The sequence below is a fragment of the Loktanella sp. IMCC34160 genome, assembly GCF_004145845.1.
In the GTDB taxonomy this organism is placed as follows: Bacteria; Pseudomonadota; Alphaproteobacteria; order Rhodobacterales; family Rhodobacteraceae; genus SELP01.
Genome location: NZ_SELP01000008.1, coordinates 55,731 through 111,535, shown reverse-complemented (window position 1 = coordinate 111,535; position 55,805 = coordinate 55,731). Strand labels below are relative to the sequence as shown.

Annotated in this window: 58 protein-coding genes (1 of these 58 only partly in view); 27 read left to right on the top strand and 31 right to left on the bottom strand. The window is 62.2% G+C overall.

All coding sequences use genetic code 11. The features are described from left to right. Positions 1-44 precede the first annotated feature (44 nt). From oppB to EU803_RS17455, 4 genes are read left to right on the top strand one after another with little or no spacing between them, the layout of a single operon-like run. A complete protein-coding gene (oppB, locus tag EU803_RS17470) occupies positions 45-968 on the top strand; it encodes an oligopeptide ABC transporter permease OppB (RefSeq protein WP_129685248.1) in 924 nt (307 codons plus the stop codon). 10 nt (positions 969-978) lie between these two features. Continuing rightward, entirely contained in the window at positions 979-1,890 is a 912-nt protein-coding gene (locus tag EU803_RS17465; protein ID WP_129685245.1) for an ABC transporter permease subunit, read from the top strand. 1 nt (position 1,891) lies between these two features. Next, complete coding sequence (locus EU803_RS17460; protein WP_129685243.1) at positions 1,892-2,860, top strand: oligopeptide/dipeptide ABC transporter ATP-binding protein; 969 nt, start codon at positions 1,892-1,894, stop codon at positions 2,858-2,860. Continuing rightward, positions 2,860-3,873: an oligopeptide/dipeptide ABC transporter ATP-binding protein gene (locus EU803_RS17455; protein ID WP_129685240.1), complete on the top strand. Its 1,014-nt coding sequence runs from the start codon at positions 2,860-2,862 to the stop codon at positions 3,871-3,873. The genes EU803_RS17460 and EU803_RS17455 overlap by 1 nt, the downstream gene beginning before the upstream one ends. A gap of 3 nt (positions 3,874-3,876) precedes the next feature. Here the strand turns inward: EU803_RS17455 and EU803_RS17450 are convergent, their stop codons facing one another. After that, positions 3,877-6,006 carry a DEAD/DEAH box helicase gene (locus EU803_RS17450; protein ID WP_129685237.1) on the bottom strand — a complete coding sequence of 710 codons (2,130 nt, stop codon included), beginning with the start codon at positions 6,004-6,006 and terminating at the stop codon, positions 3,877-3,879. A gap of 252 nt (positions 6,007-6,258) precedes the next feature. Here EU803_RS17450 and EU803_RS17445 point away from each other — a divergent pair, with 252 nt between their 5' ends. The 6 genes from EU803_RS17445 to EU803_RS17420 all read left to right on the top strand — a co-directional run bounded on the left by EU803_RS17445 (position 6,259) and on the right by EU803_RS17420 (position 14,000). Then, entirely contained in the window at positions 6,259-7,320 is a 1,062-nt protein-coding gene (locus EU803_RS17445; RefSeq protein ID WP_129685235.1) for a DUF2793 domain-containing protein, read from the top strand. Positions 7,321-7,354: 34 nt separating this feature from the next. Continuing rightward, positions 7,355-7,648, top strand: a complete 294-nt coding sequence (locus tag EU803_RS17440) for a hypothetical protein (protein WP_129685232.1) — start codon at positions 7,355-7,357, stop codon at positions 7,646-7,648. A gap of 122 nt (positions 7,649-7,770) precedes the next feature. Beyond that, the gene (locus tag EU803_RS17435) at positions 7,771-9,588 is read left to right on the top strand and encodes a hypothetical protein (protein ID WP_129685230.1); all 1,818 of its coding nucleotides are present in this window, start codon (positions 7,771-7,773) and stop codon (positions 9,586-9,588) included. A 13-nt stretch (positions 9,589-9,601) separates the two neighbouring features. After that, the gene (locus EU803_RS17430; protein WP_129685227.1) at positions 9,602-10,558 is read left to right on the top strand and encodes a hypothetical protein; all 957 of its coding nucleotides are present in this window, start codon (positions 9,602-9,604) and stop codon (positions 10,556-10,558) included. A gap of 25 nt (positions 10,559-10,583) precedes the next feature. After that, positions 10,584-13,031, top strand: a complete 2,448-nt coding sequence (locus EU803_RS17425; protein WP_129685224.1) for an adenylyltransferase/cytidyltransferase family protein — start codon at positions 10,584-10,586, stop codon at positions 13,029-13,031. Positions 13,032-13,046: 15 nt separating this feature from the next. Further along, a complete protein-coding gene (locus EU803_RS17420; protein ID WP_129685221.1) occupies positions 13,047-14,000 on the top strand; it encodes a hypothetical protein in 954 nt (317 codons plus the stop codon). Here the strand turns inward: EU803_RS17420 and EU803_RS17415 are convergent. From EU803_RS17415 to EU803_RS17395, 5 genes are all read right to left on the bottom strand, one after another. Next, positions 13,997-14,791, bottom strand: a complete 795-nt coding sequence (locus EU803_RS17415) for a sulfotransferase family 2 domain-containing protein (protein ID WP_165352893.1) — start codon at positions 14,789-14,791, stop codon at positions 13,997-13,999. The genes EU803_RS17420 and EU803_RS17415 overlap by 4 nt on opposite strands. Positions 14,792-14,978: 187 nt before the next feature. After that, positions 14,979-15,383, bottom strand: a complete 405-nt coding sequence (locus EU803_RS17410; RefSeq protein ID WP_165352892.1) for a DUF3995 domain-containing protein — start codon at positions 15,381-15,383, stop codon at positions 14,979-14,981. A gap of 59 nt (positions 15,384-15,442) precedes the next feature. Further along, positions 15,443-17,740: a glycosyl hydrolase family 28-related protein gene (locus tag EU803_RS17405; RefSeq protein ID WP_129685213.1), complete on the bottom strand. Its 2,298-nt coding sequence runs from the start codon at positions 17,738-17,740 to the stop codon at positions 15,443-15,445. 196 nt (positions 17,741-17,936) lie between these two features. After that, positions 17,937-18,332 (bottom strand): DUF4864 domain-containing protein, encoded by a 396-nt coding sequence (locus EU803_RS17400; RefSeq protein ID WP_129685210.1) that lies wholly within the window; start codon positions 18,330-18,332, stop codon positions 17,937-17,939. Between the two features lie 69 nt (positions 18,333-18,401). Further along, positions 18,402-20,045, bottom strand: a complete 1,644-nt coding sequence (locus EU803_RS17395; protein ID WP_129685207.1) for a lysine--tRNA ligase — start codon at positions 20,043-20,045, stop codon at positions 18,402-18,404. Positions 20,046-20,159: 114 nt separating this feature from the next. Between EU803_RS17395 and EU803_RS17390 the strand changes: the two genes are divergently transcribed. The 4 genes from EU803_RS17390 (at position 20,160) to EU803_RS17375 (ending at position 22,340) form a co-directional block, all read left to right on the top strand. Next, positions 20,160-20,579 carry a tellurite resistance TerB family protein gene (locus tag EU803_RS17390; RefSeq protein ID WP_129685205.1) on the top strand — a complete coding sequence of 140 codons (420 nt, stop codon included), beginning with the start codon at positions 20,160-20,162 and terminating at the stop codon, positions 20,577-20,579. Positions 20,580-20,824: 245 nt separating this feature from the next. Then, a complete protein-coding gene (gene rplS / locus EU803_RS17385; RefSeq protein ID WP_129685202.1) occupies positions 20,825-21,208 on the top strand; it encodes a 50S ribosomal protein L19 in 384 nt (127 codons plus the stop codon). 11 nt (positions 21,209-21,219) lie between these two features. After that, positions 21,220-21,441: a 50S ribosomal protein L31 gene (gene rpmE / locus EU803_RS17380; protein WP_129685200.1), complete on the top strand. Its 222-nt coding sequence runs from the start codon at positions 21,220-21,222 to the stop codon at positions 21,439-21,441. 125 nt (positions 21,442-21,566) lie between these two features. After that, positions 21,567-22,340, top strand: coding sequence for a GGDEF domain-containing protein (locus tag EU803_RS17375; protein WP_129685199.1), 774 nt, complete (start codon positions 21,567-21,569; stop codon positions 22,338-22,340). A gap of 2 nt (positions 22,341-22,342) precedes the next feature. On the opposite strand, the gene EU803_RS17370 is transcribed toward EU803_RS17375, so the two are convergent. Continuing rightward, a complete protein-coding gene (locus EU803_RS17370; RefSeq protein ID WP_129685197.1) occupies positions 22,343-23,629 on the bottom strand; it encodes a DEAD/DEAH box helicase in 1,287 nt (428 codons plus the stop codon). Between the two features lie 321 nt (positions 23,630-23,950). On the opposite strand from EU803_RS17370, the gene EU803_RS17365 reads away from it, so the two are divergent. Both EU803_RS17365 and EU803_RS17360 read left to right on the top strand, forming a co-directional pair. Then, positions 23,951-24,760: a division plane positioning ATPase MipZ gene (locus EU803_RS17365; protein ID WP_129685195.1), complete on the top strand. Its 810-nt coding sequence runs from the start codon at positions 23,951-23,953 to the stop codon at positions 24,758-24,760. 51 nt (positions 24,761-24,811) lie between these two features. Next, complete coding sequence (locus tag EU803_RS17360; protein ID WP_129685193.1) at positions 24,812-25,798, top strand: hypothetical protein; 987 nt, start codon at positions 24,812-24,814, stop codon at positions 25,796-25,798. Between the two features lie 75 nt (positions 25,799-25,873). On the opposite strand, the gene EU803_RS17355 is transcribed toward EU803_RS17360, so the two are convergent. Further along, positions 25,874-26,656 (bottom strand): DUF1013 domain-containing protein, encoded by a 783-nt coding sequence (locus tag EU803_RS17355; RefSeq protein ID WP_129685190.1) that lies wholly within the window; start codon positions 26,654-26,656, stop codon positions 25,874-25,876. Between the two features lie 126 nt (positions 26,657-26,782). Between EU803_RS17355 and EU803_RS17350 the strand changes: the two genes are divergently transcribed. Then, entirely contained in the window at positions 26,783-27,418 is a 636-nt protein-coding gene (locus tag EU803_RS17350) for a ribonuclease T2 (RefSeq protein ID WP_129685188.1), read from the top strand. On the opposite strand, the gene EU803_RS17345 is transcribed toward EU803_RS17350, so the two are convergent. Beyond that, a complete protein-coding gene (locus EU803_RS17345; RefSeq protein ID WP_129685301.1) occupies positions 27,415-28,401 on the bottom strand; it encodes an NAD(P)H-quinone oxidoreductase in 987 nt (328 codons plus the stop codon). The genes EU803_RS17350 and EU803_RS17345 overlap by 4 nt on opposite strands. After that, positions 28,401-29,120: a COQ9 family protein gene (locus tag EU803_RS17340; protein WP_129685186.1), complete on the bottom strand. Its 720-nt coding sequence runs from the start codon at positions 29,118-29,120 to the stop codon at positions 28,401-28,403. The genes EU803_RS17345 and EU803_RS17340 overlap by 1 nt, the downstream gene beginning before the upstream one ends. Positions 29,121-29,227: 107 nt before the next feature. Between EU803_RS17340 and rpsU the strand changes: the two genes are divergently transcribed. Next, positions 29,228-29,434 (top strand): 30S ribosomal protein S21, encoded by a 207-nt coding sequence (rpsU, locus tag EU803_RS17335; RefSeq protein WP_129685184.1) that lies wholly within the window; start codon positions 29,228-29,230, stop codon positions 29,432-29,434. Positions 29,435-29,506: 72 nt separating this feature from the next. Here rpsU and EU803_RS17330 read toward each other — a convergent pair whose 3' ends face one another. Beyond that, the gene (locus EU803_RS17330) at positions 29,507-29,965 is read right to left on the bottom strand and encodes an Lrp/AsnC family transcriptional regulator (protein WP_129685182.1); all 459 of its coding nucleotides are present in this window, start codon (positions 29,963-29,965) and stop codon (positions 29,507-29,509) included. Positions 29,966-30,126: 161 nt separating this feature from the next. Between EU803_RS17330 and ald the strand changes: the two genes are divergently transcribed. Together ald and EU803_RS17320 are read left to right on the top strand one after the other, a co-directional pair. After that, complete coding sequence (ald, locus tag EU803_RS17325; protein WP_129685180.1) at positions 30,127-31,242, top strand: alanine dehydrogenase; 1,116 nt, start codon at positions 30,127-30,129, stop codon at positions 31,240-31,242. A gap of 102 nt (positions 31,243-31,344) precedes the next feature. Beyond that, positions 31,345-32,574 (top strand): cytochrome P450, encoded by a 1,230-nt coding sequence (locus EU803_RS17320; RefSeq protein ID WP_129685178.1) that lies wholly within the window; start codon positions 31,345-31,347, stop codon positions 32,572-32,574. A 47-nt stretch (positions 32,575-32,621) separates the two neighbouring features. On the opposite strand, the gene mscL is transcribed toward EU803_RS17320, so the two are convergent. The 9 genes from mscL to pyk form a co-directional block, all read right to left on the bottom strand. Further along, positions 32,622-33,056 carry a large conductance mechanosensitive channel protein MscL gene (gene mscL / locus EU803_RS17315; protein WP_129685176.1) on the bottom strand — a complete coding sequence of 145 codons (435 nt, stop codon included), beginning with the start codon at positions 33,054-33,056 and terminating at the stop codon, positions 32,622-32,624. A gap of 129 nt (positions 33,057-33,185) precedes the next feature. Next, positions 33,186-33,635, bottom strand: a complete 450-nt coding sequence (locus EU803_RS17310; protein ID WP_129685174.1) for a YtoQ family protein — start codon at positions 33,633-33,635, stop codon at positions 33,186-33,188. A 9-nt stretch (positions 33,636-33,644) separates the two neighbouring features. Beyond that, complete coding sequence (locus tag EU803_RS17305) at positions 33,645-34,088, bottom strand: GNAT family N-acetyltransferase (RefSeq protein WP_129685172.1); 444 nt, start codon at positions 34,086-34,088, stop codon at positions 33,645-33,647. A gap of 5 nt (positions 34,089-34,093) precedes the next feature. Continuing rightward, positions 34,094-36,490, bottom strand: a complete 2,397-nt coding sequence (pheT, locus tag EU803_RS17300; protein ID WP_129685170.1) for a phenylalanine--tRNA ligase subunit beta — start codon at positions 36,488-36,490, stop codon at positions 34,094-34,096. 130 nt (positions 36,491-36,620) lie between these two features. Next, positions 36,621-37,691 carry a phenylalanine--tRNA ligase subunit alpha gene (gene pheS / locus EU803_RS17295; RefSeq protein WP_129685168.1) on the bottom strand — a complete coding sequence of 357 codons (1,071 nt, stop codon included), beginning with the start codon at positions 37,689-37,691 and terminating at the stop codon, positions 36,621-36,623. 144 nt (positions 37,692-37,835) lie between these two features. Continuing rightward, positions 37,836-38,195: a 50S ribosomal protein L20 gene (gene rplT / locus EU803_RS17290; RefSeq protein WP_129685166.1), complete on the bottom strand. Its 360-nt coding sequence runs from the start codon at positions 38,193-38,195 to the stop codon at positions 37,836-37,838. A 13-nt stretch (positions 38,196-38,208) separates the two neighbouring features. Next, on the bottom strand, positions 38,209-38,409 hold the full coding sequence (gene rpmI, locus EU803_RS17285; RefSeq protein ID WP_129685164.1) for a 50S ribosomal protein L35: 201 nt from the start codon (positions 38,407-38,409) through the stop codon (positions 38,209-38,211). Positions 38,410-38,526: 117 nt separating this feature from the next. Then, positions 38,527-38,751 carry a hypothetical protein gene (locus EU803_RS17280; RefSeq protein ID WP_129685162.1) on the bottom strand — a complete coding sequence of 75 codons (225 nt, stop codon included), beginning with the start codon at positions 38,749-38,751 and terminating at the stop codon, positions 38,527-38,529. Positions 38,752-38,782: 31 nt separating this feature from the next. After that, complete coding sequence (pyk, locus tag EU803_RS17275; RefSeq protein WP_129685160.1) at positions 38,783-40,228, bottom strand: pyruvate kinase; 1,446 nt, start codon at positions 40,226-40,228, stop codon at positions 38,783-38,785. 151 nt (positions 40,229-40,379) lie between these two features. Between pyk and EU803_RS17270 the strand changes: the two genes are divergently transcribed. The 4 genes from EU803_RS17270 (at position 40,380) to EU803_RS17255 (ending at position 43,320) form a co-directional block, all read left to right on the top strand. After that, positions 40,380-41,159, top strand: coding sequence for an N-formylglutamate amidohydrolase (locus EU803_RS17270; protein WP_129685158.1), 780 nt, complete (start codon positions 40,380-40,382; stop codon positions 41,157-41,159). A gap of 20 nt (positions 41,160-41,179) precedes the next feature. Next, the gene (locus EU803_RS17265; protein WP_129685156.1) at positions 41,180-41,503 is read left to right on the top strand and encodes a DUF1244 domain-containing protein; all 324 of its coding nucleotides are present in this window, start codon (positions 41,180-41,182) and stop codon (positions 41,501-41,503) included. Positions 41,504-41,689: 186 nt separating this feature from the next. Then, entirely contained in the window at positions 41,690-42,490 is an 801-nt protein-coding gene (locus tag EU803_RS17260; RefSeq protein WP_207209238.1) for a calcium-binding protein, read from the top strand. Positions 42,491-42,531: 41 nt separating this feature from the next. After that, complete coding sequence (locus tag EU803_RS17255) at positions 42,532-43,320, top strand: calcium-binding protein (protein WP_129685152.1); 789 nt, start codon at positions 42,532-42,534, stop codon at positions 43,318-43,320. Between the two features lie 70 nt (positions 43,321-43,390). Here EU803_RS17255 and EU803_RS17250 read toward each other — a convergent pair whose 3' ends face one another. From EU803_RS17250 to dgcN, 4 genes are all read right to left on the bottom strand, one after another. Next, positions 43,391-44,254 (bottom strand): D-amino-acid transaminase, encoded by an 864-nt coding sequence (locus EU803_RS17250; RefSeq protein WP_129685150.1) that lies wholly within the window; start codon positions 44,252-44,254, stop codon positions 43,391-43,393. Between the two features lie 12 nt (positions 44,255-44,266). Further along, positions 44,267-46,096, bottom strand: coding sequence for a dihydroxy-acid dehydratase (gene ilvD, locus EU803_RS17245; protein WP_129685148.1), 1,830 nt, complete (start codon positions 46,094-46,096; stop codon positions 44,267-44,269). Positions 46,097-46,158: 62 nt separating this feature from the next. Continuing rightward, positions 46,159-47,118: an N-acetyl-D-Glu racemase DgcA gene (dgcA, locus tag EU803_RS17240; protein WP_129685146.1), complete on the bottom strand. Its 960-nt coding sequence runs from the start codon at positions 47,116-47,118 to the stop codon at positions 46,159-46,161. A 58-nt stretch (positions 47,119-47,176) separates the two neighbouring features. Then, positions 47,177-48,178 (bottom strand): N-acetyltransferase DgcN, encoded by a 1,002-nt coding sequence (gene dgcN / locus EU803_RS17235; RefSeq protein ID WP_129685144.1) that lies wholly within the window; start codon positions 48,176-48,178, stop codon positions 47,177-47,179. A 281-nt stretch (positions 48,179-48,459) separates the two neighbouring features. On the opposite strand from dgcN, the gene EU803_RS17230 reads away from it, so the two are divergent. After that, a complete protein-coding gene (locus EU803_RS17230) occupies positions 48,460-49,416 on the top strand; it encodes an L-malyl-CoA/beta-methylmalyl-CoA lyase (protein WP_129685142.1) in 957 nt (318 codons plus the stop codon). On the opposite strand, the gene EU803_RS17225 is transcribed toward EU803_RS17230, so the two are convergent. Next, entirely contained in the window at positions 49,413-49,877 is a 465-nt protein-coding gene (locus tag EU803_RS17225) for a GyrI-like domain-containing protein (protein ID WP_129685140.1), read from the bottom strand. The two genes, EU803_RS17230 and EU803_RS17225, sit on opposite strands and share 4 nt — an antisense overlap. Positions 49,878-49,882: 5 nt before the next feature. Continuing rightward, positions 49,883-50,557, bottom strand: a complete 675-nt coding sequence (locus EU803_RS17220) for a hypothetical protein (protein ID WP_242494407.1) — start codon at positions 50,555-50,557, stop codon at positions 49,883-49,885. 145 nt (positions 50,558-50,702) lie between these two features. On the opposite strand from EU803_RS17220, the gene EU803_RS17215 reads away from it, so the two are divergent. Next, a complete protein-coding gene (locus tag EU803_RS17215; protein WP_129685138.1) occupies positions 50,703-51,665 on the top strand; it encodes an acetyl-CoA carboxylase carboxyltransferase subunit alpha in 963 nt (320 codons plus the stop codon). A gap of 3 nt (positions 51,666-51,668) precedes the next feature. Here the strand turns inward: EU803_RS17215 and EU803_RS17210 are convergent, their stop codons facing one another. From EU803_RS17210 to EU803_RS17195, 4 genes are read right to left on the bottom strand one after another with little or no spacing between them, the layout of a single operon-like run. Then, on the bottom strand, positions 51,669-52,268 hold the full coding sequence (locus EU803_RS17210; RefSeq protein WP_129685136.1) for a pyridoxamine 5'-phosphate oxidase family protein: 600 nt from the start codon (positions 52,266-52,268) through the stop codon (positions 51,669-51,671). An 8-nt stretch (positions 52,269-52,276) separates the two neighbouring features. After that, positions 52,277-53,029, bottom strand: a complete 753-nt coding sequence (locus EU803_RS17205; protein ID WP_129685134.1) for a lysophospholipid acyltransferase family protein — start codon at positions 53,027-53,029, stop codon at positions 52,277-52,279. Further along, positions 53,026-53,931, bottom strand: coding sequence for an FtsX-like permease family protein (locus EU803_RS17200; RefSeq protein WP_129685132.1), 906 nt, complete (start codon positions 53,929-53,931; stop codon positions 53,026-53,028). The genes EU803_RS17205 and EU803_RS17200 overlap by 4 nt, the downstream gene beginning before the upstream one ends. Continuing rightward, the gene (locus EU803_RS17195) at positions 53,928-54,602 is read right to left on the bottom strand and encodes an ATP-binding cassette domain-containing protein (RefSeq protein ID WP_129685297.1); all 675 of its coding nucleotides are present in this window, start codon (positions 54,600-54,602) and stop codon (positions 53,928-53,930) included. The genes EU803_RS17200 and EU803_RS17195 overlap by 4 nt, the downstream gene beginning before the upstream one ends. 170 nt (positions 54,603-54,772) lie before the next feature. On the opposite strand from EU803_RS17195, the gene EU803_RS17190 reads away from it, so the two are divergent. Beyond that, a complete protein-coding gene (locus EU803_RS17190; protein WP_129685130.1) occupies positions 54,773-55,642 on the top strand; it encodes a zinc-ribbon domain-containing protein in 870 nt (289 codons plus the stop codon). A gap of 3 nt (positions 55,643-55,645) precedes the next feature. Here EU803_RS17190 and EU803_RS17185 read toward each other — a convergent pair whose 3' ends face one another. Further along, positions 55,646-55,805: the 3' end of a TIGR02302 family protein gene (locus EU803_RS17185; protein WP_129685128.1), read on the bottom strand. Its footprint extends 2,438 nt past the window's final position; 160 of the gene's 2,598 nt are visible here — the last part of the coding sequence; its start codon lies off the right edge, out of view — the gene reads right to left on this strand; it ends in the stop codon at positions 55,646-55,648.

The following is a 55,805-nucleotide window of genomic DNA, read 5'->3' as shown; positions in this document are numbered from 1 at the left end:
GTTCCGGGGGCGCGGATGTCTTTGGCTATTCCCGGAGCCCCGATATGTATTCCTATATCGTTCGACGGCTGGCCGTGGCGATCCCGACCATCCTTATCCTGATCGTCCTCAGCTTCTTCCTGATGTATCTGGCCCCCGGTGGCCCGTTCAATTCCGAGCGCCCGATCCCGCCCGAGGTCATGGCCAATATCGAGGCGAAATACGGCCTGGATCAGCCGATGTGGAAGCAGATGCTGGACTATGTGACCGGTGTTGTCTTCCGGTTCGATTTCGGCCCGTCCTTCCAATACACGGACCGCACCGTGAACGAGGTGATTGCGCAGGGCTTCCCGGTGACCCTGACCTATGGCCTCTGGTCCGCATTGTTTGCCGTCGTCGTCGGCGTGGCGCTGGGCGTCGCCGCCGCGATCAAGCACAATACCGCCGTGGACTATACCGCCGTCGGCATCTCGATCGGGGCGCAGGCGTTGCCGAACTTCGTGATGGCGCCGATTCTGCTGTTGATTTTCACCCTTGGGCTGGGCTGGCTTCCCGGCGGCGGCTGGAACGGTGGCCAGTGGAATTATGTCATCATGCCGGTGATCGCGCTGTCGACGTCCTACATGGCGTCCATTGCCCGGATCACCCGGTCGTCGATGCTTGAGGTTCTGAATTCCAATTTCATCCGCACTGCCAAGGCCAAGGGCCTTCCGATGCGCCGCGTCATCCTGCGCCATGCGCTGAAGCCGACCCTGCTGCCGGTGATTTCCTACCTTGGGCCTGCGGTTGTGGGCATGATTACGGGGTCGGTCGTCGTGGACATCGCGTTCTCGACCGGTGGCATCGGGCAGTTCTTCGTCAACTCGGCCTTCAACCGCGACTATTCGGTGATCATGGGCATCACGATCCTTGTCGGCGTCCTGACCATCACCTTCAACCTTCTGGTCGATATCCTCTACGCGTGGATCGACCCGAAGATCCGCTACTAGGAGGCGCGCAATGTCGATGCAAACCGATACCGCCCCCGCACAGATGGGCGAGATCCAGGGCCGGTCCCTTTGGGCAGATGCCCGGACCCGGTTCTTCCGCAACAAGGCCGCGGTGGCCGGGCTGATCGTCCTGATCCTTGTAAGCCTGTTCGCGATCTTCGGGGGCTATTTCGCGAAATTCGAACCTGACTACGTGGATTTTTCCCTTATGGGGGCGCAGGCCTACCGCGGTGTCCCCTCTATCGAAACCGGCCACTACTTCGGGGTCGATATCGACGGGCGCGACCTTTATGCCCGGACCGTGCAGGGCACACGGATTTCGCTTCTGGTCGGGATCGTCGGCGCCATGGTGGCGGTGATCGTCGGCACACTTTACGGGGCGCTGGCGGGCTATGTCGGGGGCCGCACGGACGGGATCATGATGCGGACCGTCGATATCCTGATGTCTATCCCATTCATGTTCGTGCTGATCCTGATGCTGGTTATCTTCGGACGGTCGATCTTCATGCTCTTCCTTGGGATCGGGTTGATTTCATGGCTGTCCATGGCGCGGATCGCGCGGGGGCAGACCCTGTCGATCAAGAACAAGGAATTCGTAGAGGCCGCAGTGGCCATCGGCGTCCCGCGCATGACCATCATCCTGCGCCATATCGTGCCGAACCTTCTGGGGATCGTGATCGTCTATGCGACCTTGCTGGTGCCCGAGATGATCATTTTCGAAAGCTTCATCTCGTACCTTGGCCTTGGGATTCAGGAACCCAATACATCGCTTGGCGCCCTGATCAACGGCGGCACGGAACAGATGAACAACGGCACGCTGTGGATGTTGTTCTTCCCGCTTTTCTTCTTCCTCATCACGCTTTTCGCCTTCTTCTTTGTCGGCGACGGGCTGCGCGATGCGCTTGATCCAAAGGACCGCTGACATGAGCCTTCTGACCATCGAAGACCTGACGGTGACCTTCCAGACCGGCGACGGTCCAGTGAATGCCGTCAACGGCGTGTCCTTTGGGATTGGCCCCAAAGAGACGCTTGCCATCGTGGGCGAAAGCGGATCGGGGAAAAGCCAGACCGCCTTTGCCGTGATGGGCCTGTTGGCCAAGAACGGCGCGGCCACCGGCACGGTGAACTTCGACGGGCACGACCTTTTGTCGATGAAGCCCGCCGAATTGAACAAGATCCGGTCACGCGAAATCGGGATGATCTTTCAGGACCCGATGACATCGCTGAACCCCTACATGCGGGTCAGTGACCAGATGGCCGAGGTTCTGATGCTGCATCAGGGCATGTCCAAGGCCGAGGCGATCACCGAGGCGACCAAGATGCTGGACGCCGTACGCATTCCCGATGCCAAGAACCGCGTGCGGATGTTCCCGCACGAGTTTTCGGGCGGGATGCGCCAGCGCGTGATGATCGCCATGTCGCTGCTGTGCCGCCCTCGACTGCTGATCGCGGATGAACCGACGACCGCGCTGGATGTGACGGTGCAGGCGCAGATCATGCAGCTTCTGGGCGATATCCGCGAAGAATTCGGAACCGCGATTATCCTGATCACCCATGACCTTGGGGTCGTCGCCGGATTCTGTGACCGGACGCTGGTGATGTATGGCGGCCAGATCATGGAAGAGGCCCCGACGCAGACCCTGTTTTCCGATCCCAGCCATCCCTATACCAAGGGGCTGTTGCTGGCCGTTCCCCGGCTCGACCGGGATGACGAGATGCTGCAAACGATTGCGGGCGAGCCGCCGGATATGTCCCGGCTGCCCAAGGGCTGCCCGTTCAGTCCGCGCTGTGCGCAAAAGCTGGACAGATGCCCGGCCGATCGCCCTGCCCTAGAGGTCTTTGACGGCAATCGCCGCCGGTCCTGCCACCTGCCCGTGAAGGAGGTCGCGTAATGTCCGATCAACCGCTTCTGTCCGCCCGCGACGTTTCCGTGACCTTCGATATCCGCCGGTCCGGAAGCTGGCCCTGGACCCCATCCCTGAAGCTGCACGCCGTCAACAGCGTATCCTTCGACATTGCGCCGGGCGAATGCCTTGGCGTCGTGGGAGAAAGCGGGTCAGGAAAATCCACGCTGGCCCGCGCCATCGTCGGGACGGTTCCCACATCCGCCGGGCAGATTCTGTTCGATGGTGAGGACCTTGCCGCGATGTCGGCCGACCAGCGCCGCCGCCACCGCCGCGATGTGCAGATGGTGTTTCAGGATCCGCTGGCCGCGCTGAACCCGCGCATGACCGTGGGCGAGATTATTGCCGAGCCCCTCGTTACCCACGAACCCAGAACGCCGCGTGCCGAGGTGAAGAAGCGCGTGGCCGAGATCATGGAACGTGTGGGCCTGCTGCCGAACCTGATCAACCGCTACCCGCACGAGTTTTCAGGCGGACAGTGTCAGCGGATCGGCATCGCCCGCGCCCTGATCCTGCGGCCGCGCCTTCTCATCTGCGACGAACCAGTCTCGGCACTGGATGTGTCGGTGCAGGCGCAGGTGGTGAACCTTTTGATGGAGCTTCAGCGCGATATGGGGCTGGCGATGATCTTCATCGCCCACGACCTGTCGGTGGTAAAGCACATCTCGGACCGGATCGTGGTGATGTATCTGGGCACGATCATGGAACGGGCCGAGGCGGATGTTCTGACGACCCGGCCTGAGCACCCCTATACGCAGGCGCTGATTTCCTCGGTTCCGATCCCCGATCCGGCGCTGGAACGGGCCCGGCCCCGTCTGGTGATCGAGGGCGAGCTACCGTCGCCCCTGAACCCGCCATCGGGCTGTGTGTTCCGCACCCGGTGCCCGAAGGCGCAGAACAGCTGCGCACAGGCCAAGCCTGAGACGATCGACCTTGGCAACGGACACGGCGTCGCCTGCCCGTTCCACAAGGCCGAGGATGTGCTGGCCGCTGCGGGCTAGGGTTTAGCGTTTCGGGCGACGGGGCGGCTCGGACCCGCCTGCCTTGCGCGGGCCGGGTTTTCCGCCCTTGAAACCGGGTTTTCCAGCCGGTTTTCCACCGGGTTTGCCGGGACGCTCCATACGCTGCGACGGGTCGGATGCCCCTTTGCGGAACGGGGTTACCTCGTCTGCAGGGCGACGCTTGGGGCGGCTGTCGTCGTTGGACCGCGGCTTGCCCTTGGGTTTGTCACCCGATTTCTCCCAAGGTTTTCCGCCACCGGGTTTGCCGGTGGGCTTGTCCCAATGCTTTGCCTTTTCCGGCCGGTCGCCTGCGGGCTTGCCTTTGGAAAAGGGCTTGTCCCCCGGCTTTCCCTTGCTGCGCGGCTTGTCCTTGTCCCAGACCTTGCGGGTCGGTTTGTCGGCGTCGTCGCGGGGGGCGGGGCGGGGCGTGTATTGACGGGGCTCGGCAGCGGGTTCTGCCGGGGCCGGGCGCGGTTTGCGCTCGGGCGCGTCGCGACGCTCCGGCCGGGCCGGACGTTCGGGACGGTCGGGGCGCGGGCCGCGCGCGGCCGGTTTCAGGTCCGGTGCACTGTCCAAACGGCGCACGGTCACGCCTTCTTCAAGTTCGGCCTTGTCGCCAAGCGCAGACAGGAACCTGTCGACGGAGGCTTCGGTCAGTTCGACGAAGGATTCACTTTGTTGGATGCGGATTGCGCCGATGTCGTCTTTTTGCAGGTTCCCGGCGCGGCACAGCATTGGCAGAAGCCAGCGCGGTTCGGCACGGTCGTCACGGCCCACCGAAAGGGCAACCCATGTGCTGGGGCCAAAGGGCTTGCGTTCCTTGGGCGGCTGTTTCGCATCGGGCGGCGACAGGTCTTCCGGGGCCGACCGCGCGGCGTGATACTGCCGCAGGTAGGCTGCTGCGATCTTTTCTGGCGAATGCAGTTCAAGCAGGCGGGCGGCAAAGGCAGCCTGCGCATCGGTCGGTTCATCGTCCCATGCCGGGTCGTTCAACAGCCGGTCTTCGTCCCGGCGCAGCACGTCGTCCGCGCTGGGTGCTTCGGTCCATTCGGCGGTGATCTTGGCGAATTTCAGCAGGCGTTCTGCCTTGTTTGCCAGTTTCGGCGGCACGATCAGGGCCGATGTCCCCTTGCGTCCGGCGCGGCCAGTCCGGCCCGACCGGTGCAGCAGAGCTTCGGAGTTCGAGGGGAGTTCAGCGTGGATCACCAGTTCGAGGTTGGGCAGGTCGATCCCGCGCGCGGCAACATCGGTCGCCACGCAGACCCGCGCCCGGCCGTCGCGCATCGCCTGAAGGGCGTGGGTTCGTTCGCTCTGGCTCAACTCGCCCGAGAGGCTGACCACCGAGAAATTCCGGTTCGCCAGACGGGCGGCAAGGTGGTTCACAGCGGCGCGGGTGTTGGCGAAGATGATCGCGTTGCGGGCATCGTGGAACCGCAGAAGGTTGAAGATGGCCGATTCAGCGTCATTCGGGGCGACCCGGATCGCCTGATAGGAAATATCGGCATGCTGGGATTTGCCAGAGACGGTCGTGACCCGCACCGCGTCTTTCTGGAATTGCTGCGCCAGCTTGGCGATCATCGGCGGCACGGTGGCCGAGAACAGCAGTGTGCGCCGGTCTTCGGGGGCGGCGGCAAGGATGAATTCCAGATCTTCCCGGAACCCGAGGTCGAGCATCTCGTCCGCTTCGTCCAGAACAACAGCCCGCATCGCCGAAAGGTCGAGCGAATTGCGCTGGATGTGGTCGCGCAGGCGGCCCGGTGTCCCCACGACGATATGCGCGCCGCGTTCAAGCGCCCGGCGCTCATCGCGCATGTCCATCCCGCCGACACAAGAGACGACCCGCGCCCCGGCCTTGGCATAAAGCCAGCCCAGTTCGCGCATCACCTGAAACGCCAGTTCGCGGGTGGGTGCGACGACCAGCGCGACCGGGGTTTCCGGACCGCCAAGCGTTTCGTCCTCGCCCAGAATGCTGGACGCGATGGCAAGCCCAAAGCCCACGGTCTTGCCCGATCCGGTTTGCGCGGACACCAGAAGGTCCGCGTGTTCAAGGCCCGGCGCGGTGACGGCCTCCTGCACCTCGGTCAACTGGTCATAGCCACGTTCGGCCAGTGCATCGGAAAGGGTCTTGATCATGGGAAGGGGGTATCCGTCAGCTCTCGGGCGCACCATGCGCCGCTTTGTCTGCCGGTCATCACAAGGGGCAGAGCCGCCCTCCTACTGCGAGACGGCGCAAATGTATATGCGCAATCTTTGCATGGAAGCCATGACGGGGCGGCGGGTCTGGTCCTGTTTGGTTAACAAATCCTGCCTTGGTCGCGCGGGGCCTTTCCCATCCGGAAAGGCGGTTCTGCGATTGTCCCCGCAATCCGACCGAACCCTCCCTTCATGAAAGGACGCCGCATGTGGAGCGACAAGACACCCTCCCTTGAGTTGCCGCTGATCCTGCCGTCGCAAGCGCAGAAACACGTCACCCACAACGAAGCCCTGCGCATTCTGGATGTCGCAAGCCAATTGGCCGTGCGGGACGGGCCGACGCCGACCCCGCCGGTCGGGCCAACAACCGGCGATTGCTATCTGGTTGGGACCGGGGCCACCGGGGACTGGGCCGGACAGGACCAATCCATTGCACAATGGACCGGCACCTATTGGGATTTCATCCCGCCCAAGGCCGGGTGGCGGGCCGATGTGGCGCCGACCGGCGCGACATGGCGCTTCGATGGCACCCAATGGGAACCGGCCGGGACCTATGTGGATCAACTGGGGGTGTCGACGACAGCAGACGCGACCAACCGTCTGGCTGTCCTGTCAGAGGCTTCGCTGTTCACCCATGACGGCGCGGGCCACCAGATGAAGATCAACAAGGCGACCGCCCCGGATACGGCAAGCTTTCTCTACCAGACAAATTGGTCGGGGCGGGCCGAACTGGGCACGATCGGATCTGACGATTTTTCGGTCAAGGTCAGTCCGGATGGAACCAGCTGGATCACCGCCCTGTCCTTTGACGCGACCGACGCCACCGTTTCGGGCCAGTCCGTGCAGCAAAGCCCAACCGACACGACCCCCGGACGGTTGATGCGCGCCGACTTTGGCTATGGTCCCGGCAACCTTGTGGGCATCGTATCGGAAACGGCGGGCGCACCAACGGGTGCGGTGCTGGAATACGGTCAGAACGCAAATGGCCGCTACGTCCGCTTTGCGGATGGCACCCAGATGTGCTGGCACCGAGAGGCGGCGGTATCGCCCGGGTGGGCCACCTGGGCCTTTCCGGCGATGTTTGTCGACAACAACTATGCCCAGACGATCATGCCGAACCCCGGCCTTAGCCCGCGGTGCTGCGTGACCGGATCAAAGGGCGTCGCAAGCGTCGACTTTGCCGTCTTCATCCCCACCAACGGAAATCAAAGCGCCGCTACCTGCGATATGTCGGTGATCGGGCGCTGGTTCTAAGACCTGCGGCGGCGAACAGAAAGGACCCTAGGAAATGCATATCGAACTGGCCCCGGTGCGCCACAATGAACCCCTGACCGTCGAGAAACTTGGCGAGACGCTGATCCTGAACGGCGAACCGCTTGATCTGTCGAGTGTCGCAGAGGGTGAAACGAAAGACCTTGATTGGTTTGACTGCAAGTGGCTTGCCTCTTCCGTGCGCCGCGAAGGGGGGCAATTGTTCTTTCGGCTGATCCTGCCCCATGGACCAACGGCCGGGGACGAAACGCGCTATCCCGAAGCCTTGATCGTTGCGTCGGACGGTCCGGTGGACCTGCCGCCATTCTGATATGGCCTTTGCAACTCCCGCGTGAGGGGAAGTCCGCCGGGTTTTCCCTCCTTGCGCGGGTAGACATGAAAGCGCCTGTGGCATATCGCTGACCCCCAGAATGGGTTTCAGGGACGAAAGCGGTGCGGCTCTCCTTTTTCAAGCGACGTGAGAGAAAGTTCGCTTCAGCGGAAGAGGCGGACAGCGAGGCCGTTGACCCGTCTGCAGAAATCCTGACCGAGCAAGAGGGCGAACCAGTGTCTTCGGAGGCACTGGATGAAGCCTTGATCGCGTTGGTCAAACCGCACTTTGATCCGGAGCATTACGCAAAATCGGACCCCGCCCAATCTGAAACTGCAATCGACGACCTTCTGGCGCATTACCTGACAGAAGGCTGGAAAGATGGGCGGAGCCCGAACCGGGATTTCGATCCGGAGTTCTATCTGGCCAATTATGCGGATGTCCGGGCCGCTGACGGCAATCCCTTTCTCCACTACCTGAATGACGGCATTGCCGAAGGCAGAATTCCGCGCGGCCCCACGGCCACTGAACGGGCGCTTGTGGCCCGGATCGTCGACCCTGCGTTCTATCGCTACCGCTATCGCGATCTGGATGCGGCGATTGACCCGGTTCTGCATTTCGCGACGTTCGGTTGGCGGGAACGCCGGGACCCGAACCCGTTCACGCTCATGCGCTATGTTGCTCGAAACGACAACATTGCCGACATGACCCTCACCGAACTGGCCAATCACCTGAATGGTCAGATCTTTCACAACCCGCTGTTGCGGCGACCGGCGAGTCTGGCAGAGATCCGGGCCGCACTTGGCCAGGGCGAAGACGCCCTTGCCGAACTTTTCCAATTTGACGTCCATGCCTATTCGACGGCGCAGCACGATGTGCTGGGCCAGTCCCCGCACCATCCGGTTGCCCATCTTTTCCACGATGGGCTGTTCCAGAACCGGTTGCGCAACGGGCAGCACCTTCACCGGTTGCTGGTCCCGGTGGATAGCTACGTCAACGACTACGAATTGCTGATAGCGCAGGATGGGCCTTTCGCGGCCACAGGTTTCACCGGACTGCGACTTGACCGACCAAAGCGCGAGGTTGCCGCAGATCTGTCCTCCGTGGCCCTCGCGATTGGCGTGGTGCTGTTCCGCAATCCTCGGGAGGAGGTCGAGCGCCTCGTGCGGTCCGTGCAGTCCAACGCCGCCCAGCGCCCATTCCGCACCACGCTTTGCATCTTCGACAATTCCCCCGAACGATCGGATCTGGACTGGATCGCAGGATTGTGCCCGGACGTGGGGCTTCACATCGAACAGCATCCCGACAATCCCGGCTTTGCAATTGGTCACAACGGGCTGATGGAACATGGCTTTGCCACGGGCGCGACACACTACCTTGGCCTGAATCCGGACGGATACCTGCTGCCGAACGCGGTCGAGCAGGTCCTGAAGTTCGCCGTCGCAAAGGAACATCCCGCCCTGATCGAGATGGATTGCGAACCAGTTTCCCACCCCAAATGGTATCACCCGGTCACCGGCGAAACCGAGTGGGTTTCGGGGGCGGCCTTTCTTCTGGACGCGGAAGCCTATGGCAGAACCGGCGGCTTCGACCCGGCGTTCCCGATGTATTGCGAGGACACTGACCTGTCGTTCCGGGCAAGGATGGCTGGCGTGCGGTTGTATGTCTCGCCCAGGGGCCGTTACTATCACGATACGAGCGGACGACTACACACGCCGGAAAACTGGCGTGCGGGGCGAATGATGGTCGGGACTTGGTATCTCTGCATGAAATGGGGCAACGTGCAGCGCGCCCGCCTGATCCGGTCGGAAATGCTGCGCCGGGGTTTCGACATCGTTGATTTGCCTTCGCCACCCGAAACCGTTCCGGATATTCCGGGTCAGATCGCCGATCTGATGCGTCAGGAGCGCTTTGCGCACTCCCGGTTTTGGAACCATTGAGGGTGGGATGCGCATGAAACGACCTGCATCCACCAAACGTTCAGCGCGTGTAGAAGACCGCGCCGCGAAAGGGCCCGCCAAGAAATCGGGTCAGGACATTTTGCATGCATCGGGGCCGGTGCATGACCCGAATTTGCCGCTGATTACCGTTGGCGTGCGGTTTCACGACTTCGGCAAGATGGCGCTGCTTGAACGCTGCCTGCAAAGCATTGCCGCGCAGGCTGGTGTGCGGGTTCATGTTCACCTTGCGCTTCAGGGTTTCTCCAAACCCGAGCAAGCAACCTGCCGGGCAGCCGCGCTCGCGGCCCTCGACGGTTCGGGCTTTACGATCGAAATTGACAGCTTGCCAAACCCCAAGCGGGCGGACCTGCGGTCCCGGCTGTTGAACCGGATCGTCGAGCGGCACTATGCCCAGCGGATGGCAGAGTTCCTTTGCTTCATTGATTTCGATGACATCTGGTTCCAGCATGCCCTACAGGTGCTTGTTGAACCGCTTCTGATGGCGGATTTCGCGGTCTCCTACGCGGATATCCACTGCGCCGATGTCTACTACGACGACGGACAGACCTATCTTCGCAACGTCAAAGACGTCTTCCATATCAGCCAGAAGACCAAGCGAGACCTGCTGCGCGGAAACTTCCTGCCGTTGCACAGCTACATGTTCCATACAGGCCGCATCGACCAGTCGCTATTGCGCTATGACGAGTCCCTTGAGCGCCTCGAAGATTTCGATGTGCTGCTTGCCATTGCCGCCCATCATCCGTTCAGTGGCCTTCACCGCGATCGCCTCATCGGATTTTACAACTTCTATCAGACGGTCGAGGGGGGGCTGAATACGACCCAAAGTGTTTTCGCGACCGCCGAACCCGACCGGAAGGACGACAAGTGGATCAATGCAACCAAAACCGTCATTTCGCGTCACGCGGGAACCAAATGGCAGGACTTCTGGGGCGAAGAATGGCAGATCTGACGGCTTGGTCCGAAGGGGCGATTTAATGAAGAAAGTCATCACGTTCGGCACCTTCGACCTGCTGCACGAAGGACACCTGCGCATTCTGCAACGCGCGCGGGCCGAAGGTGACTACCTGATCGTCGGGGTTTCCAGCGACCAGTTGAATGACCGCAAGGGCAAGCGGACCGTCTTTCCCGAGGCGCAGCGGCTCGCCTATGTGGCGGACCTGAAGTACGTGGACGAGGTGTTTCTGGAAGAGTCGCTGGAACTGAAGGACGACTACGTCAAACGATACGACGCCGACCTTCTTGTCATGGGAGACGACTGGGCCGGCAAGTTCGATTGGGTCAGCTGCGATGTCCGCTACCTGCCCCGGACCGAGGGGATCTCCTCGACCCTGATCAAGACCGAGATCAAGCAGATGGCACGCTGCGGCCGGGCCCTGTTCGGCGACACCTATCTGGACAAGCACATGGACTGCGCTCTGACCATCGTGAACCAGCTTACCGCGCGCAACGTGGCCCCGATCCTGACCAAGGAGAACGCGCTGCCGCGCAAGATCGACGCGGACGTCCTTGTCTATTTCAACAAACCCATCAACCCGCCTTTTCCCGAATATGACCGGAACAAGCGGGTGCTGATCGACCACGGCGCCAGCCATCTGAAATGGTTCCTTGGGTCGCGGGAACGGTTCGATTTCTTCGACGTGATCCTGACCGCCGGCCCGGACCATGTGCGCGCCCTGCAAGCGATCTTTGACGGGGACGAGACCCTGGGCAAGGCGCGGGCCGCGGGCTTTATCAAGTCCGAAGATCTGTTGTCCGACCCAAAGATGACACGGGCAGAGGTCTGCGCCCAGGCCAAGCTGGACCCGGCAAAGCCAATCGTCCTGTTCGCGCCGACATGGCATATCACCGCCAATGACGACATGATCCTTGCAATCGAGGAAATGCAGAAAGTCGACAACCATGTTGCGTCTTTCCATCCGGAAACCGCGCATCTGCCGATGGACCGCCTGAACACCGTCCGCAACATCAACGGGATCACCACCGAATTGATGAAACACGCCGATGTCGTCGTCTCGGATCTGTCGTCGACGATCTACGAGGCCGCGGCGCTGGGCAAACCTGTCGTGCAGCTTCTGCTCAAGGAATACCCGGACAACACGGCGGTGTTGTTCGACCTGCCACTGTCAGCCGGAACCGCCGAACACTTCTGCGGGGGGCTGCCGTGCCGCCCTGAGGGGCTTGTCGATGCCATCACGCGCGCGACGTCGGGCAACGCGGCGACGCTTGCCATGATGTCGGACTGCCGCGACCGGATCCTTGCCGGGACCTACATCACCACAGAGGCAACCAACGCGATTGCCGACCAGATCACCCTGACCTGCGAGGAAAAGCGGCAACCGCCGCTGGCCGGGGTCAGCCCCGCGCCCGAACGCCCCCGGACCCCGCGCCATCGACGCAATCTGTTTTTCGCAAAGAACCGGCTGATTGGCCACGGCGGCGGGAATTTCAACGGCCTTCACGCCTCGAACAGTCGCGAAGCGATGGAGGCGGCGCTGGATGTCGCGAACATCGTCGAGATGGATTTCTGCATGGGCAAGGACGGACTAATCGTCGCCCATGACACATTTGAACCCCGTTACGGGCTAGAGACCGGGTTCGCCGATACGAAAGTTGCCGATTTCCTTGAAACCCGTTTCGACGGCACCTTGACCCCGATTGGCGCCGAAGAGGTCGTTCGCCGCGCCACACGCGCCGGCAAGGCCCTTGTTTGCGACATCAAGCCGACCAAGGATGCCTATAAGTCGGTCGCGCAGGAACTTCGGCGGATTATCGAGGAACACGGCGAGATCGAGCAGACCGTGATCCAGTGCTATTCGGTCGAGGACTTCACCGAAGCCATGCGGCTGGGCTTCAAGCGCGCGATGCTGCCCGCCTGGAAATACTTCTACCGCAATCCGATTGGGCCAGAGGTCTTCGATTTCTATCGCCGCTGTATCGAGATCAATGCCGATGCGGTCTGGGGCCTGTCCCTGCCCTATACAAACAAACATATGGATGGGCCGATCATCGACCATCCCGATTTCATGCGGATGTTTGCATTCTGGAAGCGCATCTTCATTCACGGTGCCCCGGCAGAGGAATATCCGCGCATCCTGCGGATGAACGTCGGGCTTTTCGCCGATTGGATCGACCGGAAGACCGAGTTCAAGGATGTTCCGAAAGGGTTCGATTGGCGGCGCTACCTGTTCCTGAACCGGGATGTGATCAAGGCCGAACGGGTAACCGAGGTCGAGGCGATCCAGCACTATCTGAAATACGGTCAGGCCGAGGGCCGCCCGACCGACTATGACCTGCCGACCGGGTTTACCTATTCGGGCTATATCGGCCGCAACCCCCGTCTTCGCAAAGCGAGCATCAACGCGTTTGACAGTGCCGCTGCCCATTACACGCGCTATGGTTCCAAGGAAGGCTTGGAAATCTGATGTTCGGGGCAAGACATGCTTGATCGGCTGATCCTGCATATTGGCGACCACAAGACCGGCACGACGTCGATTCAGGACTATTGTTTTGCCCAGCGCGAGGGGTTGGCCCGGCAGGGGATCAACTATCCCGACGATGGCGCCATCACGACGACCGGGCACCATGCCTTGCAGACCTGGCTTTCCCAGCCTCGGGGCAAGCCGCCACGCACGAAATTCGATCTCGAAACCGTTGCGCCGATCTGGCAGGACCGGTTCGACGGGGCGACCGTGTTCCTGTCGAGCGAGAACTTCCGGTTCCTGAAGGTCAATCAGATCCAGAAGCTGGCCACCCTCCTTCCTGCGCGGCAGGTCGAGGTCATCGCCTATTTTCGCGCGCCGCTGGACCGGTTTCTTTCGGGTTACAAGCAGCATGTGAAAAGCTCTGAATCGCGCTGTTCGATGGGCGTGGCCGAGTTCATGGATGCGCTGAATTACGACAGGGTCGTGGATTACACTGTCGTCATCGACCGTTGGGCAGAGGTTTATGGTCGGGACGCGATCAACGTCCGGTCCTTCCGAGGCGCCAAAGGGGGGATCGTCCGCGATCTTCTGACCACGATCGGGGCGGACCCGGACCGTCTGCCCGCTGACCAGAAGCATTCCAATGTCAGCCCCGACGATCTGACCATCGCCGCGCTGGCCGTCCTGAACAACGCGCCGCGAACCGTGGTGCAACATGCGGCAATCCTGCGCGCCTTGGGTGAAACTTCGCGCCCGGAAGACAAGGCTTTTGGCCTGTTGGCCGGGCCTCATTTCACGACCATCCGCGACCGTCTGACCGCCCCGATCAGCAATTTACAGGGCGCGGCGGAGCTTGGGCTTCTGGATGATGACCGCTTTGAGAAGGCAACGCCCATCGGCATCGAGACCGTTCAGGAACGGATTCGCCGTATCCGGGACTTTCTTCGCGCGCTTGATATCGCGCCCTAGGAGGTCGCGACGCCCGAACCGGTTATCCTGCCGTCGCTGCCATCGCCCTGCGCCCGCAGCTTGCCGAGGAATATCTCGTCCTCGTCGACAAAACTTTCCATCCCCCGTGCCAGCCGGTCGGACCCAAGTTCATCCAACAGGCTGGCCCATCGCGATACACCCTGCGTGAGCGGACCCCTGTTGGTGTTCTGGCCGACGATGTCCGGGCGTTGCCCCCAAAGCTGTTCGATATCCGCCTCCAACGGCGACAGATCTTCGAAATCGTAGATCGCCGAGAGCTGTTCGGCGTTCAACAGGGCCGCCGTTACCAGATCGTCCAGTTCAAGACGCTGGTCCTCTTTCCGGCGCTCGAGTTTGCGCAGGGCAAAATAGGTCAGGGTCCGGTTTGCCCAGGCCAGACGAATACGGACGGAAAGGTCATCGTCCTGATTGAAGAAGAAGCATTCCACCGGCTCGGTCAGGGCCGCGTGAATGCCGTGGTTGCGGACCGGGTTGCCGCTGGCGACCTGATCCCGGATCTTCTTGCGCATGTAGAAATAGAAGGAGGCAAAGCGCTCTTTGGGATCGCGGATCACCGAGAAGGAAAAGGGCTGTGGCAGCATCGCCTCGAGCCCGTCCCAATGCAGATGGCCGGAGTGCAGGATATATCCCCGCGGAAAGCTGGTGGGGCCGGATACCTGCGACTGAAGCCGGAACGGCGCAATCTTCTCTTCGCCACAGATGGTGCCAAGGGCATGGTGGATCGTTTGCCCCGCAGTCTTCGGGAGATGAAGAAAGACAATTGGTTTCACGTCCGGCAGACCCTTCCGCTTCAAGAAATTTCTATCGCAAAACACTTCGGCACGACAGCACACAACATACAATACTGTTTGTTTTTCATGGTTTGAGGAGATCGCGCAAGCCAAACATCCCCCGGGCGCGATTGCCGCCTTCTTTCTGGTCCGGGCCCGACCGGCGCGTGCCCGTCCGAAAAAGGGGCTAGTTCATCGCAAGCACAAGGTATCCCGCCGACAACAACAGGCACATCGGCCCGTAGTATCGCCTGTCGTTGCTGGCAAAGGGCTCTTGCGGGGTCAGCCACCGCCACCAGCGCGTATAGGCAAGCACACCCCGCGCCCCGAAGACAGCGGCGCTGGCCCAAAGGATGACCTGCCGAACCATCCCGTCCCCCCACCAAGGCGCGGATGCCGCGAAAAGCAGGGCGACCACGACCAGGGAACATGGAATGGGGCCGGGCATCCGTGTCGCCTCGCGAAAGCCGACGACGGCCGCGACCATGCGCCGTTCATCCCCAAGAGGAAACCACCGGCCCAGCGCCCACAATAGATGGATTGCCGCAACGACAACGCAAATGGCAGACAGGACAAGGGCCAGAATCAACATGCCCCAGCCTATACCGGGCCGGGGCATGTGGTCTTTCAAATTTCAGCGGGGTCGCGTGATCAATCCATCCAGTCGCAGCGTACCCTCAGTTGGACCTCGCCCTTGCAGGCGGTGCCAAACCGCAGGTTGACCTGATCCTCGTTCGGGCCGACCCGAACCTCTGCATAGGGCAGTTCATAGACCCGCGCGCCGCCAACCGCCGTCAGCGCGCCCATTGGCATCACCGACTCGACAAATCGGGCATAGCCTTCGAACGGCAGGCGACCAGCGGTGTCGACCGTCCACGCGACCGATTCAGAGTTTTCCTTGTGGTTCACGCTGACCGGGTTCTCGGTCACTGTATTGACGGCCGTGTAGGTGTTGTTCTGGAAATAGACGTTGCGGAACCTTGTCCGGTCGAGATCGGCGATGCTGGTGTCGATCCGTTCAGCCCGTTCAATCGCCCCGTCCAGCGTTTTGAACACATTGCCCGACACCGAAAGCCCGTGGATGAACTGCCCCACCCCATGCGGCTTGATCACGATCCAGCTGAACCAGGGGGCCACATCGGCGGCGGTAAAGATATTGCCGGTAATCGACATCCCGCCAAACGAATACTGCGCCCCAAGGTCGGGGGTGGCGTCGTGTTCGTTGGTCAGTTCGATCGAACAGTTGTCGATGTAGTTGCCGGTAAAGATCGTCTTGCTGTTGGGGCGGGTAAAGACGAACCCGGCCTGACGCAGCCCGTCGGTTTCATTGTCGCCTTGGAAACAGTGGTTGCCCACGATCATGCTACCGGTTCCACCCAGCACGGCGAAGTGCTTGAACCGGACGAGGCGGCAGTCGCGGATTTTCACGTCGTTGGCGTTCGCGTTGACCCCGACCGAAATCCGCGTCTGGTCGGGGGCGGTCTGTTCGTTGGAAATGAATTCGCAACGGTCGATCATCATTCCCTGACAGGCACGGGCGATGCTGGTGATGCTGGTGATGCCTCGGTTGCGCGGCTTGCTGAAATAGCAATCGCGAAACTGCATCAGCGACCCATCCTGACCCAGCATCACGGCGCTCGCCTCGCCATCGCAGTAGAATTCGATATTGTCGAAATGCAGCCGCGAGTATTTGGCGAAACCGGACAGGTCGATCAGGTACTTGAACCGGGTGAAGGTGAAGATCTGGCTGCCGTCCACGTCATAGATCTGCTGGCTCAGCGTCAGGGACTGCTGCGCCAAATTGACCGCCTGCACATAGACCTCGCGTCCGACGCCATTGCCTTCGACCAGCGAGCCAACCGCGATGCTGGCGATATTGGCAACGTTGGTCAGTTGGTAGGGCGTGGCCGAGGAATAGGTCGCCTGCGACGTCACGACATCCGGGTCCCAATTCGGCCCGGCCACCGGGCGCAACTGCCCGTTCTGGATCACGCGGCGGATCTCAAAGGTGGTCTTCGCCCCTTCGGCCGCCTGCATATCAACCGGCGCCGACAGCGAAATGATCCGTCCGCCAAGGTCCAGCGTGTCGTGATCCGAGAAATTCAGAAGCGCCTGAAACGATTTCTTGAACGCCAGTTCTTCGTCCTGAAAGGCGTCGAAATAGGTTTCGAAGTCAAAGTTCTTCTGCAGGATCAGCCGCTTGTCGTCGGGCATGGTAACCGTGCCCGCGAAATGGATCTGGTTTTCGATGGTGACATGGTCACCCAGGAAATAGGTGCCTTCGGACACCAGAACCTCGCGGCCAAAGGCGTCGGCATCGGCGGCTTCGAACGCGGCGCTGTCGTCGGTCACGCCGTCCCCCATCGCGCCATAGTCTCGGACATCGACAAAGCCGATCATGTCGCGGATGAAGACGTTGGTCACATCCTCGATCTCGATATCGTCGATCCGGACGACCCCACCGTTCGGACCGGTCAGGTCCAGCCCGAGATGCCCATAGATCGCATCGGGCCAGGTCATATCCACGCCAGTGCGGAACCCGGTGCCGATGATCGCGGACACCTCGACAACCTCACCATAGGTGGTCAGTTGCACGGACGGCGCGGTTTCGGTCAACCCCGGCACATGCGCCCCACCCGCGCCACCGGCCCAGCCCGCGATCCGAACCGCCGGCAACGGCCCCGACACGGCCTTGACCCGCGCGCGGACCTGCAAATAGCACCCGGGAAGGATCGTCGTTTCGCCCATATAGCGCAGCTTGGTCGTGGCGGTCGTCTTGACGATTTCCAGACAGCCCGCGAAATTCGCGTCGGCGGGAACAAAGGCCCCGGTTCCGGATGTGGCATAGGTATCCGACCCCGGCGTGCCATCCCCCGTCGACCACACTTCAAGCCCGTTCACAAAGGGCGGCGGCATCAGGACCAGCCCGTCGGTAATTGCCTTGTTCATTCGAAGGTTCCCCTTTCACAGGGGCGGGGTCCCAGGGACGGGCAGAATTGCCCGGCCCGCCGGTTGGACCCCGCCCGCCAAATCCTCGACCATGGGCCGCCGCGTCCTGCGGGGCCCTCGCGCCTCAGGGGTAGCAATCAATGGTGAAACCGGGCTTGGGGCACCGTCACGGTAGGGGGCGCAACGCGGACGGGGATCAGACGCCCAGATCGGGGGCGGGAAGAAGGCGAACGCCGTTGATCTTCCATCCCTGCGGGGTCTCGATCATGAGGTATTCCAGCATATGGACCGCGCCAGAGGCGTCTTCGACAAGAACATCCTGCAACCAGCCCCCGTCGGCCTCCTGCAGCTCCATGAACCGGATCGCCTCATTGTCCCACACCATGGGATAGCCCTGCCGGACCATCAGGCCGAAATTCTCTGGCGACTGGAACAGGCGCTGGATCATCGGGCTTGCGTGGGTCCATGCCCCGTTCAGATCACGCTCTGTAAAGGCGTCCATCTGATCGCTGATCACGGCTTCGATGGCGCCGCGGTCCTGCGCGACAACCGGCACGGCCAGCAGGGCGAGCAAGGCAGTCAGACGTAGCATTTGGGCCTCCCATCGTGTCCCGATCCTATCAGGATACGCCGGAAGGCCCAAATTGGTTCAGTCTTGGGGTCAGGCTGCCAGTTCGCCGCGCAGGCCGGATTCGATCAGGGCAATGCTTTCCTCGATCCCGTATAGCGCGATGAACCCGCCAAAACGCGGACCCTGCGACGCGCCCAGAAGCACCTCGTACAGGCACGAGAACCACGCGCGGAGCGGTTCGAACCCGTGGTTCTTGCCCACCGCGAAGACGATGGATTGCAAGAATTCCTCGTCCGCCCAGTTCACTTGTGGAAGCGCCTCGTCCGGGGTTCCGGCAGCAGCGTTCTTCTTGGCGATCGCGGCTAGTGCGGTCTGCTCGTCCCGCAGGCAAGCCACCAGATCTTCCAGCGCTGCTCGCTCCTGATCGGTCGGCAGGCGGAAGGTGCGGGTCGGTTTCACGAAGTCGTTGAAATAGCGGATCGCAAAACCGGCGGCCTGATCCAGATCCGGATTACCCTCGGGGCTGGCGTCGGGGGCGTAACGCTGGATGAACCCCCACAGCTTGTCCTTCTCCTGCGCGCCAGACACGGCGGCAAGGTTCAGAAGCATCGCAAACGGCACCACCATGGTCGAGGCCGGGACGTTGTGACCGTGAATGTGGAAGACCGGGTTGTTGACCTTGCCCGCCGCATCCTGCGTCGCATAGGCGCGCAATTGCTGGTGGTATTCATCCACCATTTTCGGGATCACATCCCAGTGCAGCCGCTTGGCTGTCTTGGGTTTGAGATACATGAAATACGACAGGCTCTCGGTCGAGGCATAGGTGAGCCATTCGTCGATGCTCACCCCGTTGCCGGACGACTTCGAGATTTTCTGGCCCTGCTCATCAAGGAACAGTTCATAGCTGAAGTGGTTCGGCTTGGTCCCGCCCAGAATTTCGCAGATGCGGTCATAGATCGCGGTATTGGTCGCGTGCTCCTTGCCATACATCTCGAAATCGACGTCCAGCGCGGCCCAGCGCGCGCCAAAGTCAGGCTTCCACTGCAGCTTTACGTTGCCGCCTGTGACCCGCAGCGTCCATTCACGCCCATCTTCATCGTCAAAGGTGATGGTGTGGTTCTCGGCATCCACCGACTTCATCGGAACATACAGCACGCGGCCGGTTTCCGGATGGATTGGAAGGAAGATGGAATAGGTCTGCTGCCGCTCTTCGCGCAGCGACTTCAGCATGACCTTCATCACCTCGTCATAGCGTTCAACCGCCCGCTTCAACACTTCGTCGAACTGACCCGAGCGGTAGAATTCACGCGCCGAATAAAACTCGTACTCGAACCCGAAGGTATCGAGGAACCGGCGCAGCATGGCATTGTTGTGGTGACCAAAGCTTTCGTGGGTGCCAAACGGGTCCGGCACCGAAGTCAGCGGCTTGTGCATGTGCTGGGCCAGCATGTCCTGATTGGGAACGTTGCCCGGCACCTTGCGCATCCCGTCAAGGTCATCCGAGAAGCAGATCAGACGGGTCGGGATGTCCGAGATCACCTCGAAGGCGCGGCGGATCATCGTGGTGCGCAACACCTCGCCAAAGGTGCCGATGTGCGGCAGGCCGGACGGGCCATAGCCGGTTTCGAAAAGCACCTCTTTCTTGCCCGATGCTTCCACACGTTTGAGCAGCGCCCGGGCCTCTTCAAAGGGCCAGGCTTTCGAACTCATCGCGGCGTCGCGCAGATCGGACATCGTCATTCTCTTTTCAGCTTGGCGCACCCCCATGGTGCACTTCAGGCGCACTCCCTATTGCGGGGGGCGCTTGGCGTCAATAAATGAAGGGGACGCCGGATAGGAGACAGCCGCATGACGATCGAAACACCGCTGACGCCGCAGGATGCGCTCGTCGCTCTCATGCTGACCGTGTCGGCCTCTGATTCCGATATGCGGACATCGGAACTGGTGAAGATCAACAACGTGATCAACCACCTTCCGATCTTCGGGGATTACGACACCGACCGGCTGCCGCGGGTGTCCCACATGGTCTTTGACCTTCTAGATCAGGAAGACGGTCTGGACGCCATGTTCGGGCTGGTGCGCGATGCGCTTCCCGAACGCCTTTGGGAAACCGCCTATGCCTTTGCCTGTGACGTGGCGGCGGCCGACGGGCGGATCGAAGACCGCGAAGGCCGGCTTCTTGAAGAAATCCGTTACGAGCTGAACATCGACCGGCTGCACGCGGCGGCCATCGAACGCGGCGCACGGGCCCGCCACCTGACGCTTTAGCCCTTGATCACAAGGGCGCCGGGGCCTATACGGCGCCAGTCCGGGGCCGGAATCGGCCACTGGACCTGTGTTCTGTTGGATCACCACCCGCTTTCTTCGGCGGGGCCTGGCCCGGAAGAACCCGAACTAGGAATGACGACCTGACCTCTGGCGGGCGCCACGTGCGGACCCGGAAGAAGACCAAGAGCTCTGAGGACGCGAGAAACTTCACGGAACAACCGTGAGCATAGATAGGAGCGCATCAGATGAACCTGATCGCACAGCTTGAGGCGGAACAGATCGCCTCGCTCGGGAAGACCATTCCCGACTTCAAGGCCGGCGACACCATTCGCGTTGGCTACAAGGTGACCGAAGGCTCGCGTTCGCGCGTACAGATGTACGAAGGCGTTTGCATCAGCCGCAAGAACGGCAAGGGCATTGCCGGTTCGTTCACCGTTCGCAAGATTTCTTTCGGTGAAGGCGTGGAACGTGTGTTCCCGCTCTACTCCACCAACATCGACTCGATCGAGGTTGTCCGCCGTGGCCGCGTCCGTCGCGCCAAGCTGTACTACCTCCGCTCGCGCCGCGGCAAATCCGCCCGTATCGCCGAAGTGTCGAACTACAAGCCGCTTGATAGCGCCGAAGCATAAGGGGACGACCGATGAAAAAGGATATCCATCCCGACTACCACATCATCGACGTCAAGATGACCGATGGCACTGTGATTCAGATGAAATCGACCTGGGGCAAGGAAGGCGACACCATGTCGCTCGACATCGACCCCTCCGTGCACCCGGCCTGGACCGGTGGCGGCACCCGCCTGATGGATGCCGGCGGCCGCGTGTCGAAGTTCAAGAACAAGTACGCCGGTCTGGGCTTCTAAGCCGATCGACAGAAATGTTTGGAAGCGCCGCCCTTCGGGGCGGCGTTTTTCATTTCGGGTCGCTCCCGCAAACCGTTTGTTAACTCTTTTGTCCGAGGGTTTGGGGAGGTTTGCTCGGGGTGGTGATGTTACATTGGTTCTACAAGGCAATGGTGCCGCGGGGATGGAAGGATACTGCGGCGAAAGTTGCGTCGTTTACGGCCGTTATCGTCGCCTTGAACTTCCTGTTCTCACGCATCTATTTCGGCGCGTGGCTGTTGCCCGCCGGATATCTGGCCTCCAGCGCAATCTGTGTGGGCACGCCATTTGTCGTTCTTTTCTTTCTTCTGGTGCGCAAACAGGCCCGACTTCAGATCGAACTCTCGCTGAAGTCCCGAACCGACCCGATGACCAACCTGCCGAACCGCCGCTGGTTCATGTCGCAGGTGCGCTCTGCGCTGCAACAGGACATGCGGGGCGTCCTCATTCTACTCGACGCGGATCATTTCAAGCGGGTCAATGACACCTACGGCCACCAAATCGGGGATAAGTGCCTGATCTCGATTGCACACAGATTGCGACGAAGCCTGCGGACCGACGACATCGTCGGCCGTCTTGGCGGCGAGGAATTCGGCGTCTACCTGCGCGACACGACCGTCCAACAGGCCCGTTCCATCATCATGCCGATGCTTCAACCGATCCCCTATTCAGGCGGCCCATCGTTTGAACATCTGACGATTTCCGTTTCGCTCGGCGCGGTCCAGACCCACCATGGCGACGATCTGGATACGCTCATGCGGCTTGCCGACGACGCGCTTTATGCCGCCAAGCGCAACGGTCGCGCCCGGATTGAGGTATCGACGGCGAATGACGACAGGCGGCCGGACCCGGAGATGTTCCGGGACCGGCAGTCTGGTTAGGCTCAGGCGCTTCGCGACTGGGCGCGGTTCCGCCGGGGCCGGGACGCGCCCGGCTTGGACATGCGGGCCGGCTTGCCTGCGCCGCCCATGGGTTGACCACCACGGCGCGGTCCACCGCGGCCGCGGCCACCGCCCTTGGGCTTCTCAGGCTCTTCCGCACGTTCCCACGCACGCCCGGACAAAACCGGGATCGGCGCCTTGAGCACCTTTTCGATATCCCTCATTTCGCCCATTTCATCAGGTGAACACAGGGCAATGGCCATGCCGTCCGCCCCGGCCCGGGCCGTCCGCCCAATCCGGTGCACGTAGTTTTCCGGCACGTTGGGTAGTTCAAAGTTATAGACGTGCCGGACATCCGGAATGTCGATCCCGCGCGCGGCAACATCCGTTGCCACCAGAACCTTCACCTCGCCATCCTTGAACGACTTGATGGCGCGGTCCCGCTGCCCCTGGCTTTTGTTGCCGTGGATCGCAGCCACGCCGAAGCCCTTGGCCGCCAACATGCGCGACAGTTTTTCCATACCGTGCTTGGTCCGGCCGAAGACCAGCGCGCGCTCGTCCCGGTGCTTGTCCAGAAGTTCGATCAACAGGTCGATCTTGGCCGCCTTGGCGACATAGTGCACACCTTGGTCGATCTTGTCGGCAGCCTGTCCCGGCGGGTTGACCTGCACCCGGATCGGATCGGTCAGATAGGTCTGCGCCAGTTCGTTCATCTGTTTGGGCATGGTTGCGGAAAACAGCATCGTCTGCCGTTCTGCCGCCAGCATCGGGGCGATCTTGCGCAGCGCATGGATGAACCCAAGGTCGAGCATCTGATCGGCCTCGTCCAGCACAAGGAAGCGGGTTTCGTTCAGGCGCACCGCGCCCCGGTCGATCAGATCGAGCAACCGGCCCGGCGTCGCCACCAGAACCGCACAGCCTTTTTCCAGCCGCCGCGCCTGCCCGGTGATCCCGGCCCCGCCGACGACCAGAACGGTTTTCAGATGAGTGCCTTCGGAAAACGCGGCAAGGTTATCTGCGATCTGCTTTGCCAGTTCGCGCGTCGGTGCCAGCACCAGCGCCTTCGCCGTTTTTGGCGTCGGCCGCCCGCCGTCAGACAGAAGCGCGTTCAGCATGGGTAGGCCAAAAGCGGCGGTCTTGCCGGTCCCGGTCTGGGCAAGGCCCATCACGTCGCGGCCGTTCATGGCATGCGGGATCGCCTGCGCCTGAATCGGGGTTGGGTCCTTGATGCCCAGCTCTTCAAGCTTGGACACAAGACGGGGCGAAAGCCCCAGCATATCAAAATCCATCAATACAGTCCTTTCGGTCCCCGAACCGCGACATCGCGGCGGGGTGATGGGTTGCGCGCTGGGCTGATGCAGGGCCGGATTGCCCCAAACCGCCAGAACGCGGCACCCCTGCGTGACCGTGGGAACCAGAATGTCCGTCACCTTCGCAGCCCCATCCGGGGGCGCACTGCTCACGCGGCAGTGGTGTTCGGACTGGCTGCAAATGGGGCTGATGCACAAACAAGTCAACCCCCGATATTTTGCAGGCGCAGCAACGCCAGCGCTTTTCCCGGGTCCTAGCCCAACATATAGTGTCGGCGCAGGAACAACGGGGATCAGGCAGTGGCGCATATCATCGTAGTGGGCAATGAAAAGGGCGGCGCGGGAAAGTCGACCGTCTCCATGCACGTGGCCACGGCGCTGGCCCGGATGGGGCACAAAGTCGGCACGCTGGACCTTGACCTGCGGCAAAAGACGCTGGGGCGCTATGTCCAGAACCGGCAGGCCTTCCTTGCGGCTGAAGGGCTCGACCTGCCGTCGCCCAGCTATCATGAACTGCCCGAGATTGATCAGGCCAGCCTGAAGCCGGGCGAAAACGTCTTCGACCACCGGCTGTCCGCAGCGGTCGCAGGGCTGGAACCTGACGTGGATTTCATCCTGATCGACTGCCCCGGGTCGCACACCCGGCTTAGTCAGGTTGCGCATTCGCTGGCCGACACGCTGATCACACCGCTGAACGACAGTTTCATCGACTTCGACCTGCTCGCCCATGTGGACAGCGCGGGCGAGAATATCACCGGCCCATCGGTCTATTCGGAAATGGTCTGGAACGCCCGCCAACTTCGGGCACAGGCCGGCCTTCCGCCGATCGACTGGGTCGTGGTGCGCAACCGTCTTGGCGCACAGAACATGGTCAACAAGCAAAAGATGGAAGCGGCGCTGAACAAGCTGTCGCGCCGGATCGGGTTCCGCACTGCCCCGGGCTTCAATGAACGGGTGATCTTCCGCGAACTCTTTCCCCGCGGCCTGACCCTTCTGGACCTGCGCGATGTCGGGGTGACCCAGTTGAATATCTCGAACGTGGCTGCCCGGCAGGAGTTGCGCGACCTGATCAAGTCGCTGAACCTGCCCGGCGTTTCCGTCGATTTCTGATCCGAAAGGGCCTGCGTCCCCGTATCACCCGTAAAGTGAACTGAGGGCCATATGACACTTTCCCCCCTTTGGCGCACATTCTGGATCGCCGTCATTGCAGCCTGTGCTCTGACGGCCGCGATCCTTTTGCTGGAACCTATCCTGTCGCAGGTCGATCTTCTGCCGGATCAGGGGGCCGCGTGGTACTATTGGAAACTGCCAGAACAAACCACGATGGGCCAACTGACCGCCTGGGGGTTCTACGCCCTGCACCAGTTGTTTTTCTGGGGGTTGATCGCCTGGGCCCAACGACACCGGGACCGATTGCGCGACCGAACCCGGCTGCATCCGGTCAACGTGATCGGCCTGTTCGGAATGCTGGGATTTGGCCTGTTGCACTATCTGCAAACCGCCGTCTGGTATGATGGGCTGGCACAGGACACCTCTGTCTTTTCCTCCCAGCTTTCGGTGATCTTTCTTCTGGTGATCGTGCTGATCATCGAAGCCCCCCGGCGCGGTTTGTTCTTCGGCCACGGCGGCGGATGGCTGGCCGGGGCGCGGCAGGTGCTGATCCGCTATCACGGCTATTATTTCGCCTGGGCCGTCACCTACACCTACTGGTTCCACCCGATGGAAACCACGCTCGGCCACCTTCTGGGGTTTCTTTATACCTTCTTCCTGATGATTCAGGGCGCGCTGGTCTTCACGCGTGTGCATACCAACCGCTGGTGGACGCTTGTGCTCGAGGTCTCGGTTTTGGTTCACGGCACGACGGTGGCCCTCGTGGCGGGGCAGGAATTTTGGCCGATGTTCTTCTTCGGCTTTGCGGGCGTCTTCGTCATCACCCAGATGCACGGCCTTGGCCTGTCGCGCGTCGTCCGGGCCGGGTTCGTCGCGGTCTATGCCCTTGCCATTGTCCTGATCTATTCGGACCGGGGCTGGGCAAATCTGAACGAGGTGATCCGCATCCCCGCGATCGACTATCTTCTTGTGGGTGTGATTGGCGGGCTGATCCTTCTGGCACGGCGGTTTCAGAACACGCGCAAGAAAACCGGCTAGGGCACACCTTCAGCGGTCCAACAAAAAAGCCCCGGCGCGATGGCCGGGGCTTTCAATCGTCGACGTCAGACCGGTTTACCGGTCGTCGTCGTCATCATCCTCGTCGTCACCCGGCAGGTTGAAGAAGCTGTCGGCATCGGCGAAATCGCTGTCGGTGCGGTCGTCTTCTTCCTCCTCGTCGCCACGCGGGTCGGTACCGCTGTCGGACAGGGTGAAGGTTTCAAGCCCGGAAATGGCCGTGGGAATCCGCGGTTCCGGATCCATGCCCAGCGACTGTTCGGTCGACACCAGCTTGCGCCGCTCGTCGTCGGACATCACGCCGCCTTCCTTGGCCTTCTTGGCGTTGGCCTTCTGCACGGCGGCATCCAGTTCCGACTGCTTGCACAGGCCCAGCGCGACCGGATCGATCGGTTGGATGTTACCGATGTTCCAGTGGGTCCGCTCGCGAATCGCCTGGATGGTCGGCTTGGTGGTGCCCACCAGTTTGCCGACTTGGCTGTCGGACAGTTCCGGGTGGAACTTTACCAGCCACAGGATGGCAGCCGGACGGTCCTGCCGCTTGGACAGCGGGGTGTAGCGCGGGCCACGCCGCTTTTCCTCGCCCACGGCGGAGGGGTTGAACTTCAGCTTCAGCTTGTGCAGCGGGCTGGCCTCGGCCTTGTCGATCTCTTCCTGGGTCAGTTGGTTGTTCGCGATCGGGTCGAACCCCTTCACGCCAACCGCCACGTCGCCGTCGGCGATGCCCTGAATCTCCAACTCGTGCATTCCCACGAAGTCGGCAATCTGTTTGAAGGTGATGGTCGTGTTATCCACGAGCCAGACCGCGGTGGCCTTCGCCATGATCGGTTTGTCAGACATCAAGCGTCTCCTAAATCCATGCCTTCCCCGTGCCCCGGATCTGGGGCGGACCGCAGGGGCCCAGTTCTCGTTGTCGGGGAACTCGGGCGCTGTATAGTCTTTCGTGGAACAAGTGAAAAGATCAAAATGGTTCGTCTGATTTCCCTGCTCTTGCTGTGCCTGCAAATTTCCGCCGCCCGCGCCGATGGGACGGCGGGGGACTTCGACTATTACGTGTTGTCCCTGTCATGGTCGCCCAACTGGTGCGATCTGGAAGGGGATGCGCGCAATTCCCCGCAATGCGATGCGGACAGCGGGTTCGGATGGGTCCTGCATGGGCTATGGCCGCAATACGAACGGGGCTGGCCGGATTATTGCCGCACCGGCTTCAACGCTCCCGGCCGGGGCCAGACGGGGGCGATGGCCGATATTATGGGAACCAGCGGGCTGGCCTGGCATCAGTGGCGCAAGCACGGGGTGTGCAGCGGGCTATCCCCCGAAGATTATTTCGCCCTCTCGCGTGAGGCCTATGGCCGGATCGTCCGGCCCGAGCTCTTCCGCCGCCTGCAAAACCCGGTGACCCTGCCGGCTTCGGTGGTCGAACAGGCCTTCCTGCGCGACAATCCGGACCTTTCGGCAGACCAGATCACCATCACCTGCCGATCCGGCCAGATACAAGAGGCGCGGATCTGCCTGAACCGGTCGCTGGAACCGCGCCGTTGTGGGGCTGACGTGATCCGGGATTGCACCCTGGATGACGCCCTGTTTCAGCCGCTGCGCTAGTCCGCCACCTTCAGCACGATCTTTCCGATGTGGTCCCCGGCTTCCATTTTTGCATGGGCCTTGGCCGCGTCGGCCAGCGCGAACGAACTGTCCATGACCGGCGCCACCCGACCCGCGGCAATCAGCGGCCAGACCTGCGCCTCCAGCTCTTCCGCGATCCGCGCCTTGGAGAGGTCCGACTGCGGGCGCAAGGTGCTGCCGGTGATCGTCAACCGCCGCATCATCATCTGAGCAAAGTTGATTTCGGCCTTCGGACCTTGCAGGAAGGCGATCTGGACCAGCCGCCCATCATCCGCCAGGGTCTTGATATTTCTTGCGATATAGGACCCGCCGACCATGTCGAGGATCAGGTTCGCGCCGCCTTCGGCCCGCAGGACATCCACGAAATCCTCTTGCCGATAATTGATCGCACGTTCTGCACCTAGCTCAACACAAGCGGCGCATTTAGCGTCTGAGCCCGCAGTGGCAAAGACCCGTGCCCCAAAGGCCCGCGCCAATTGAATCGCGGTTGTGCCGATGCCGGACGATCCCCCATGGACAAGGAACCGCTCACCCCCCCGCAGTCCGCCACGCATGAAGACATTGGACCAGACGGTGAAGAAAGTCTCGGGAAGGCAGGCCGCTTGTTCAAGGGTCAACTCACCGGGAACAGGCAGGCAATGCGCTGCAGGCGTGACGACATACTCCGCATAGCCGCCGCCGGGCAGAAGTGCACAGACGAAATCCCCTTTCGCCACGCCTTCGACGCCCGACCCAACCGCCACCACCTCGCCCGAGGCTTCCAGTCCCGGCAGGTCGCTTGCCGTGGGCGGTGGGGCGTAAAGGCCCGCGCGTTGCAGGGCATCGGGGCGGTTCACCCCGGCATAGGCCACGCGCAACAGAACCTGCCCCACACCGGGTGTCGGAACCGGCCGCGTGGTTTCAACCAGAACCTCGGGCCCGCCCGGCTTGGAAATCTCGATTGCGCGCATGGTTTCGGGGATCATTGCTCGCCCCCCGTCGACGGGGACCAATGCCCTGGCAGATCGTCCGGCACGGCACGCCCCGCCGGGGCGCGGACACCGGAAAACAGGCGATCAAGCCCGGCGGCGAAGGGTTTCAAAAGTGGGTTTTCCCGCGCGTCCGCCTTGAACTTCTCGAACCGCATGACATCGGCAATGCGGCGGTCGATGAAGGCATCTGTATCCACCCCACCACTGTCATCCCCGAGCCAGAACAAGACGGTCGACCCGTAGACGCCCGACAGGATCGCCCGCTTTGAATACCAGTTCAGATCATCCGAGGTATCGCCAAGCGCCCGCCAGATCAGATCGGCGGTGCCCCAGATCAGCGCCGCCCCTTCGGCCGCGTGATGCGGCATGGCGAACAGGGCCGTGCCCCGGCGCACGACCTCTCGGTCGGCCCCGTCAAGACGCAGGCGGATCAGCCGCGCGACACGTTCGGAATAGCGCAGCGTTGACAGGTCCTCTGCCGTTGCCCGGTCCAGCATCGCCGCGTCGCCTGCCTGATGATAGGCCACGGCCAGATCGACAGAGCCCCGCGGCGCAATCAACCGCCCTTCGGCCTCTGACACGCCCAGATCGGCAAGGGCCGCGGCCCATGCGGCGTCGGTCCAGCCGTCAAACGGAACGTGTGGCAGGATCGCATCCAGAAGCCGTTGCTTCTGTTCGGAAATCTGCGGTGCGGTCACGGTGGCATCCATAGCGGTCTCCTTCGGAGCATACACTAGACAAACCACGGGGGAGTTGCTATAGGCGCGGCTCCTGCAATCTTTTTGCAAATCCAACTTAGAAAGGTGGTGAAAACCACATGCAGGTTAGCGTTCGCGACAACAACGTCGATCAGGCACTTCGTGCCCTCAAGAAAAAGCTGCAGCGTGAAGGTGTCTTCCGTGAAATGAAGCTGCGTCAGCACTTCGAGAAGCCCTCCATCCGCAAGGCGCGCGAGAAGGCAGAAGCCATCCGCCGTCAGCGCAAGCTGGCTCGTAAGAAGGCACAGCGCGAGGGTCTGCTCTAAGCACCCCTTGATCGCCTGAGAACGATTCGGATTACCCCCGCGGCCTGGCCACGGGGGTTTTTCTTTGCCCGCTCAGACCGGAAGGGCCGTGGTCTGGCGAACCGTGCGCAGCGCAAAAGAGGATTGCATGGTCTGCACCCCCGGCAAGGTCGCCAGATACTGTCGGTGGATACGCGCAAAATCGTCCGTGTCGCGCGCAACGACCTTGAGCAAGTAGTCCGCCGACCCGGCCATCAGGTGACATTCCAGCACATCCGGAACCCGCGCCACGGCCTTTTCGAAAGCATCAAGGATTTCGTCGGCCTGCCCGCTGAGCGTGATCTCGACAAATACCAGCGACGGGCGGCCAAGACGGCGCGGCGACAGAAGCGCGACATAGCCTTTGATGAACCCGTCCTTTTCCAGCCGCTGAACCCGGCGGTGGCAGGCCGAAGGCGACAGGTTCACCTGTTCGGACAGTTCCGCATTCGACATGCGGCCATCCTTCTGAAGGGCCTCAAGGAGTCGACGATCAATGTGATCCAGTTCCATCTCGCGCACGCCTTTCCTAACTTTTTCGATATACACGCACAAACATTCGAAAATTTCGTCCCGCTATACAAAGAATCCCCAAGCAATTGCAATAGGGACGCGCGACAGTCGGTTCAGATGAAAACACTCCCCCTGCCCCGGGGGACGAGGAGGACGCCCAAATGCACATCGGTTGCCCAAAGGAAATCAAGCCGCAGGAATTCCGGGTCGGGATGACCCCGAACGCTGCGCACGAGGCCATTTTGGCCGGTCACACCGTCACCATCGAAACCAACGCCGGTGCTGGCGCTGGCTTTGCCGATGAGGACTACATCGCCGTTGGCGCCAAGATCGCCGGCACGGCAAAAGAGGTCTTCGACGCCGCCGACATGATCGTGAAGGTGAAAGAGCCGCAGGCTGGCGAACGCAAGATGCTGCGCGAAGGCCAGCTTCTGTTCACCTACCTGCACCTTGCGCCCGATCCGGAACAGACGAAGGACCTTCTGGCTTCGGGCTGCACCGCCATCGCCTATGAAACCGTGACCGACGACCGCGGCGGCCTGCCCCTGCTGGCCCCGATGTCCGAAGTTGCGGGCCGTCTGGCGCCGCAGGTTGGCAGCTGGACCCTGCAAAAGGCCAATGGCGGCCGCGGCGTCCTGATGGGCGGCGTTCCGGGCGTCGGCCCGGCCAAGGTCGTGGTGATCGGCGGCGGTGTCGTCGGCACCCACGCGGCCAAGATCGCCGCCGGTATGGGCGCCGATGTGACCGTTCTGGACCGGTCCCTGCCCCGCCTGCGTTACCTTGACGACGTCTTTGGCGGCACCTTCAAGACCTCCTACGCCAGCGCCGGCAACACCATCGACCTGGCCCGTCAGGCCGACATGATCATCGGTGCCGTGTTGATCCCGGGCGCCGCCGCGCCCAAGCTGATCAAGCGCGACCAGCTGTCGGAACTGAAGCCCGGCGCGGTTCTGGTTGACGTGGCGATCGACCAGGGCGGGTGCTTTGAAACCTCCCGCGCGACGACCCACCAGGACCCGATCTATGACGTGGATGGCATCATGCATTACTGCGTGGCCAACATGCCCGGCGCGGTGGCCCGCACCTCCACCATCGCGCTTGGCAATGCCACCATGCCCTTCATGATGGCGCTGGCGAACAAGGGCTGGAAACAGGCCTGCGCAGACGACAAGCATCTGCTGAACGGTCTGAACGTCCACGCCGGTCAACTGACCTACTACGCAGTTGGCGAGGCCCTTGGGATCGACGTTCTGTCGCCGCAACTGGCGATCAAGTAGGTCCGAACGCATCTGCGAACCACAAGAAGGCCCGCCACCCTCCCGGCGGGCCTTCTCTTTTGCATCTGGCCTGTGCCATGCTTGGAAAAAATGGATACAGCCATGTCAGACCTGCCCCCGTCCTTCGATCCCCTTTCGCCCGCTTTCGCCCAAGACCCCTACCCGGCCTACGCGGATCTGCGCGCCCAGCCCGGCCCGGTTCGGTTTGATGATTTCGACATCTGGCTGGTTTCGCGGTTTGAAGATGTGAACCGGGTCGTTCAGGACAAGACGATGGTCCGGGCATCCGACGCCTTCATGTCAGACGAGGACCGCGCCGCCCAGCAACGGGCCGAGAATTTTCACGATATGCCAAACCACGAACGCTTCGTGCAGTTCAGCCTTCTGGACAGTGACGGGCCGGTGCACGACCGGCTGCGCAAACTGGTGTTTCGAGAATTCACCAAGACCCATCTAGCCGGTCAGCGCGGCATGATCGAAACCTTCGTGGCGGGTCTGGTAGACGAGGTTGCGGACAAGGGGACCATAGATTTCATCGGCGACTTCGCGGCCCATATTCCGGGCCATGTGATCGGCCGGGTAATCGGGGTGCCGGATGAAGACTGCCCCCAGCTGCGGCAATGGTCCGAAGATACCGTCAGCTATTTTGATATCGACCGCACCGATGCGAAGAAGGCCAAGGCGGAACAGGCTGTCACCGATTTCTATCACTACCTTCTGGACTTGATGAAACTGCGCCGGACGGAACCAGACGACGGCATCCTGACCTCGCTGATCGGGGCACTGGACCGGGGCGATCTGTCCGAGGACGAGCTGATTTCCACCTGCATGTTGATCCTGATGGCGGGCCACGGGTCAACCATCGACGTTCTGGGGTCCGGTATGCACGCGCTCCTGCGCCACCCGGATCAGATGCGACGGCTGCGGGACGACCGGGGGCTGATGCCGACCGCCATTCAGGAGATGTTTCGCTATGAAAGCCCCCTGCCATTCTTCCACCGCTATGCGACGGAAGACTGCGAGGTGGCCGGGAAGACCTTCCATCGCGGCGACCGGATCGGCGTACTTTACGGGGCCGCCAACCGCGACCCGGCGGCCTTTGACCTGCCCGAGACCTTTGACGTGGGGCGCAACCCCAACCGGCATCTGGCCTTTGGCGGCGGCGCCCATTTCTGCCTTGGGAACCAATTGGCCCGGATCGACATGGAGGTGGTCTTTGGCCAATTGTTCGACCGGTTCAGCCGGATCGAACTGGCCGAAGAGGCCCCGATCTACAAAACCGGCCTGTCCGTGCGCGGCCCGAAGGCATTGAAAGTGACCTTCACCACATAGAAAGGGCCCGCCGGTCGGCAGGCCCTCTCCGTTCCGTGGTGGTGGACTTACTTCTTGGCCAGCGCGTCGCGGATCTCGGTCAGCAGGTCGATCTCGCTCGGACCTGCGGGCGCGGCCTCGGCGGCGGCCTCTTCTTCCTTCGCGGCGGCATCCTTGGCCTTGTTCACTGCCTTGACCAGCATGAATACGACCCAAGCGATGATCAGGAAGTTGATCACGGCCATGATGAACGACCCGTAGGCAAAGACAGACGCCCCGGCCTCGCGTGCGGCCTCAAGGCTCGCGCCCTCGGCGACCTCGCCAGACAGAACCGCGTAGTTATTGGTGAAATCGACGCCGCCGGTGAACAGCCCGATGATCGGGTTGATCAGGTCAGCGACAAGGCTGCTGACGATAGCGGTGAAGGCTGCGCCGATGATAATCCCGACGGCCATGTCCATAACATTGCCCTTGGCAATGAAATCCTTGAATTCCTTGAGCATACTTGTCCCCACATATTGTTGTTGACGTGGCCTGTTCACATTGGCCCCGCGTGTCGGTGATCTTAACGGCAGCCTGTCACATTTCCATGGTAATTTTGCGCGCGCATTCCCCTCAGCCGTGGGCCGCGCTTATCCCGGAAGGGAACCTGTAAGAACGTAGCGCAGGATATCGACAACCTGCGACGGTTCCCGCGCTACGGCAAGCGCGGCTGCGTCGACTTCCTTCAGGGCGTGGTCATGTTCGGGCATCTGCAGGACGATTAGCGACTTGCCCAACGCGGCGGCATAGCCCGCGTCAAAGGCCGCGTTCCACTGGCGGTATTTCTCGCCAAACCGGACGACGACGACATCGGCATCGGCGATCCCCTTGCGGGTGCGGATCGCGTTGACCATCGCACCCTTGTGGTCGTGCCAATACTTGTTGTCCTCCGCCCCAAGGATCGACACGCCGCAATCATCGCTGGCGTCGTGATCCGTAACCGGGGCTGAAAACGTCACATCCAGGCCCTTGGCCCCCTCGATGATCTGGTCGCGCCAGTCGGTATGAATCTCACCGGACAGGTAGACGTTCAGGGTCATGTCGTTCTCCTAGGGCTCGTTTTCAGTCAATATCTTCGCAAGATAGAGCTTTGCGCCCTCTCTGCCCACCTCACGCCAGCCAAGCCGCCGGTAGAACGCGACGGTTCCGGCCATGTCCGCATGGGTCGCCAGTTGCAGACCTCGCGCCCCCTGTTCCCGCGCCCAGTCTTCCACGGTCTGCAAAAGGCCTTTCCCCACACCCCGCCCCGACGCGCCCGGATGGACCGCAAGATTTTCAACCTGGATCATTGTGTCGGACTGCCGGACGATGACCCCTCCAAGGATCACATCCTGTTCGACAGCCAACCAAACCGGCGTCTCCACGATGGCATCGTCGATGCCAGCCTCAACATCGGGCAGGTTCAGGCCAGCCTCCCGAAAGGGGGCGTAGGCGGCCCTGACAACATCGGTCAGGGCCGCTGCATCCGTCATTTTGGCGCGGCGGATTTCCATTCGCGTCACCCGCGCAGGGTGCCGCCGGTCGCCTTGCTCACCTTCTCGACGATTTTGGCGCTCAGCGCTTCGATGTCCTTGTCCTTCAACGTGCCCTCCGTCGGCTGGATGCGCACGGTGATGGCAAGGGACTTCTTGCCCTCGCCAAGGCTTCCGCCAGTGAATTCATCGAACAGGCGAACCTCTTCGATCAGGGTCTTGTCGGCCCCGGCTGCGGCGTTGATCAGGGTCAGCGCCTCTATCCCGGCATCCACCACAAAGGCGAAATCCCGTTCGACAGCCTGGAATTCAGACACCTGAAGCGCCGGGCGGGCGGAACTTTGGCTGCGGGGCAGCGGCACTTCCTCGGGCCAGATGGTAAAGCCGACCGCCGGGCCCTTGATGTCCATGTCGCGCAGGACCTTGGGGTGGATTTCCCCAAAGACGCCCAACACCTTCTTCGGGCCAAGGCAAATCTGGCCGTGGCGGCCCGGATGCCACCAATCCGGCCCATTGCGCAGGATCTGCACCTTGGCGGGCGCGCCGATGGCGGCCAGAACCGCCTCGGCATCGGCCTTGGCATCATAAAGGTCCACAGGCCGCGAGGCACCATGCACGTCCTTCGGCCCGGTCCGGCCGATCAGCACGCCCGAGATTTGCAGGTTCTGCTCGCCCGGCTCTCCGCCGTGGAACGCATGGCCGCATTCAAACAGCGCAAGATCCATGAAACCACGCGCCTGATTGCGGGCGGCGGCACGCAACAGACCGGGCAGCAGGTCGGGGCGCATATGGCTCATGTCGCTGGAAATCGGGTTTTCCAGCATCGAGCCATCTTCGCCGCCGCCGAACAGCGACGCGGCCTGTTGGTCGATGAAGCTGTAGGTGACGCATTCATTGTAGCCCAGCGCCGCGGCGGTGCGGCGGGCCGCGGTGGCGCGCACCTGACCGGGGGTCAGGATCGGTTTCGGCACGCCGGGGGCGACGCGCGGTAGGGGCTTGCCCTCCAGCTTGGTCAGCGACGCGATCCGGGCCACTTCCTCGACCAGATCCGCCTCGCCCAGCACGTCGGGCCGCCAGCTTGGCACATGGGCCTTGTCGCCTTCCATGCGGAACCCAAGCGCGGTCAGGGTCTGGCGCTGTTCGGCCTCGGGGATCTCCATCCCGACTAGGCTGATCACCCGCTTCGGGTCCAGCTTGTAGGACCGGGAATGATCCGGCACCTCACCCGCCTTGACCACCTCGGACGCCTCTCCGCCCGCATGATCCACGATCATCCGCACGGCAAGTTCCAGGCCTTCCAGCGAAAACGCCGGGTCGATCCCGCGTTCAAACCGATAGCGGGCGTCGGAATTGATCTTCAGCGCGCGCCCCGTCAGGGCGATGTTCACCGGCTCCCAATAAGCGCTTTCGACGAAGACATTCACCGTCTCTTCGGTGCAGCCGGAATGTTCGCCCCCCATGATCCCGGCAAGGCTTTCCACGCCGGTGTCATCGGAAATGGCGACCATGCCTTCGGCAAGGGTATAGGTCTTTTCGTCCAGCGCGAGGAACTCTTCCCCGCCTTTGGCACGGTGCACCCGCAGATCGCCCTTGACCTTGTCCGCGTCGAAGACGTGCAGCGGGCGGTTCCGGTCATAGGTGAAGAAGTTCGTCACATCGACAAGGAAGGAAATCGGGCGCAACCCGATGGCCTTGAGCCGGTCCTGCAACCATTGCGGCGAGGGGCCGTTCTTCACGCCCTTGATCAAACGGCCATAGAAAACCGGGGCCAATTCAAGCGTGTCGTCATCAATGGACACCTTAATGTCACTTTCAAAGCTGACCGGGACCGGATCAACCGGCCGCGCGATCAGCTTGCCCAATCCGCGCGCGGCAAGGTCACGGGCGATCCCCTGAACACCCAGCGCGTCGGGCCGGTTCGGGGTAATCGCGATCTCGATCACCGGATCAACCTTGGATGGGTCGTTGACCGCCAGCCAATCGATGAACTTCTGACCGACCTCGCCCGAGGGCAGTTCGATGATGCCGTCATGTTCGTCCGACAGCTCCAGCTCGCGTTCCGATGCCATCATCCCGTGGCTTTCAACGCCGCGGATCTTGCCGACAGAAAGGGTCACGTCGATGCCGGGGACATAGTCGCCGGGTTTCGCCAGCACCACGGTGATACCCGCGCGGGCGTTGGGGGCGCCGCAGACGATCTGCTTGTCGCCTTCGTCGGTTTCCACGGTGCAGACGCGCAGGCGGTCGGCATCGGGGTGCTGTTCGGCGTGCTTGACCTTGGCCAGCGTGAAGGTGGCCAGCTTCTGCGCCGGGTTTTCGACGCCTTCGACCTCAAGCCCAAGGTCGGTCAGCGCCTCGGTGATCTCGTCAACGGTGGCGTCGGTCTCAAGATGCTCTTTGAGCCAGGAGAGGGTGAATTTCATGCGCGTGTCTCCTTGTGGAGCGAATTGGTGAGCATCGCGCCCGTCCCGGGGTGGGCGCAATCGCGCCCGCCCATGGGGGCGGGTCGGGCGCGATGCGGCGCTGACGCGCCGCAGATGATGGATATCGGCGTCACCGCGACAGCCCCCCGTGCAGCGTCGGCACATCCAGCGCGGCGAACCCGTAGTGCCGCAGCCAGCGCAGGTCGCTGTCGAAGAAGGCCCGCAGGTCGGGGATGCCGTATTTCAGCATGGCGATCCGGTCGATCCCGATGCCAAAGGCAAAGCCCTGCCATTCATTGGGGTCGATGCCCGCGTTCTGCAGCACCTTGGGGTGCACCATGCCGGACCCAAGCACCTCGAGCCAGTCGTCGCCTTCGCCCACGGTGACCGATCCGTTGTCCCAGCGACACTGCACGTCCACCTCGGCCGAGGGCTCGGTGAACGGGAAATGCGAGGCACGGAACCGCGTCTTGACCCGCTTGCCGAAGAAGGCCGACAGAAATTCCTCAAGCACCCATTTCAGGTTGGCCATCGAGATATCCTTGTCGATGGCCAGCCCTTCGACCTGATGGAACATCGGGGTGTGGGTCTGGTCATAATCGGCGCGGTAAACGCGGCCCGGCGCGATGATGCGAATGGGCGCGCCGGTCTTTTCCATGGTGCGGATCTGGACCGGGCTGGTGTGGGTGCGCAGGACGTGGGGCGGGCGGTTGTCGCCTTCAGCCCGGTGCATGTAGAAGGTGTCCATCTCGGCCCGTGCAGGGTGGTGGCCGGGGATGTTCAGCGCGTCGAAGTTATACCAATCGCTGTCGATCTGCGGGCCTTCGGCCACGGCAAAGCCCATGTCTGCGAAAATGGCCGACAGTTCCTCGGTCACCTGGCTGATCGGGTGGATGCTGCCCATGCGGCGCGGGCGCGACGGCAGGGTCACGTCCAGCCATTCGCCACGCAGCCGCTCGTCCAGCGCCGCATCTGCCAGCGCGACCTTCTTGGCGGCCAGCGCGCTGTTGATCTCGTCCTTCAGCGCGTTCAGCGCCGGGCCCATCACCTGCCGCTCTTCCGGGGTCATTTTGCCCAGTTCACGCATCTTCAGGGCGATCTCGCCCTTCTTGCCAATGGCCGCAAGGCGGACCGCCTCGATCGCGTCCTCGTCGGCGGCATTGGCAATCAGCCCAAGGTATTTGTTCTTCAGATCGTCCATGTCTCTGGCGTCCTTTGTTCACTTGCCCGTGTGCTACTCAATGGCGGGCGGGGCCGCAACGCTTTGCCGGGGCTGCAGACAAACAAAAAGCCGCGGCCCCCGGCGAGGGTCCGCGGCTTCGTAATGTTCTAACCCGGCTGGGGGTTAAGCGAGCGCGGCCTTCGCCTTGTCGACGATGGCGCTAAACGCTTCGGGCTCGTGCACGGCCAGATCGGCGAGAACCTTGCGGTCCACTTCGATCCCGGCTTTGGACAGCCCGTTGATGAACTTCGAATAGGTCAGATCGGCATCCAGGGCGCGCACACCGGCGTTGATCCGCTGGATCCACAGCGCGCGGAAGTTCCGCTTGCGGGCCTTGCGGTCACGGGTGGCGTACTGGTTGGCCTTGTCCACGGCCTGACGCGCGACCTTGAAGGTCTTGGAGCGACGGTCGTAGTAGCCCTTGGCAGCATCAAGGACCTTCTTGTGACGACGATGAGTGACGGTTCCGCCTTTAACTCGCATCTTTCAGTCCTCCTTAGCGCGCGTAGGGCATCATCGGCTTGATGATACCTTCATCAGCCTTAGACAGGGTGGTGGTGCCGCGAGCATCGCGGAGGAATTTGTTGGTGCGCTTGATCATGCCGTGGCGCTTGCCTGCCTGACCGGCCTTGATCCGGCCCGAGGCCGTCACTTTGAACCGCTTTTTGCAGCTCGATTTTGTCTTCATCTTCGGCATTTCCATCTCCTCGAAAGGGTTGGTCGGACGCGCGACTCGGCATGCCATTCCGGCCGGTCCCGCGGGTTGAGCGCGCCGTATAGGCCGCGCATGGACGAAAGGCAAGAGCCGAAAGGTCTAGTTTATGTATCGGCCTACGACCCGAACAAAAGCGTCGGGGATTTCGCTGATCGAATAGGTGCCCGGACGTTCATTGACAGCCAGCGCAACCAGCCCGCCGCCGATCAGAATTGCAATCGCCGCGGCCCGCGGCGCCCGCCCTTCAGAAAGGGCGCCGAAGATCGGCGGGATAGAGAAGCCCGCAACAATCAGGCCGATTACAAAGTAAAGATCTGTATCCATTGGGCACTCAACACAAACTGACTGCCGGATACTACTCCGCTTCGGCGCTGTAAATCAAACGTTCCTCACAGGGGGCGACGCGCAGGATGTTCGTGGTCCCCGGCGTATTGAACGGAACCCCGGCGGTGACGACGACCATGTCCTGCTCTCCTGCCAAGCCTTCGGCCTTGGCGGCGCGGACAGCCTCGATCACGGCGGTCTTGAACCGGTCGACATTGCCGGTAATCACACAGCTGGTCCCCCAGGACAGGCACAGGCGGCGGGCGGTGCGTTCCAAGCTGGTCAGGGCGATGATCGGCACGCGCGGACGTTCACGCGACACCAGAAGCGCCGTGGTCCCCGACTGTGAATAGCAGCAGATCGCCTTGACGCTGGTGGTTTCGGCAATCTCGCGGGCGGCAGCGACAATCCCGTCGGCAACCGTCTTGCGGTCGGCCTTGCGGCTGGCCTCGATGATGTCGGTATAAGTGGGGTCGCTTTCCACTTCGATGGCCACGTTGCTCATCGTAGTGACAGCCTCGATCGGGAAACTGCCGGCGGCGGATTCGGCCGAGAGCATGATCGCGTCTGCGCCTTCATAAATCGCGGTTGCCACGTCCGAAACTTCGGCGCGGGTGGGCATCGGGCTGTCGATCATGCTTTCCAGCATCTGGGTCGCGACGATCACCGGTTTGGCGGCAGCGCGGGATTTCCGGATCAGCCGCTTCTGGATCGGGGGCACGTTCTGCACCGGCAGTTCAACGCCAAGGTCGCCGCGGGCGACCATGATCCCGTCCGACACGGCAAGGATTTCGTCAAAGGCCTTCACGGCAGCGGGCTTTTCAATCTTCGACAGGATCGACGCGCGACCCTTGGCAAGGCCACGGGCCTCTTCCACGTCGGCGGGGCGCTGGACGAAGGACAGGGCCAGCCAATCCACGCCCAATTCGCAGACAAACTCCAGATCCTTGCGGTCCTTCTCGGACAGGGCGGCCAAGGGCAGGACGACGTCCGGCACGTTCACGCCCTTGCGGTTCGAAATCACCCCCGGCACTTCGACGACGCAATCGGCAAAGTCGCGGCCACAATCCTTGACCCGAAGGCGGATCTTGCCGTCGTTGACCAGAAGGGTCGCGTTGGGTTCCAGCGCGTCGAAAATCTCTTTGTGGGGCAGCTGTACGCGGGTTGCATCGCCCGGCGCGTCGCTCAGGTCCAGCCGGAACGACTGGCCTTCGGTCAACTCTTCCTCGCCATTGGCGAAGGTGCCAAGACGCAGCTTCGGCCCCTGAAGGTCGGCCAGGATCGCGATGGGCGACCCAAGTTCCGCCTCGACCTTGCGGATGATGGCGTGCCGTTCAGCAATTTCGTCGTGCGATCCGTGGCTCATGTTCAGACGGAACACATCGGCGCCCGCCTCGTGAAGCCCCCGTATCATTTCATAGGTGCTGGAGGCCGGGCCAAGCGTGGCGACGATTTTCACATTGCGGTGGCGTCTCATGCGACAGTTCCTTCGATCCTTGTGGCGGCCCATGGCCGGATTCGCGCCGTTAGCGATAACACGCGATTTGCGCCCTTATTGCGCAATTCCAATCCGGTCTCAACTGGCCTATGTGCTGTGACAGCATAATGACAGACGATCCACGGCCCAAATGTCGGAAAAACCTTACCATATTCACGGCGAAAAACGGCAGTCCCGCTGGCTGATCACCTGTGATCACGCCACAAATCGGGTTCCCGAGTGGGTAAACGGCGGCGATCTGGGCCTTCCGCCCGAGGATATGGAGCGCCACATCGCCTTCGATCCCGGCGCGCTTGGCGTCACTCTTGCCTTGGCGGACCGGCTCGACAGCCCTGCCATTTCGTCGGATTTCTCGCGTCTGGTGATCGACCCGAACCGGGGCGCCGACGACCCGACCGTGCTGATGAAACTTTACGACGGGTCAGTGATTCCGGCGAACCGGGCCGCCTTTGCCGAGGAAAAGGCCCGCCGGATGGAGCGGCTCTGGCACCCCTACCACGACGCGTTGGAAACCCTCGCCGCCCGTCGTTCCGATACCGTGATCTGCGCCGTCCACAGCTTTACCCGCCAACTGCGCGGGCGGCCGCCCCGTCCGTGGCAAGTGGGTATCCTCTATTCCTACGACGAACGGCTGACCCGCCCCCTGATCGACCTGCTGCGGCAGGACGCGGCGCTTGGGGCCTGGGTCGAAGACAGCTTTGGCGAACGCTGGTGCGTTGGCGAAAACGAACCCTACGGCGGCCACCTCGACGGCGATTCCATCGACACCCATGCCTTGCAGCATGGGCGCTTGAACGTGCTGGTGGAAATCCGCAACGATCTGATCCGCACACCCCAGCAACAGCAGGCATGGGCCGAACGGCTTGCCCCGCTGCTTGACCGCGCCCTTGCCATCGCTGACGGTGTCTGAGGCCCTTGAAGGAGACAGACATGGACGACAAGACCCGGACCGAACTGGAGGCCGCAGCCTTCCGGCGCCTGCGCGACCACCTGATGGTGCAACGCCCTGACGTGCAGAACATCGACCTGATGAACCTTGCCGGGTTCTGCCGCAACTGCCTGTCGCGCTGGTATCAGGAAGCTGCGACCGATCAGGGCATCGAGATGGGCAAGGAAGAGGCCAGGGAAATCTTCTACGGAATGCCCTACGACGCTTGGAAGGCGGGAAACCAGACCGAAGCCAGTGACGAGAAACAAGAGTTGTTCAAGAAGGCGTTCGCCGAGAACGTCGGCACGACACCCAAAGACGCCTGAGACCTAAGGACAATTGCAGAAAGACAACGCGACTGTTGCCAGTGACGCAACAAACATTTGATTTTCTTGAATTTATCAACAATTCGCCCCAATTTCGGGCAATGTAGGTGTCCGACAGCCCTATCGGCACAACGGTGAGAGTTTGACATGTTAGCATCGGCGCTTCCTTTCCTGATCTTCCTTTTGATGGCCGCCCTGCCGTTGTCATTGGGCGACGACCTTGGCGAAGACGAAGAAGACGGGACCGGGGAAGACGGCTATTGGGGCGACACGACGACCGGCGATGGTGACACTGGAACGGACGGCGACACCGGGACGGACGGTGGTACTGGAACTGACGGGGGCACAGGGGCGGGAAGCGACCCGTCGTCTGGCACCGACTTTGACGATACCCTGACCGGAACAGACGGCGACGACACGCTTTCCGGCTTTGCTGGTGTCGATGTTCTGGATGGCCGCGCTGGCAACGACATTCTCGATTTTGGGGCCGGCGACGACCTGCACACCGCCTCTGACACGACCGACGATTCCGGCGATGACACGCTTCTTGGTGGCGACGGCAACGACATTCTGGCAGATGCGTTGGGCAGCAACCTGCTTGACGGTGGCACGGGCAACGACACGCTCAGCGGGGCGGATGACAACACCGCGCCCGGGGCGGACACGCTGATCGGGGGCGACGGGGATGATATCCTGCTGGGCGACAATGGGGATACTCTGACGGGCGGCATCGGCATGGATGTGTTCCGCACTGATTTCACGACCGGCGACACCGCGACAATAATTACCGATTTCAATCAATCCGAGGCCGACACGCTGGTCCTTCAATATGTCAGCGCGTCAGATCTTCCAGTCACCGTTGGTGCGACCGCAGATGGAACCGGTACAATAGTTTATCTGGATGGAATCGAAGTTGTGGTGGTCGAGGGGGTTACGGGCCTGTCAGCTGCCGATGTTCAAACGGTTCGGAGCGATCCAGTGGTTTAGGTGGTGCCGGTCGGGTGGACCGGTAAAATGTTGGGGGCATCATGGCACTATTTCTATTGCCGCTTTTGTTGGGCTTTGGCCTGCTTGCGGCGCTTCTTGGCGGCGGGGACGACGCTGATTCTGGCGAAACGCTTTCTGGAACCGAAGGGGATGACGACCTGACCGGCGGTGCCGGGGACGACAGGATTTCGGGCGGCGCGGGGGAAGATATCCTTCTCGGTCAGGGTGGCGACGACGCTATCTTTGCAGGCGCGGGCGATGATTATGTCGACGGTGGCGCAGGCGACGACGACATCTACATGGGTGACGGGAACGACACCAACTTTCTGCCCGGCTTGAATGCTGATGACGCGGGCGATGACATCATCCGCGGCGGCGCGGGCAGCGACGTGATCGTCGATGTTGCTGGCAGCAACACACTGATTGGCGGGTCCGGTTGGGACGAACTCTATGCCGTGGACGCGCCGGGCGACGAAGGGACCCCGGACATTATCGATGGCGGCTGGGGTCGGGACCTGCTGGTCGGCGATACCGGTGACACGATGACCGGCGGGGCGCATTACGATGAATTTGATGTTGTCGTGTACGACCCCTCGCTTGACCCCGTGATCATCACGGATTGGGAACATGACCTGACCGAAGGGCCAGAGGTCATCACCCTTGTCCTGAACCCCGCCTTGTCCGGCTTGCCCGTGTCCTGGACCACTGACAGCGCCGGGTTCCATATCACCGTGGGCGGGCAGGACGTCGCCATTGTCCAGGGCGCCACCACGACCGAGCAGATCAACGCGCTGCTTGCCTCGGTGACGATCAACTACGCCGTCGCATGATCCTGACAACGCACTGAAACAGGAAAGGGGGCTGGCTGGCCCCCTTTTTCAATGCTCTGGATCACGCCCGTCAGATCGCCGATTTCAGGCTTTCGTCCAGATAGATTTCACGCAGCCGTTTGGCCACCGGACCGGGGGTGCCATCGCCCAGCGTCGCGCCGTCGATCTCTACCACCGGGAACACGAAGGTCGAGGCGGAGGTGATGAACGCCTCATCCGCCTCTTGCGCTTCTGCGATGGTAAAGGGACGTTCCTCCACCTCCATCTGCGCCTCGCGGGCAAACCGCAGCACGGCGGCACGGGTGATGCCGTGCAGGATGTCATTGGACAGGTTGCGGGTGATGATCTTGCCGCCTTTGACGATATAGGCGTTGTTCGACGTGCCCTCGGTCACATGGCCATCCTCGACCAGCCAGGCATCGTCGCATCCGGCCTTCTTGGCCATCATCTTGCCCATCGACGGATACAACAGCTGCACCGTCTTGATGTCGCGGCGACCCCAGCGGATATCCTCGATCGAGATGACCTTGATCCCCTTCTTCGCCGCCGGGCTATCGGCAAGACCGGGCTTGGACTGGGTGAACAGCACCAGCGTGGGTTTGACCACCTCCGGGTCCGGGAACACGAAATCGCGGTCGCCCGCAGACCCCCGGCTGACCTGAAGATAGACCATGCCTTCGTCGATGTTGTTGATCTCCACCAGTTTGCGGTGGATCTCCAACAGATCATCGAACGCCTCGGGCTTGGCCATGTCCAACTCGGTCAGGGACCGCTCCAGACGGGCCACATGGCCGTCAAAGTCGATCAGCTTGCCGCCCAGAACAGAGGTTACCTCGTAGACGCCATCGGCCATCAGAAAGGACCGGTCAAAGATCGAAACCGTGGCTTCGGTTTCGGGCAGGTAGTCTCCGTTCACATAGACGGTGCGGGTCATCTTGGGCTTCCTTCAGAGTTGGCGAACAGCGCCCTTGGCGGCGCTGGTGGTCAGGGCGGCATAGGCCTTGAGGGCGGTCGAGACCTTGCGCTTGCGCGGCTTGGCGGGGTGCCAGCCTTTCGCCTCTTGTGCGGCGCGGCGTTCGGCCAGAACCGCGTCCGAGACGGCAAGGTTGATGGTCCGGTTCGGGATGTCGATCTCGATCAGGTCGCCATGTTCGACAAGGCCGATGGTGCCGCCTTCGGCGGCTTCCGGCGACACGTGGCCGATCGACAGGCCCGAGGTTCCGCCCGAGAAACGGCCGTCGGTGATCAGGGCACAGGCCGCGCCCAGCCCCTTCGATTTGAGGTAGGAGGTCGGATAGAGCATTTCCTGCATCCCCGGCCCGCCGCGCGGCCCTTCATAGCGGATCAGGACCACGTCGCCCGCCTTGACCTTACCGGTCAGGATGTCGTTCACCGCGTCGTCCTGGCTTTCAACCACATAGGCCGGGCCGCTGAACTTCAGGATCGAATCGTCGACCCCGGCGGTTTTCACGATACAGCCTTCCTCGGCGAGGTTGCCGAACAGCACCGCAAGGCCACCATCCTGGCTGAAGGCATGTTCTTTTGCGCGGATGACGCCCTTTTCCCGGTCCAGATCAAGGCTCGGGAACCGGCGGTCCGTGCTGAAGGCCTCTGTCGTGCGAATGCCACCGGGGGCGGCGGAAAAGAATTCATGCACGCTGTTGGTCGTGGTCTGTGCCACGTCCCATTTCTTCAGCGCATCACCCATCGTGGGGCTGTGCACCGTCGGCAGATCGCTATGCAGCAGCCCCGCGCGGTCCAGCTCGCCAAGAATGGCCATGATGCCACCGGCGCGGTGGACGTCTTCCATGTGCACATCCGATTTCGCCGGGGCGACCTTGCACAGGCAAGGCACCTTGCGGCTCAGCCGGTCGATGTCTTCCATGGTGAAATTGACCTCGCCCTCGTAGGCGGCGGCCAGCAGGTGCAGCACGGTATTGGTGGACCCGCCCATCGCGATATCCAGCGACATGGCGTTCTCAAACGCCTCAAAAGTGGCGATGCTGCGCGGCAGGACGCTGTAATCGTCGCCTTCATAGTGACGCTTGGCCAGATCCACGATCAGATGCCCGGCTTCAAGGAACAGACGCTTGCGGTCTGCGTGGGTCGCAAGGGTCGATCCGTTGCCCGGCAGCGACAGGCCCAGCGCCTCGGTCAGACAGTTCATCGAGTTGGCGGTAAACATCCCCGAACAGGACCCACAGGTCGGGCAGGCGGCCTCTTCGATGGCTTGCACCTGTTCGTCGGTATATTTGTCGTCTGCGGCGGCAACCATCGCGTCCACAAGGTCCAGCGCCTTGATCCCGTCGCCCCATTCGACCTTGCCCGCTTCCATCGGGCCGCCCGAAACAAAGACGCACGGAATGTTTAGGCGCATCGCGGCCATCAGCATCCCGGGCGTGATCTTGTCGCAGTTCGAGATGCAGACCATCGCGTCGGCGCAATGGGCATTGACCATATATTCCACGCTGTCGGCGATCACCTCGCGCGAGGGGAGCGAATACAGCATCCCGTCGTGGCCCATGGCGATCCCGTCATCAACGGCAATCGTGTTGAATTCCTTTGCGACGCCACCGGCCTTTTCGACCTCGCGGGCGACCATCTGGCCCAGATCCTTCAGGTGCACATGCCCCGGCACGAATTGGGTGAAAGAGTTCACGATGGCGATGATCGGCTTGCCGAAATCGCCTTCTTTCATCCCGGTGGCCCGCCAAAGGCCACGGGCGCCGGCCATGTTGCGGCCATGGGTTGTCGTGCGGGAACGGTATCTGGGCATCTGAAGTCCTCCTGAAGCGCGCGCCGTTACTTAGCGCAGGTCAGGGTGGAGTAAAATAGGGCTTAGCCCCAAAGCGCGGGCGGGGCGGGATGAATACCCGCCGCGTCGAAGGTCATCGGCGGATCGCGGTCTTCGGCCAGAAGAAGGGGGCCATCCAGATCGGTGACCATCGCCCCCTGCGCGACCAGAAGCGCGGGCGCCATCGCCAGCGACGACCCCACCATGCAGCCGACCATGACCTTGTATCCCTCGGCCAGCGCCGCCTCGCGCAGGGCTAGCGCCTCGGTCAGACCGCCGGTCTTGTCCAGCTTGATATTGACCACGTCATACTTGCCCTTCAGCCCCGGCAGGCTGGCCCGGTCGTGGCAGGATTCGTCGGCGCAGACCGGCAGCGGGCGTTCAATCTCGGCCAGCATGTCGTCCTGCCCGGCGGGCAATGGTTGTTCAACCAGTTCGACACCAAGCCGGACAAGATGCGGCGCAAGGTCGGAATAGACCTCTGCGGTCCAGCCTTCGTTGGCGTCCACGATGATCCGGGCTTTGGGCGCGCCTGCGCGGACCGCCTCCAGCCGGGGCATGTCGTCGGGGGTGCCCAGCTTGATCTTCAAAAGCGGACGATGGGCGTTTTCCGCCGCCTGCGCGCGCATCGCCTCGGGTGTGTCGAGCGACAGGGTATAGGCGGTGATTTCCGGCCTCGGCGCGGTCAGCCCGGCCAGTTCCCAGACAGGCTTGCCCTTCCATTTGGCGGCATGGTCCCACAGGGCGCAGTCAATGGCATTTCTGGCCGCCCCGGCGGGCAGTTCCTCCTGCAAATCGCACCAGCGGCCCGAGAAGCCTTCGATCTGGGCCGTCACGCTATCCAGACTTTCGCCATAGCGGGCGTAGGGCACGCATTCACCCCAGCCGGTCGCCCCCTCATGATCCGCGCGGACTGTCAGCACTTTCGCCTCGGTCCGCGACCCGCGTGAAATGGTGAACACACGGGCAAGGCGGAAGGTATTTGGGGTGACGGTGATCTGCATGGCGGCCTCTTTGCATTCGGGTGGCGGGCAGGTGCCCCGGTGGTCCGGGGCGACCCGATCACATCGCGGCCAGCGCGTCCACCAGCTTGCCCGAACCAAAGCGGAACGGGTCGGTCGCGGGCAGGCCAAGTCGCTGTTCGATGTCAGCCAGATAGGCCAGGGCATCTGCCTCGGTCATATGCTGGGTGTTGATCGAATAGCCCACGACCTTGCAGTCCGGGTTGGCAACATGGGCCAGTTGCAGGGCAAGATCACGCACCTGTTCAAGGCTGGGCAGTTTATAACCCGGCAGGCCGCGCATATGGGCGCGGGTCGGTTCATGGCACACGATCAGCGCGTCAGGCTGGCCACCGTGAACCAGCGCCATGGTCACGCCGGAATAGGAAACGTGGAACAGGCTGCCCTGCCCTTCGATCAGGTCCCAATGGTCATCGTCGTTGTCAGGCGTCAGATACTCGATGGAGCCTGCCATGAAATCCGCGATGACCGCGTCCAGCGGCACGCCGTCGCCGGTGATCAGGATGCCGGTCTGACCCGTGGCGCGGAAGGTGGATTTCATCCCGCGTTCGCGCATTTCCGCGTCCATCGCCAGCGCCGTGTACATCTTGCCCACGGAACAATCGGTGCCAACGGCCAGACAGCGCTTGCCGCTACGCTTGACGCCGTTGGCGATGGGATATTTGACCGACGGGATGCGCACATCGTGCAGGGTGCGGCCATGATCGGCGGCGCATGCCACAAGGTCTTCCTCATCCTTCAGAAGATTGTGCAAGCCGGACGCGATGTCATAGCCCATGCACAGCGCCTCGAGCAGGACCTGCTTCCACGCGGCCGAAATCACGCCGCCGCGGTTCGCGACACCGATTACCAGCGTCTTGGCACCTGCGGCCTGCGCCTCGGCAAGGGTCATGTCGGTCAGGCCCAGATCGGCCCCGCAGCCTTCCATCCGGAACTGGCCAACAGCATTTTCCGGGCGCCAGTCCTTGATCCCTTGCGCCACCTTGGCGGCAAGCTGGTCAGGGGCATCTCCGAGGAACAACAGGTAGGGGGTCTTGATCATGGCAGCATCTCCTTGCGCGGACACCCCTAGGTGCCACGGCCGCTTTGCAAGTTGATCTCTAATTTCGCCCAAAGTTGCTGCATGACGCCATGACATGAGCGTCATTTTTCCGATTAACGCAAAATTTTCCCCTGAAACACAGGTGTTTCAACGAATGCTTTGCGTTTGAAACAGATGAAACGCCAGCTCTTTCTGCACCTGCAAAATGCGTCTTGCGCAGTGCAGCGTAATATTCTACCAAAACACCGACATAAATACGCAACAAACTTGCAAGGCCACCGATGTCCTTTCGTATCCAGCCCTCTCCCGTCGCCCGCCCGAACCGCTGCCAATTGTTCGGCCCGGGATCGCGCCCCGCCATTTTCGAAAAGATGGCCGCCAGCGCGGCGGACGTGATCAACCTGGACCTTGAGGATTCAGTCGCCCCCGACGACAAGGGGCAGGCCCGAAAGAACATCATCGAGGCGATCGGTGATATCGACTGGGGCACCAAGCATCTGTCGGTGCGGATCAATGGGCTGGATACCCCCTATTGGTATCGGGATGTGGTGGACCTTCTGGAAAACGCCAGCGACCGGATCGACCAGATCATGATCCCCAAGGTGGGCTGCGCCGCCGATATCTATGCAGTCGATGCACTGGCCACGGCCGTTGAACGGGCAACGGGCCGGACCAAGCCGATCGCCTTCGAGGTCATCATCGAATCTGCCGCCGGTATCGCCCATGTCGAAGAAATCGCCGCTGCGTCCCCCCGTCTTCAGGCGATGAGCCTTGGCGCCGCCGATTTCGCGGCCTCTATGGGGATGCAAACCACCGGGATCGGTGGCACGCAGGACAACTACTACATGCTGCACGGCGATACCCGGCATTATTCCGACCCGTGGCACTGGGCACAGACGGCCATCGTCGCGGCCTGCCGGACCCACGGGGTGCTGCCCGTCGATGGGCCGTTCGGCGATTTCTCGGACGATGAAGGATACCGGGCGCAGGCCCGCCGGTCCGCAACTCTGGGCATGGTCGGCAAATGGGCCATCCACCCCAAACAGGTCGCCCTTGCGAACGAGGTTTTCACCCCCTCCGAAGACGCCGTGACCGAAGCACGCGAAATCCTGAAAGCCATGGAAGAGGCCAAGGCGCGCGGCGAAGGCGCGACCGTCTACAAGGGCCGTCTTGTCGATATCGCCAGCATCAAGCAGGCCGAGGTGATCGTCCGTCAGTCTGAAATGATCGCGGGCTAGGCTAGCGGCATCCCCACCTCGGTCCGCAGGTCTTCGGGCGCGGTGTTGGTGGGATCGTTCAGGTAGGCTTCCCAGCAGGGACCAGTGCCGACCGGGATCGCTTGATCCCGGATCGTCGCGGTCACCCCCTCCCAAAAGGACGGCAGGCCCTCATAGAGCCCTTCGTGCACGAAGATCGCGGCCCGGCAGGCTGGCAGTGTGACGCGCTCCATCCCATCTGGGACCGGCTGATGTGCTGGAAACTCGCAGGCGGCATAGCTGCGCAGGTCCGCCGGGGCGGTGGTGGCAAGATCATCCAGATAGACCCCCAGCCAAGCCCCCGATGCCTGCAACTGGCCGGCACCGGCGAGGGCCTCGTGCAGCCTGCCGAACGCCGGTCCAATCTGGTTGTAGGGGCCCCTGTGCAGGACCCCTGCCAATTGCCGTTCCGACATGTCCCTTTCGACCCAGGGCAGGTTCATCAGGGTCAGTAGTCCCGCAGGAAGACGACGCCGTAGTCACACAGGCGGCTACAGTCGCTCGCGTCTCCGCCCATGTTTTCAATGCTCATGCCCATGGCCGCGCCCGGCCCTTCGAACCGGATATCGTCGCATTCATAGTCATTGGGATAGCTGCCGCTGTCGTCCCCGAACTGGATCGCCGAACATTGGGTCGCGGCGCGGGCCTCGGTGTAGTCCCACATCCGCACGGTCCCCGATTGGAACGCGGCGACACAGTCGCTTGCATCGCGGCCAACATGGTCCCAGCTGAACCCGCTGGCCATACCGCTGCCAAAGAACCGGCGGTCGTCGCATTCGCCATCCCGGCTCCACTCGCCGCTATCGTCACCAAAATTGATTCCGCCAACAATCTGAGCCGCCGGGGCGGGCTGCCCCTTGCCGCCGGTCGATGGCGCTTGCCCGCCGCGCAGGCTCAGGCGCCCGGCCTCGAATGCAGCCCGGCAATCGGTCGCGTCATGGCCAATGTCAGCGTCCAGAAGCGGGGTGTTGGTCATGCCCGGCCCCTCGAACCGGGGATCGTCGCATTCTCCGTCGTTGGACCAGCGACTCGCGTCATCCCCGAAATCAATGGATTGGGCCTGCGCGCCCGTGGCGGCGAAGCCAGCCATGACCCCGCAAAAAACCAATGTGTGAATACGCATCTGAAATACTCCTTGTCGCTTCCAACCACCTTGCCCCAAGGCCGGACAACCGGCAACTGTTGAAACCCGCCCGGCTTTCCCCCGCTTGTCGAGTTGCATTGCGCCCCCGCTCGCCCTTATATCGGCTGAAACCGTTCGGAGATCCGTGATGAATTACCTCGAGTTCGAAAAACCCCTCGCCGAGATCGAAGGCAAGGCCGAGGAACTGCGGGCCATGGCCCGGTCGAACCCTGAGATGGATGTCGAGAAAGAAGCCGCCGCGCTGGACAAGAAAGCGAGCGATCTTCTCAAGGATCTCTATCGGACCCTGACGCCCTGGCGCAAATGTCAGGTGGCGCGGCACCCCGACCGTCCCCATTGCAAGGACTATATCGAGGCGCTGTTCACCGAATACACACCGCTGGCCGGCGACCGGAACTTTGCCGATGACCATGCCGTGATGGGTGGGCTCGCCCGGTTCGACGGCAAACCGGTGATGGTGATCGGACATGAAAAGGGCAACGATACCAAAAGCCGGATCGAACGGAATTTCGGCATGGCCCGGCCCGAAGGCTATCGCAAGTCGATCCGGCTGATGGAACTGGCCGACCGGTTCGGCGTGCCGATCATTACGCTGGTCGACACTCCCGGCGCCTATCCCGGAAAGGGCGCGGAAGAACGCGGCCAGTCCGAGGCCATCGCGCGGTCCACCGAAACCTGTCTGAATGTGAAGGTTCCGCTGATCAGCGTCGTGATCGGCGAAGGCGGATCGGGCGGGGCCGTGGCCTTTGCCACCGCGAACCGTCTCGCGATGCTGGAACATTCCATCTATTCCGTTATCTCGCCCGAAGGCTGCGCCTCGATCCTGTGGAAAGACGCCGAAAAGATGCGCGAGGCCGCCGAGGCGCTGCGCCTGACCGCGCAGGATCTGAACGAGCTGGACATCTGCGACAAGATCATCCCCGAACCGCTGGGGGGGGCGCATCGTGACAAGGATGCGGCGATCAAATCCGTGGGCGGCGCGATCCGTGATCTGCTGAGGGACCTGTCGAAAATGAAGGGCAAGGAACTGCGCGACGACCGGCGCAAGAAATACCTTGGGCTGGGGTCCAAGGGGCTGGCCGCCTAGCCCCTACCACATCTTCGTCTTGGCATACTCAGGATAGGCGCCGTCGTAGCCGTCGGCGTCGAAACTTGCTTCCATTTCCTTCAGAAATTGTCCTGCGGTTGGCAGGCCCGCTGTGTCGTCCCGCGTCCAAAGACCCGACCGCATGACCGCCTTGGCACATTGGAAATAGGTTTCCGCGACGGTCACGACGATGACCGATTTCGGATGCATTCCCTTCCGCTCAAAGGATGCGGTGATCTCCGGGTCATCGGTTATCACGGCGGTGCCATTGACCCGGACCACGTTTGTGGACCCTGGCACCATGAACATCAGGCTGACGCGGCCATCGGTCACGATGTTCTTCAGCGAATCCAGCCGGTTGTTTCCCTGCCAATCGGGCAGGTGGATCGTCTGGTCATCTGCGATCCGCACCACGGCGCCATCGTCGCCACGCGGGCTGCCGTCAGTTCCCTCCGGTCCGACCGTGGTCAGGACGACAAAGCGCGACGCGTCTATCCACTTGCGGTAAAGCGGTGTCAGCCGGGTCGCCACCTTGGTCAGGGATAGCTGCGAGGGCGTGCCGTAGAGGGTTTCCAGCGCATCCAAAGTGTCGATGATCTTCATACTTGATCCTAGCCTTTGCTGTCGGGGGTCGGCAGCCCCGTAAACCCTGCTTCGGCCATCAACTCGTTCGACCGGGTTTCAACAACCTGCTCCAGTTCTGCCATGAATTCATCCAGCGGTTTGCCCGCTTTGATCCGGGGCATGAATTCGATCACCGCCTTGCCCGGTTTGCGGTAGATGCCCCGCTTGGGCCAGAACACGCCGACGTTGCAGGCCACCGGCACGCAATCCTGTCCCAACTCGCGATACAGGACGCCCGACCCGACCTTGTAGGGGGCCTTGATCCCGGGGTTGATCCGCGTGCCCTGCGGGTAGATCACCAATTGCCCCGGTTCCGCCTTGCCCGACTTCACATCGGCCAGCATCTTCTTGATCGCTTCGGCCCGTTTGCCCCGATTGACGGGGATGCACCCGATCCGCTTGGCGTATTGCCCAAGGATCGGCGCATAAAGAAGCTCCTGCTTCATGATGAACTTGGACCGAGGCAGGGCCGAATAGATCAGGATGATATCGAAGAAGGACTGGTGCTTGGCCGCGACCAGCACCTCGTCCGTTGGCGGCGTGCCCCGCACCTCGGTCTTTAGCCCGATCAGCCAGCTCGCCAGCCATTTGACAAAGGCGCACCATGCATGGGCCGCCGCGCTGGCCCCACGGGAGCTGAGTAGCGCCCAAGGCAGGAAGGCGATCGCGTAGACGACCATGCCCGCGTAGATCAGGATGATGAACAACAGGGACCGAAGCCACTGGAAGGCATATCTCATGACTGTTCCCTCAGGTTGCGCAGCGCTGCGGCCCATGTTGCAAGAAAGGCGACCATCGCCGCAAGCGGCGGCACAAGCAAAAGCCAGATCCATTCGCCGCCTTGAAACCCAAGCCCGGTCAGGAAGCCGCCCGCCACTTCGGTATCCGGCAGGAACAGGATGCCGATCCCACCCAGAACCACCCCGACAAATGCGCCGTTGAATGCACGGATCGTGAACCGCCGCACAAAGGCAGAGGCGATATATTCATCCGTCGCCCCGACCAGCCGCATCACCCGGATCACCTGTGCATTGGCTGACAGCGCCGCCTGCGCGGCAAGGGTGATCATCGCCCCGGTCGAGGCCGCGATCAACGCGATGGACACCCATCCCAGAAGCCGCAGCCGGTTGGCCGCCTCGACCAGCGGTTCGCGCCAACGGGTGTGATCGTCCAGAACCGCGCCCGGCACTTCGGCCTGAAGCCGGGCACGCAGGCCCGTCGGATCATATCCTTCGCCCTCTTCGATGATTTCGATCAGGCGGGGGATGGGCAGGGTTTCAACGGGCAGGTCCGGCCCGAACCACGGCTCCAGCAGGGTGCGCTGTTCTTCGTCGGTCAGGGGGCGGGCTTCGGCCACGCCCGGCGTGGTTTCCAACAGGCGGATTGCAGCGGCTGTCTGCGCCGCCATCTGATCTTCGGGGGCTGAAATGCGCAGGGTCGAGGTGCGGGCCAGTTCCGCGGCCCAACGGTCCGCCAGCCGGTCCGTCGCGGTGGACAGGGCCAGCGCGAAAACCGCCAGAAAGGCCATCGCGGCGGCGGTGAAAAGCGTCAGCCAAGCGGTAAACCCAGTGGGCGGCACCGAGCGGTCCGCCTGTTTGTCGCCGGTCATCAACGACAGGGAATGGCGCAATTGCAGGCTCATAGGTCTACCCCCGCCACCTGCAATCGCCGGTCCTTGAGCCGCAGAATTCGCGCCGAAACCTGTGATTTCGCAGCGCGGATCAGGTTCAGGTCATGGGTGGCCACAAAGACGGTCTTTCCCATCTTGTTCAATTCGACCAACAGGCGCAGCAGGCGCTGCGACATTTCCCAGTCGATGTTTCCGGTCGGTTCGTCCGCGATGATGACATCGGGCGACATGATGACAGCACGGGCAAGCGCGGCGCGCTGCCGTTCACCTCCCGACAATTCCGGCGGACGCTGCGCCGCCTGCCCGGTCAGCCCCACCCAGGCCAGAAGGTCGGACAGGTTCTGGCCTGCCTCGCTCGCGCGTCCCGACACCGCAAGCGGCAGGGCCACGTTTTCCGCAACCGACAAGTGGTCCAGAAACTGACAGTCCTGATGGACTACCCCGATCCGCCGCCGCACCATCGCCACCTGATCGCGGCTAAGGGTCCGGCTGTCCTGCCCGAAAATCCGCGCCTGACCGGCGGTCGCGGTCAATTCGCCATAGCAAAGTTTCAGAAGGGTCGTCTTCCCGGCACCCGACGGGCCGGTCAGAAAATGGAAGGACCCGGGCGCCATCGTCAGCGACAGATCGGAAAAAAGCTCGCCCCCGCCATAGGAATAGGCCACCTTGTCGAGCTCGATCACCATAAGTCCCCCATTAACCGCACCTGTGTTCTGCCGAAAACAGACCGGGTTTTCAATCGGCCCTTTTGCCCCCTTGGGATTGTATTTCCTTTCCGATTGCCTTTCTCATTGTTAGAAAAGAGGAAACAGTGGCCCTGAAACGGGCCTGACGGGGCAGGAAGGACAAGAGCATGCGTCTCATTTGCCCGAATTGCGGGGCACAGTACGAGGTTCCGGATGATGTCATCCCGGCCGCCGGTCGCGATGTGCAATGTTCAAACTGCAGCCATACATGGTTCGAACGCCCCGGCGTCTCCGAGGCGGAAGAAGACGGCTTTGCCCCGCCGCCGCCGCCCCAAGCGACGGAGCCGGCAGAGCCGCAAGACACCCCAGCGCAGGCCGAAGACGAGGACGTGGACGTCCAAGTGCCGGAACCTGACCTGACCGAGGACGCCCCGGAACCTGATCCTGAACCCGAGCCTGAGCCGGAACCAGAGCCCGAACCGACCCCGGCGCCGGAAGCGCAACGGCGGGAACTGGACCCCGCGATCGCAGATATCCTTCGTCAAGAAGCCGCACGGGAACGGGCCCAACGCGAAGGCGCAGGTGGCGAAGGATTGCAGAGCCAGCCCGATCTGGGCCTCGATGCGCCGCTTGACCCCGAAGATCAACGCGCGGAAGAGGCACGCCGCCGCATGGCGCGCCTGAAAGGCGAACGGGCCCCCACACCTGCCGTCGCCGGCCCCGGCGCGCGGTCCGATCTTCTGCCCGATATCGAGGAAATCAATTCGACCCTTCGGTCATCGGCGGAACGTGGCGAAGCCGACCCGGTCGAGGAAGCGGCGACCAGCCAGAGCCGGCGCAAGGGGTTCCGGCGTGGCTTCCTGACGGTGATCCTGATCGCCGTGATCGCCGCCGCGGTCTATGTCTATGCCCCGCAAATTAGCGCAGCGGTGCCGCAGCTGGACCCCATCCTGACCAGCTATGTGAACTGGGTGGACAGTCTTCGGCTTTGGATTGATCTGAAGATGCAGGATTTCATCGCCAACGACGCGGCCTAAGGCCTAGAACCGCTCCAGCAGACGCTTGAGGTAATCCAGCTCCAGCTGGGGCCGATCCTGTTCGGACGACCGGCGGCGCAGTTCCTGCAACAGCTCTTCCGCCCGCCGCTGAAGCTCCTGGCCCTGCAGCATGTCCTCCTCGGTTCCGAACTGGCCGTTGTTG

Bases quoted from the DNA above. Each gene is read 5' to 3' on its own strand.
- EU803_RS17320 (WP_129685178.1), top strand. From the start codon at position 31,345: ATGTCAGACCTGCCCCCGTCCTTCGATCCCCTTTCGCCCGCTTTCGCC.
- pyk (WP_129685160.1), bottom strand. From the start codon at position 40,228: ATGAGACGCCACCGCAATGTGAAAATCGTCGCCACGCTTGGCCCGGCC.
- rpsU (WP_129685184.1), top strand. From the start codon at position 29,228: ATGCAGGTTAGCGTTCGCGACAACAACGTCGATCAGGCACTTCGTGCC.
- EU803_RS17390 (WP_129685205.1), top strand. From the start codon at position 20,160: ATGACGATCGAAACACCGCTGACGCCGCAGGATGCGCTCGTCGCTCTC.
- EU803_RS17455 (WP_129685240.1), top strand. From the start codon at position 2,860: ATGTCCGATCAACCGCTTCTGTCCGCCCGCGACGTTTCCGTGACCTTC.
- EU803_RS17410 (WP_165352892.1), bottom strand. From the start codon at position 15,383: ATGTTGATTCTGGCCCTTGTCCTGTCTGCCATTTGCGTTGTCGTTGCG.
- EU803_RS17305 (WP_129685172.1), bottom strand. From the start codon at position 34,088: ATGGAAATCCGCCGCGCCAAAATGACGGATGCAGCGGCCCTGACCGAT.
- EU803_RS17260 (WP_207209238.1), top strand. From the start codon at position 41,690: ATGGCCGCCCTGCCGTTGTCATTGGGCGACGACCTTGGCGAAGACGAA.
- EU803_RS17265 (WP_129685156.1), top strand. From the start codon at position 41,180: ATGGACGACAAGACCCGGACCGAACTGGAGGCCGCAGCCTTCCGGCGC.
- pheT (WP_129685170.1), bottom strand. From the start codon at position 36,490: ATGAAATTCACCCTCTCCTGGCTCAAAGAGCATCTTGAGACCGACGCC.
- EU803_RS17190 (WP_129685130.1), top strand. From the start codon at position 54,773: ATGCGTCTCATTTGCCCGAATTGCGGGGCACAGTACGAGGTTCCGGAT.
- EU803_RS17205 (WP_129685134.1), bottom strand. From the start codon at position 53,029: ATGAGATATGCCTTCCAGTGGCTTCGGTCCCTGTTGTTCATCATCCTG.
- EU803_RS17200 (WP_129685132.1), bottom strand. From the start codon at position 53,931: ATGAGCCTGCAATTGCGCCATTCCCTGTCGTTGATGACCGGCGACAAA.
- EU803_RS17250 (WP_129685150.1), bottom strand. From the start codon at position 44,254: ATGACCCGCACCGTCTATGTGAACGGAGACTACCTGCCCGAAACCGAA.
- EU803_RS17425 (WP_129685224.1), top strand. From the start codon at position 10,584: ATGAAGAAAGTCATCACGTTCGGCACCTTCGACCTGCTGCACGAAGGA.
- EU803_RS17450 (WP_129685237.1), bottom strand. From the start codon at position 6,006: ATGATCAAGACCCTTTCCGATGCACTGGCCGAACGTGGCTATGACCAG.
- EU803_RS17340 (WP_129685186.1), bottom strand. From the start codon at position 29,120: ATGGATGCCACCGTGACCGCACCGCAGATTTCCGAACAGAAGCAACGG.
- rplT (WP_129685166.1), bottom strand. From the start codon at position 38,195: ATGCGAGTTAAAGGCGGAACCGTCACTCATCGTCGTCACAAGAAGGTC.
- EU803_RS17440 (WP_129685232.1), top strand. From the start codon at position 7,355: ATGCATATCGAACTGGCCCCGGTGCGCCACAATGAACCCCTGACCGTC.
- EU803_RS17225 (WP_129685140.1), bottom strand. From the start codon at position 49,877: ATGAACCTGCCCTGGGTCGAAAGGGACATGTCGGAACGGCAATTGGCA.
- EU803_RS17210 (WP_129685136.1), bottom strand. From the start codon at position 52,268: ATGAAGATCATCGACACTTTGGATGCGCTGGAAACCCTCTACGGCACG.
- EU803_RS17430 (WP_129685227.1), top strand. From the start codon at position 9,602: ATGAAACGACCTGCATCCACCAAACGTTCAGCGCGTGTAGAAGACCGC.
- rplS (WP_129685202.1), top strand. From the start codon at position 20,825: ATGAACCTGATCGCACAGCTTGAGGCGGAACAGATCGCCTCGCTCGGG.
- dgcN (WP_129685144.1), bottom strand. From the start codon at position 48,178: ATGATCAAGACCCCCTACCTGTTGTTCCTCGGAGATGCCCCTGACCAG.
- EU803_RS17230 (WP_129685142.1), top strand. From the start codon at position 48,460: ATGTCCTTTCGTATCCAGCCCTCTCCCGTCGCCCGCCCGAACCGCTGC.
- ald (WP_129685180.1), top strand. From the start codon at position 30,127: ATGCACATCGGTTGCCCAAAGGAAATCAAGCCGCAGGAATTCCGGGTC.
- pheS (WP_129685168.1), bottom strand. From the start codon at position 37,691: ATGGACGATCTGAAGAACAAATACCTTGGGCTGATTGCCAATGCCGCC.
- EU803_RS17370 (WP_129685197.1), bottom strand. From the start codon at position 23,629: ATGGATTTTGATATGCTGGGGCTTTCGCCCCGTCTTGTGTCCAAGCTT.
- rpmE (WP_129685200.1), top strand. From the start codon at position 21,220: ATGAAAAAGGATATCCATCCCGACTACCACATCATCGACGTCAAGATG.
- EU803_RS17270 (WP_129685158.1), top strand. From the start codon at position 40,380: ATGTCGGAAAAACCTTACCATATTCACGGCGAAAAACGGCAGTCCCGC.
- EU803_RS17420 (WP_129685221.1), top strand. From the start codon at position 13,047: ATGCTTGATCGGCTGATCCTGCATATTGGCGACCACAAGACCGGCACG.
- EU803_RS17375 (WP_129685199.1), top strand. From the start codon at position 21,567: ATGTTACATTGGTTCTACAAGGCAATGGTGCCGCGGGGATGGAAGGAT.
- EU803_RS17445 (WP_129685235.1), top strand. From the start codon at position 6,259: ATGAAAGGACGCCGCATGTGGAGCGACAAGACACCCTCCCTTGAGTTG.
- dgcA (WP_129685146.1), bottom strand. From the start codon at position 47,118: ATGCAGATCACCGTCACCCCAAATACCTTCCGCCTTGCCCGTGTGTTC.
- EU803_RS17350 (WP_129685188.1), top strand. From the start codon at position 26,783: ATGGTTCGTCTGATTTCCCTGCTCTTGCTGTGCCTGCAAATTTCCGCC.
- EU803_RS17460 (WP_129685243.1), top strand. From the start codon at position 1,892: ATGAGCCTTCTGACCATCGAAGACCTGACGGTGACCTTCCAGACCGGC.
- EU803_RS17465 (WP_129685245.1), top strand. From the start codon at position 979: ATGTCGATGCAAACCGATACCGCCCCCGCACAGATGGGCGAGATCCAG.
- EU803_RS17360 (WP_129685193.1), top strand. From the start codon at position 24,812: ATGACACTTTCCCCCCTTTGGCGCACATTCTGGATCGCCGTCATTGCA.
- EU803_RS17355 (WP_129685190.1), bottom strand. From the start codon at position 26,656: ATGTCTGACAAACCGATCATGGCGAAGGCCACCGCGGTCTGGCTCGTG.
- EU803_RS17255 (WP_129685152.1), top strand. From the start codon at position 42,532: ATGGCACTATTTCTATTGCCGCTTTTGTTGGGCTTTGGCCTGCTTGCG.
- ilvD (WP_129685148.1), bottom strand. From the start codon at position 46,096: ATGCCCAGATACCGTTCCCGCACGACAACCCATGGCCGCAACATGGCC.
- rpmI (WP_129685164.1), bottom strand. From the start codon at position 38,409: ATGCCGAAGATGAAGACAAAATCGAGCTGCAAAAAGCGGTTCAAAGTG.
- EU803_RS17405 (WP_129685213.1), bottom strand. From the start codon at position 17,740: ATGAACAAGGCAATTACCGACGGGCTGGTCCTGATGCCGCCGCCCTTT.
- oppB (WP_129685248.1), top strand. From the start codon at position 45: ATGTATTCCTATATCGTTCGACGGCTGGCCGTGGCGATCCCGACCATC.
- EU803_RS17330 (WP_129685182.1), bottom strand. From the start codon at position 29,965: ATGGAACTGGATCACATTGATCGTCGACTCCTTGAGGCCCTTCAGAAG.
- mscL (WP_129685176.1), bottom strand. From the start codon at position 33,056: ATGCTCAAGGAATTCAAGGATTTCATTGCCAAGGGCAATGTTATGGAC.
- EU803_RS17310 (WP_129685174.1), bottom strand. From the start codon at position 33,635: ATGACCCTGAACGTCTACCTGTCCGGTGAGATTCATACCGACTGGCGC.
- EU803_RS17280 (WP_129685162.1), bottom strand. From the start codon at position 38,751: ATGGATACAGATCTTTACTTTGTAATCGGCCTGATTGTTGCGGGCTTC.
- EU803_RS17400 (WP_129685210.1), bottom strand. From the start codon at position 18,332: ATGCTACGTCTGACTGCCTTGCTCGCCCTGCTGGCCGTGCCGGTTGTC.
- EU803_RS17395 (WP_129685207.1), bottom strand. From the start codon at position 20,045: ATGTCCGATCTGCGCGACGCCGCGATGAGTTCGAAAGCCTGGCCCTTT.
- EU803_RS17220 (WP_242494407.1), bottom strand. From the start codon at position 50,557: ATGCGTATTCACACATTGGTTTTTTGCGGGGTCATGGCTGGCTTCGCC.